The sequence below is a fragment of the Paenibacillus sp. BIC5C1 genome, from assembly GCF_032399705.1.
Lineage (GTDB): Bacteria > Bacillota > Bacilli > Paenibacillales > Paenibacillaceae > Paenibacillus > Paenibacillus taichungensis_A.
Window position 1 is genome coordinate 6,976,223 of the sequence record NZ_CP135922.1, and the last position, 57,671, is coordinate 7,033,893.

Annotated in this window: 50 protein-coding genes and 1 pseudogene (2 of these 51 running past the window's edge); 17 read left to right on the forward strand and 34 right to left on the reverse strand. The window is 45.6% G+C overall.

Features of this window, described 5'->3' with window-relative positions; genetic code table 11:
• Both RS891_RS31145 and RS891_RS31150 read right to left on the reverse strand, forming a co-directional pair.
• Positions 1–748, reverse strand: the 5' portion of a protein-coding gene (locus RS891_RS31145) for a WXG100 family type VII secretion target (RefSeq protein ID WP_315794091.1). The gene continues 395 nt to the left of window position 1, outside the view; only the first 748 of its 1,143 coding nucleotides appear in the window; it begins with the start codon at positions 746–748; the stop codon falls past the left edge of the window.
• A gap of 427 nt (positions 749–1,175) precedes the next feature.
• On the reverse strand, positions 1,176–1,691 hold the full coding sequence (locus tag RS891_RS31150) for a hypothetical protein (protein ID WP_315794092.1): 516 nt from the start codon (positions 1,689–1,691) through the stop codon (positions 1,176–1,178).
• A 164-nt stretch (positions 1,692–1,855) separates the two neighbouring features.
• Between RS891_RS31150 and RS891_RS31155 the strand changes: the two genes are divergently transcribed.
• Complete coding sequence (locus tag RS891_RS31155; RefSeq protein WP_315794093.1) at positions 1,856–2,203, forward strand: helix-turn-helix domain-containing protein; 348 nt, start codon at positions 1,856–1,858, stop codon at positions 2,201–2,203.
• 64 nt (positions 2,204–2,267) lie between these two features.
• On the opposite strand, the gene RS891_RS31160 is transcribed toward RS891_RS31155, so the two are convergent.
• Complete coding sequence (locus RS891_RS31160) at positions 2,268–3,962, reverse strand: histidine kinase N-terminal 7TM domain-containing diguanylate cyclase (protein WP_315794094.1); 1,695 nt, start codon at positions 3,960–3,962, stop codon at positions 2,268–2,270.
• Between the two features lie 330 nt (positions 3,963–4,292).
• Positions 4,293–5,063, reverse strand: coding sequence for an AAC(3) family N-acetyltransferase (locus RS891_RS31165; RefSeq protein ID WP_113053367.1), 771 nt, complete (start codon positions 5,061–5,063; stop codon positions 4,293–4,295).
• A gap of 206 nt (positions 5,064–5,269) precedes the next feature.
• On the opposite strand from RS891_RS31165, the gene RS891_RS31170 reads away from it, so the two are divergent.
• A complete protein-coding gene (locus RS891_RS31170; protein WP_315794095.1) occupies positions 5,270–6,010 on the forward strand; it encodes a hypothetical protein in 741 nt (246 codons plus the stop codon).
• A 47-nt stretch (positions 6,011–6,057) separates the two neighbouring features.
• Here the strand turns inward: RS891_RS31170 and RS891_RS31175 are convergent, their stop codons facing one another.
• The 4 genes from RS891_RS31175 to RS891_RS31190 all read right to left on the reverse strand — a co-directional run bounded on the left by RS891_RS31175 (position 6,058) and on the right by RS891_RS31190 (position 11,057).
• A complete protein-coding gene (locus tag RS891_RS31175; RefSeq protein WP_181586564.1) occupies positions 6,058–6,549 on the reverse strand; it encodes a cell wall hydrolase in 492 nt (163 codons plus the stop codon).
• A gap of 337 nt (positions 6,550–6,886) precedes the next feature.
• On the reverse strand, positions 6,887–8,305 hold the full coding sequence (araA, locus tag RS891_RS31180; protein ID WP_315794096.1) for an L-arabinose isomerase: 1,419 nt from the start codon (positions 8,303–8,305) through the stop codon (positions 6,887–6,889).
• A 255-nt stretch (positions 8,306–8,560) separates the two neighbouring features.
• Complete coding sequence (locus RS891_RS31185; protein WP_076287227.1) at positions 8,561–9,256, reverse strand: L-ribulose-5-phosphate 4-epimerase; 696 nt, start codon at positions 9,254–9,256, stop codon at positions 8,561–8,563.
• Between the two features lie 175 nt (positions 9,257–9,431).
• The gene (locus RS891_RS31190) at positions 9,432–11,057 is read right to left on the reverse strand and encodes a xylulokinase (protein WP_315794097.1); all 1,626 of its coding nucleotides are present in this window, start codon (positions 11,055–11,057) and stop codon (positions 9,432–9,434) included.
• Positions 11,058–11,452: 395 nt separating this feature from the next.
• Between RS891_RS31190 and RS891_RS31195 the strand changes: the two genes are divergently transcribed.
• On the forward strand, positions 11,453–12,544 hold the full coding sequence (locus RS891_RS31195) for a GntR family transcriptional regulator (RefSeq protein WP_315794098.1): 1,092 nt from the start codon (positions 11,453–11,455) through the stop codon (positions 12,542–12,544).
• Positions 12,545–12,758: 214 nt separating this feature from the next.
• On the opposite strand, the gene RS891_RS31200 is transcribed toward RS891_RS31195, so the two are convergent.
• Positions 12,759–13,403, reverse strand: a complete 645-nt coding sequence (locus tag RS891_RS31200; RefSeq protein WP_315794099.1) for a nitroreductase family protein — start codon at positions 13,401–13,403, stop codon at positions 12,759–12,761.
• Positions 13,404–13,517: 114 nt separating this feature from the next.
• A complete protein-coding gene (locus RS891_RS31205; protein ID WP_113053272.1) occupies positions 13,518–13,967 on the reverse strand; it encodes an RrF2 family transcriptional regulator in 450 nt (149 codons plus the stop codon).
• Between the two features lie 305 nt (positions 13,968–14,272).
• Here RS891_RS31205 and RS891_RS31210 point away from each other — a divergent pair, with 305 nt between their 5' ends.
• The 6 genes from RS891_RS31210 (at position 14,273) to RS891_RS31235 (ending at position 21,001) form a co-directional block, all read left to right on the forward strand.
• Positions 14,273–15,742, forward strand: a complete 1,470-nt coding sequence (locus RS891_RS31210) for a hypothetical protein (protein ID WP_315796503.1) — start codon at positions 14,273–14,275, stop codon at positions 15,740–15,742.
• A gap of 151 nt (positions 15,743–15,893) precedes the next feature.
• Positions 15,894–16,733, forward strand: coding sequence for a hypothetical protein (locus RS891_RS31215; RefSeq protein ID WP_315794100.1), 840 nt, complete (start codon positions 15,894–15,896; stop codon positions 16,731–16,733).
• Between the two features lie 303 nt (positions 16,734–17,036).
• Entirely contained in the window at positions 17,037–18,122 is a 1,086-nt protein-coding gene (locus tag RS891_RS31220; protein WP_315794101.1) for an iron-siderophore ABC transporter substrate-binding protein, read from the forward strand.
• Complete coding sequence (locus tag RS891_RS31225) at positions 18,115–19,155, forward strand: FecCD family ABC transporter permease (RefSeq protein ID WP_113053277.1); 1,041 nt, start codon at positions 18,115–18,117, stop codon at positions 19,153–19,155. The genes RS891_RS31220 and RS891_RS31225 overlap by 8 nt, the downstream gene beginning before the upstream one ends.
• Positions 19,152–20,183 carry a FecCD family ABC transporter permease gene (locus RS891_RS31230; RefSeq protein ID WP_315794102.1) on the forward strand — a complete coding sequence of 344 codons (1,032 nt, stop codon included), beginning with the start codon at positions 19,152–19,154 and terminating at the stop codon, positions 20,181–20,183. Before RS891_RS31225 ends, RS891_RS31230 begins: the two co-directional genes overlap by 4 nt.
• Entirely contained in the window at positions 20,183–21,001 is an 819-nt protein-coding gene (locus RS891_RS31235; protein WP_113053279.1) for an ABC transporter ATP-binding protein, read from the forward strand. The genes RS891_RS31230 and RS891_RS31235 overlap by 1 nt, the downstream gene beginning before the upstream one ends.
• 118 nt (positions 21,002–21,119) lie before the next feature.
• On the opposite strand, the gene RS891_RS31240 is transcribed toward RS891_RS31235, so the two are convergent.
• Positions 21,120–22,337 (reverse strand): sensor histidine kinase, encoded by a 1,218-nt coding sequence (locus tag RS891_RS31240; protein ID WP_113053280.1) that lies wholly within the window; start codon positions 22,335–22,337, stop codon positions 21,120–21,122.
• A 273-nt stretch (positions 22,338–22,610) separates the two neighbouring features.
• Positions 22,611–23,750, reverse strand: coding sequence for a 5-methyltetrahydropteroyltriglutamate--homocysteine S-methyltransferase (locus RS891_RS31245; protein WP_315794103.1), 1,140 nt, complete (start codon positions 23,748–23,750; stop codon positions 22,611–22,613).
• 242 nt (positions 23,751–23,992) lie between these two features.
• Between RS891_RS31245 and RS891_RS31250 the strand changes: the two genes are divergently transcribed.
• The gene (locus RS891_RS31250) at positions 23,993–24,379 is read left to right on the forward strand and encodes a MerR family transcriptional regulator (RefSeq protein ID WP_315794104.1); all 387 of its coding nucleotides are present in this window, start codon (positions 23,993–23,995) and stop codon (positions 24,377–24,379) included.
• Between the two features lie 16 nt (positions 24,380–24,395).
• Positions 24,396–25,157 carry an SDR family oxidoreductase gene (locus RS891_RS31255; protein ID WP_315794105.1) on the forward strand — a complete coding sequence of 254 codons (762 nt, stop codon included), beginning with the start codon at positions 24,396–24,398 and terminating at the stop codon, positions 25,155–25,157.
• A 149-nt stretch (positions 25,158–25,306) separates the two neighbouring features.
• On the opposite strand, the gene RS891_RS31260 is transcribed toward RS891_RS31255, so the two are convergent.
• From RS891_RS31260 to RS891_RS31275, 4 genes are all read right to left on the reverse strand, one after another.
• On the reverse strand, positions 25,307–27,160 hold the full coding sequence (locus RS891_RS31260) for a hypothetical protein (protein WP_315794106.1): 1,854 nt from the start codon (positions 27,158–27,160) through the stop codon (positions 25,307–25,309).
• A gap of 11 nt (positions 27,161–27,171) precedes the next feature.
• Complete coding sequence (locus RS891_RS31265; protein ID WP_315794107.1) at positions 27,172–29,463, reverse strand: glycosyltransferase family 2 protein; 2,292 nt, start codon at positions 29,461–29,463, stop codon at positions 27,172–27,174.
• A complete protein-coding gene (locus RS891_RS31270) occupies positions 29,463–30,560 on the reverse strand; it encodes a bifunctional glycosyltransferase family 2/GtrA family protein (RefSeq protein ID WP_113053286.1) in 1,098 nt (365 codons plus the stop codon). The genes RS891_RS31265 and RS891_RS31270 overlap by 1 nt, the downstream gene beginning before the upstream one ends.
• A gap of 342 nt (positions 30,561–30,902) precedes the next feature.
• Positions 30,903–31,328 (reverse strand): YceI family protein, encoded by a 426-nt coding sequence (locus RS891_RS31275; protein ID WP_315794108.1) that lies wholly within the window; start codon positions 31,326–31,328, stop codon positions 30,903–30,905.
• 224 nt (positions 31,329–31,552) lie between these two features.
• Here RS891_RS31275 and RS891_RS31280 point away from each other — a divergent pair, with 224 nt between their 5' ends.
• Positions 31,553–32,275: a YheC/YheD family protein gene (locus RS891_RS31280; protein WP_315794109.1), complete on the forward strand. Its 723-nt coding sequence runs from the start codon at positions 31,553–31,555 to the stop codon at positions 32,273–32,275.
• Positions 32,276–32,368: 93 nt separating this feature from the next.
• Here the strand turns inward: RS891_RS31280 and RS891_RS31285 are convergent, their stop codons facing one another.
• The 3 genes from RS891_RS31285 to RS891_RS31295 all read right to left on the reverse strand — a co-directional run bounded on the left by RS891_RS31285 (position 32,369) and on the right by RS891_RS31295 (position 33,806).
• Entirely contained in the window at positions 32,369–32,707 is a 339-nt protein-coding gene (locus tag RS891_RS31285; RefSeq protein ID WP_113053290.1) for a hypothetical protein, read from the reverse strand.
• Between the two features lie 442 nt (positions 32,708–33,149).
• Entirely contained in the window at positions 33,150–33,362 is a 213-nt protein-coding gene (locus tag RS891_RS31290; RefSeq protein ID WP_315794110.1) for a hypothetical protein, read from the reverse strand.
• 87 nt (positions 33,363–33,449) lie between these two features.
• Complete coding sequence (locus RS891_RS31295) at positions 33,450–33,806, reverse strand: collagen-like protein (protein WP_315794111.1); 357 nt, start codon at positions 33,804–33,806, stop codon at positions 33,450–33,452.
• Positions 33,807–34,025: 219 nt separating this feature from the next.
• On the opposite strand from RS891_RS31295, the gene RS891_RS31300 reads away from it, so the two are divergent.
• Positions 34,026–34,595 (forward strand): DUF4062 domain-containing protein, encoded by a 570-nt coding sequence (locus RS891_RS31300; protein ID WP_113053293.1) that lies wholly within the window; start codon positions 34,026–34,028, stop codon positions 34,593–34,595.
• Between the two features lie 199 nt (positions 34,596–34,794).
• Here the strand turns inward: RS891_RS31300 and RS891_RS31305 are convergent, their stop codons facing one another.
• From RS891_RS31305 to RS891_RS31315, 3 genes are all read right to left on the reverse strand, one after another.
• Entirely contained in the window at positions 34,795–36,918 is a 2,124-nt protein-coding gene (locus tag RS891_RS31305; RefSeq protein ID WP_315794112.1) for a 5'-nucleotidase C-terminal domain-containing protein, read from the reverse strand.
• A gap of 184 nt (positions 36,919–37,102) precedes the next feature.
• A complete protein-coding gene (locus RS891_RS31310) occupies positions 37,103–38,365 on the reverse strand; it encodes a polysaccharide deacetylase family protein (RefSeq protein WP_315794113.1) in 1,263 nt (420 codons plus the stop codon).
• A gap of 33 nt (positions 38,366–38,398) precedes the next feature.
• On the reverse strand, positions 38,399–39,058 hold the full coding sequence (locus RS891_RS31315) for a hypothetical protein (protein ID WP_315794114.1): 660 nt from the start codon (positions 39,056–39,058) through the stop codon (positions 38,399–38,401).
• A 543-nt stretch (positions 39,059–39,601) separates the two neighbouring features.
• Here RS891_RS31315 and RS891_RS31320 point away from each other — a divergent pair.
• Positions 39,602–40,597, forward strand: a complete 996-nt coding sequence (locus RS891_RS31320) for a YndJ family transporter (protein ID WP_315794115.1) — start codon at positions 39,602–39,604, stop codon at positions 40,595–40,597.
• Positions 40,598–40,751: 154 nt separating this feature from the next.
• Positions 40,752–41,204, forward strand: coding sequence for a HEAT repeat domain-containing protein (locus tag RS891_RS31325; protein WP_113053298.1), 453 nt, complete (start codon positions 40,752–40,754; stop codon positions 41,202–41,204).
• Positions 41,205–41,470: 266 nt separating this feature from the next.
• Here RS891_RS31325 and RS891_RS31770 read toward each other — a convergent pair.
• Positions 41,471–41,644: pseudogene (locus RS891_RS31770) on the reverse strand (aldehyde dehydrogenase family protein); the annotation flags it as partial.
• A 543-nt stretch (positions 41,645–42,187) separates the two neighbouring features.
• Between RS891_RS31770 and RS891_RS31335 the strand changes: the two are divergent.
• Complete coding sequence (locus tag RS891_RS31335; RefSeq protein WP_315794116.1) at positions 42,188–44,809, forward strand: S-layer homology domain-containing protein; 2,622 nt, start codon at positions 42,188–42,190, stop codon at positions 44,807–44,809.
• A gap of 189 nt (positions 44,810–44,998) precedes the next feature.
• Here the strand turns inward: RS891_RS31335 and rlmH are convergent, their stop codons facing one another.
• The 4 genes from rlmH to RS891_RS31355 all read right to left on the reverse strand — a co-directional run bounded on the left by rlmH (position 44,999) and on the right by RS891_RS31355 (position 48,373).
• A complete protein-coding gene (gene rlmH / locus RS891_RS31340) occupies positions 44,999–45,478 on the reverse strand; it encodes a 23S rRNA (pseudouridine(1915)-N(3))-methyltransferase RlmH (protein ID WP_053781980.1) in 480 nt (159 codons plus the stop codon).
• Between the two features lie 296 nt (positions 45,479–45,774).
• Positions 45,775–45,942, reverse strand: a complete 168-nt coding sequence (locus RS891_RS31345) for a CxxH/CxxC protein (RefSeq protein WP_063870633.1) — start codon at positions 45,940–45,942, stop codon at positions 45,775–45,777.
• A 325-nt stretch (positions 45,943–46,267) separates the two neighbouring features.
• The gene (locus tag RS891_RS31350; protein ID WP_258530632.1) at positions 46,268–46,789 is read right to left on the reverse strand and encodes a hypothetical protein; all 522 of its coding nucleotides are present in this window, start codon (positions 46,787–46,789) and stop codon (positions 46,268–46,270) included.
• 306 nt (positions 46,790–47,095) lie between these two features.
• Complete coding sequence (locus RS891_RS31355) at positions 47,096–48,373, reverse strand: S1C family serine protease (RefSeq protein ID WP_063567361.1); 1,278 nt, start codon at positions 48,371–48,373, stop codon at positions 47,096–47,098.
• Positions 48,374–49,102: 729 nt separating this feature from the next.
• On the opposite strand from RS891_RS31355, the gene RS891_RS31360 reads away from it, so the two are divergent.
• Positions 49,103–49,315, forward strand: a complete 213-nt coding sequence (locus RS891_RS31360; protein ID WP_053781978.1) for a hypothetical protein — start codon at positions 49,103–49,105, stop codon at positions 49,313–49,315.
• Here RS891_RS31360 and RS891_RS31365 read toward each other — a convergent pair.
• From RS891_RS31365 to RS891_RS31395, 7 genes are all read right to left on the reverse strand, one after another.
• Entirely contained in the window at positions 49,284–50,090 is an 807-nt protein-coding gene (locus tag RS891_RS31365) for an MBL fold metallo-hydrolase (RefSeq protein ID WP_062327768.1), read from the reverse strand. The genes RS891_RS31360 and RS891_RS31365 overlap by 32 nt on opposite strands.
• A gap of 6 nt (positions 50,091–50,096) precedes the next feature.
• Positions 50,097–50,840, reverse strand: a complete 744-nt coding sequence (gene yycI / locus RS891_RS31370; RefSeq protein ID WP_091001357.1) for a two-component system regulatory protein YycI — start codon at positions 50,838–50,840, stop codon at positions 50,097–50,099.
• Positions 50,841–51,115: 275 nt separating this feature from the next.
• Positions 51,116–52,396, reverse strand: coding sequence for a YycH family regulatory protein (locus RS891_RS31375; RefSeq protein ID WP_113053300.1), 1,281 nt, complete (start codon positions 52,394–52,396; stop codon positions 51,116–51,118).
• Positions 52,380–54,230 (reverse strand): cell wall metabolism sensor histidine kinase WalK, encoded by a 1,851-nt coding sequence (gene walK, locus RS891_RS31380; protein WP_076287197.1) that lies wholly within the window; start codon positions 54,228–54,230, stop codon positions 52,380–52,382. Before walK ends, RS891_RS31375 begins: the two co-directional genes overlap by 17 nt.
• Positions 54,230–54,952 carry a response regulator YycF gene (gene yycF / locus RS891_RS31385; RefSeq protein ID WP_315794117.1) on the reverse strand — a complete coding sequence of 241 codons (723 nt, stop codon included), beginning with the start codon at positions 54,950–54,952 and terminating at the stop codon, positions 54,230–54,232. The genes walK and yycF overlap by 1 nt, the downstream gene beginning before the upstream one ends.
• Positions 54,953–55,215: 263 nt before the next feature.
• Entirely contained in the window at positions 55,216–56,748 is a 1,533-nt protein-coding gene (locus RS891_RS31390; RefSeq protein WP_315794118.1) for a peptidoglycan DD-metalloendopeptidase family protein, read from the reverse strand.
• Between the two features lie 458 nt (positions 56,749–57,206).
• On the reverse strand, positions 57,207–57,671 hold the 3' portion of the coding sequence (locus tag RS891_RS31395) for a hypothetical protein (protein ID WP_315794119.1). The gene runs 321 nt beyond the window's last position; 465 of the gene's 786 nt are visible here — the last part of the coding sequence; the start codon falls outside the window, past its right edge; it ends in the stop codon at positions 57,207–57,209.

Here is a 57,671-nt window from a genome sequence, read left to right on the forward strand (position 1 = left end):
CTTTAGCCGTTTCAAGATTCTTCTTAATTTTCGCCACGGCTGGACTAGATGATGGTAAACGAAATGGACCCTTGCCACCCGGGACACTTCCACGAACCATCTGAATCGCCATAAACACTTGGGCAAACTTTAGAGAGGTAACCATGGTTCGAGCATAAGAATCAGAGACGGTTTCTCCTGTATAGGGATGTATTCCGTTCTGGAATGCCTTGATCTGTAGTGAAAATATATCCTCCCCAGGTGGTTCAACCTTCTCACCTTGCATGCGATTAACATCTAGATGTCCATGATCCTTCTCATACGCCTGAAGAGCAGCCTGATCCGCAACACCGTCCTCGTTGACAGGCATCCACACCCACTTTCCAAACATATTAATTTGTGCCATCCGATATCCCTTATCACCCGAGCTTGAATCACCTGCTGAATTGGTCATCATTGCTGCGGCACCGACTGCTCCAGTTGCACCACCCAGACTTACCAACTGAGCATCTGCATCTTGGAAGCGCGTAGCGATGTCCTTCAATTCCTTGGATGTATTCACCATACTCTCCAGCGCTTTATCCAGTATAGGGCGTGATTGCTCAAACTCATAGAAAAACCGCTCCTGCGTTGCACCCATCCACATCATCTGAATGAACATGATCTGTCTCGTCAGATCACCCCGTATACTCTCCAACTGTTGTCTGGCTTGATCCACCTGATTCGATACGTGATGCAGTTGTTCAGGGGTTACTTTGATTCTACTCATACATTTCTCCGCTCATTTAAAATAGGATTAACCTATGTTAGCAGAAGTTTGCAGTACAGGCCATCCGGCTAACATCCTGATTTAACCATTTCTAAAATATAAGCTGTACACATCATCGGTGCTATGGTCCTATATGCATTTACCCATTTCAAAGCACTTTTTACCAGCAAATAACCCCATTACCCTATCCCCTCCAAAAACGTCCGATACCGCCCAATCTGCTCCTCCGTCGCATCTTCCCGCAACGATTCTAGTAGTGACGCGCATTTTTTGAAATACCGATTCATCTCAAGCTCATCCGCTAATCTAAGTGCATTGTTCGTATAAAGCTCGGTGATAACAATAGTGGTACATATCTGCATTGTTTGAAGAATCTAATTTTACACCAACACCCTGAACCTGATTCGCAAACATATGTAAAACTCGATCAATCTGCCAACGATACAAGAACCGCGGCCTCCACAATCGTTCTTAGACCTGCTATACATTCCTCTGGATTCTCTAGCAGAAAATTCACATACTCCTCCAGCAGCTCTGCATGCCCCGCTTCAATCTCCAGCGCATACCGATTCACCTGTGCTCGATGCCTAAACTCCTGCATTACCTGCATTCCCGCCTCATTCAGCTCTTCCATCCATGCTAGTTCTGCATACCGGTCGATACACGCCCGCGCCTGATCCATCTGCCCCATCTTCTGGTGAGCCATGCTCCTCACTTGGAGACTGAACCCGTGATAATAGATCAATGGATGCTCAGTATGGATGTATGGTAAAGGTAATCCCTTGGTCAGATGCTCCTGCCGCTCTTCATGAATGCACTCAACACACTGGTACAAAACGTCCGCCGTCTCCATCACCTTGTTCCAATTTTCAAAAGCAACAGCCATGTCCAACATTTCAACAATAATGTCCGGTTTAAGTGATTTCAGGATAGAAGTTCGCAAAGGGATTCCTCCTTGATTATCCATTATCAAATAATTGTATAGTTAAACCAAAAGAAGATCAATATAAATTGTACTTATAAGTACTATTATAATCAAAATCAATTTGTATATGTTAGTCTGTAACGATTCTATAACCTCTTCTAACCTTAAGTGGAGGTGATCATATGAATTTACCAGAAAGTGTAGGGAATCGAATACGCGAGTTAAGAAAGGCCAAGGGTTGGACTCAAGAACAACTAGCTGAAGCAGCAGGTCTTCATTACAGCTATATTGGTGGGGTTGAACGGGGAGATCGAAATATTTCTCTGGAGACTCTGGAAAAAATAATAAATGGATTTCAGGTTCCTGCTGAAGAAATCTTCAAATTCAACGAAGAATCCGAGTACAAAAATGCTTTGGATGAACATATAACATTAATAAGTGGTAAAAGCGCAGATGAAATCTCATCATTAACGAAAATTAATAAAGAGATTCTGAATACTATAGAAAAGCTACAAAAAAGTTCTGACTAAATACATCAGCATCGAAATCAAAAAGAGTGGAGTAACCCTCACACTCTTTTTTAATTTCATGAATCTACAAAACAACCCGCTCAAACTCCGCAAACTCAATCCGATTACGCCCATTCTGCTTCGCCTGATACAACGCCTTGTCTACCGCAGCGAACAACTGAATCAGATACCCCTCCGGATTGTCCGGGACATGCTCACATTCGAAATCCTCAATGGACAGAATTCCTATGCTAATCGTAATGGACACCTGTTCGATCTCATGATCCACCACAATGAGGTTCGACTCCACCGCTAATCTCACACGTTCCGCTATTTGTTGGGCTAGTTGCCGTTCGGTATGTGGAAGGTAGATCATGAACTCCTCCCCGCCATATCGCGTTAGAATATCGGTACTACGAATGGATTCTTTGACAGCCTGAGCCGTGCGATGCAGTACTTCATCCCCGATGACATGTCCGTAGCGATCATTGATCGCTTTGAAGTAGTCAATATCCAGCAGTATGAGTGAAAACGGCGTTTTATATTGAATGTTGGTGATAACCTCATGATTCAGGTGTTGGGTCAGATAACGACGGTTGTAGCAGTTCGTCAGACTGTCCGTCAGGGCGAGTTCTTCCAGCTTGCGATTGGCCTCGGACAACTCCAGACGAATGCGATCCAGGGCATGATTACGCTCCTGAAGCGTCTCATTCTGCCGATTCATTTCTTTTACGTAGAAGCGCTCTTGAGAGACATCCTGGAACGTAAGAATATGACCAATGGGCGCGCGCGCAGCATCCACAATGGGAGACGCTTGTAGGATATAATGACGGATGTCATCCCGCCCCACGAGTACTTCAATTTGAGACAAGGTATTGTCCTTTTGCTTATACTCCTTCAGAAACTTCTGGCGGCTGCCCTCAACGCGAACAGAACCCAGAAATGCTTCCATATCAAAAGAATCCCCCACGTGCAGATCCATGAAGGATCGGGAGGCTTTGTTCAATTCAATAATCATCTCATTCTCATCCAGTACAAGGATGCCGTAAGGAATGGTATTGATCACATCCTCATGCGCGATGGAAACCAGATCGAACACATTGTACCTTTTAATAACATAGACGAAGAAGAGGTCAGACACGAAAATCCCCAACGAGGTCAGTCCGGGAATGATAAACGGTAAATACGCTCTTAGAACCACATTAAGCATAGCGTCGATGGTTGCAAAAACAGCCAACACAAATATGCCCCATAGCGTAACTTTCACCTGATTTTTAATCATGGAGGACGTTCGAGAAGAATATAGTGCCCGGAATAAAATAAAGAGGGACGTTACAAAGTAACTGACGAGTATAGCCATAACAACCCAGAACCAGAGTCCATATGCCCGCTCGATATAACCGCCCTCCAGCGGTGTTACAAACCAGCCCCATGGGTTCAGGATCACGCCAATGGCTCCAATAACCGCAGGGATGAACAATAGGAAGGATTTTTTTTGGCCTAATCGCTCCGCTTCACCCGTAATGAAGATCGTAAGCAGCAGCCAACCACTCCCTAGTAAGGAAACGGCGACAAAAGATAACGTAACGTAGAACAACTGCAAGCCTGGATCTTTCGTCAACGTACTCGCAAATTGACAGAATGGCCAGAGCATCATTAACCCATGAAACAAAAAGTAAACCTTATGTAAGTTCGTAATTCTAACCGTTGCAAAAACATATACGTATACACCAAACAATAGGACGAATAGAAAGAGATCATACCATACTAATGGGCTCACGAATCTTCTCCTTTTTGCATGCGACAACGAAGATAGTATTGAACTGGGTTATTCCTTAATGCTATGTGAAGCTTCGATAAACCTATAAAAGATATTCCTATATTATTGCTATTGGTTAATTTAACCACATCTTATCACACCGCTAATGGGGTGAGTAGCCCATACAATGGCAAACCAACCAACCTCTGTTTGAATTTTGCGCAATTTTTGCGTTTTTGTGAATGAAATTGAACGTTTGGATGTAAACCGGGGGAAAGAAGACCTTGTTAGCTGTCGTAAGAGGCAAGCAGGTACGTATGTAGAGCCCTCCGTTACCGGACGGCCCTCTCCTCATTCGTGTACAGTGTCCAAAGGCAAATTGTCAGAGAATAAATCCGGATTATCTTGGAGCATGCTCGTGATTACTTCCGTCAACAAGGCCGCATCACACACTCTGACAACCGCATCGCCAAGCTGCCCCTTACGCATCGCACCTTTACGTTCAAGAACGTCATCCACTTTCCAAAAATGCTCCGACCACGATAATCCGCAGTGTCTTCGGGAAGGCACCGAAATTTCGGTTCCATCGGGTAAAACTGTCTTTAACATCTCATGGCCGTCAGTTAATCTACCTGGGATGTCGACCCATTCTTCAATACCATGGATAAACGTGTTCCGTTTCAGATCAACGCCGACCAAAAGGATGGATGCCTTCCGATCAAGCAGCTTCCCCCAGGCTGAGCCTCTCGCACAAGGTGTATCGAAAAGATGATCGTCCTTCGTAAATGCTTCGGCGTCGCGTCCCAGAGCAGCTACCGAATGTGTAGGGTGCCAAGAACGTACTACTTCAGGTCGTTTGCGAAATAGCTCAGGAAGAATACCGACGCAGCATGGCGAAGATTCCACGTGGAACATCGGATTGTCCGCATTGATCGTGGACCATGTATGCGTTGGCAACACCAATAGCCCGTCCTTCATATACTCGGTCAACGCATCCAACACCGTATCCGCACCGCCTTCGACTTCGCCCAAGCTTTTCATAGAAGAGTGAACGAGCAGCGTTCCTTGGTCATCAATGCCGAGCTGGCGCAGTTGGTGGAGTAAACTTTCTTGCGTATGTATCATGAATAGATAACCTCCTTTGGGCTATTATAGCAAAATAGAGCTTAGTCGACGGTACTAACGTTATCCTGTGATACCAAGTTTAATATTTGCGATTATATAACATAAATTTAACTTAAATCATAAATAATGTTAATTCCATGTCACTCATATGTTTATTTGCTCTGATATAATTTCTGCTAGGTAGACGAAAGGAGATTATAGGGTTGAAAAAAGAGCTTGGTGTATTGATGGTGTTGAGTGTCGTTTTGCTTTCAGGATGTGGATCAGATAAGCCCACAGCGAATCCGCAAGATTCGGGTGAGTCTCCCAGTAAACAAGTAACAACACAGCCAGTGCACAGTATGAATGAAAAATTGTTGGGATCTTCAGAGGATGAAAAAGTAAAATTTTATAAACAAACCGACGGGGTAACACTGGACATTAACGGTAATAAAAAAGACTTTTCTTGGAATGTCCCTGTTGATACTGGAACTGCCCCGCAGGTATTTTATACGGATGTTACAGGCGATGGAAAAGAAGAGGCCGTAATTATTATCCAGACTGGACGAGGAACAGGTTTAAACAATTATGATATTCATGTCGTTAACGCCGAGGACCTATCCGAAATTAAAGTACAAAGTTATGAGGAGATTGTTGCTGATCAGATTGAGACGCATGTTGCTAAAAATGGCGACGGTACATTAGCGATCTCCGTTAAAGCACAAGGAAAAGAATATGATTTCAATTATGGGTTTGATCCAGCGCCGGATTACAAGCAAGACAGCCTTGCTTTTGGTGGTGTAAATATCTATTCATTGGAGAATCAAAAAATAAAATTGAACCTTGGAGGATCTGTAGGTGTGTCTCCCACATATGTATGTGATTTCAATATCACATACAAATTCGATAGTGCTAAGAATGAATTTCTTGCTGATCAAATTGAAGTTAAACCTATTGAAAAATAAAAAAAGGCTGACCACAATTGGTCAGCCTTTTTTGGTGGGAAATTAAATTAAACGACATAATCAAAGAATGTGTGTCCACCGACTACGATTTTAGAGCTGACTTGCACCGTGCTTCCACCCGGAAACTTATAATATAGCTTGTTACCGGAAGTGTAACTCAGTTCTGAAAATCTAGTATTAGCAGTGTAAAAACACTTACCGCTGATTGGATTTGAGTAGCTACTTAGGTTTGATGCGAGGCTAACAATGTTTTTCCAAGCTGCACTGTCTGTATCAGGTTTCAGACATTCAGCCAAGTTAGGATTACCTTCGTTAAAGCAACTAAAAGCATTTGGAGCAAGCACGACTGCTTCAATCGAGTTGAGATTTTTAAATTCGTTGTACGTGGAATTACTTTTACGGTTACTGATGACATAAGCAACGCCTACACGAGAATCTGAATCGCCCCTGGTTTCTCCCCAAAGAGTTCGGGCCAACAAGTCCACGCTGTCACGTCCGTAAAGCTGAGATTTTGAAGTTAGTGCATCACCAATTGCCATAAATATTACCTCCATTAAGTTAAGTTATTTTGTGGATCACCGGCGTCTCATGATATAAAGAGAAATGAGTCTCGGATTTTACAACCACTCTCCGAATTTCATTTCAATTCACTAGTACCAAAAGTTTGTATTACCTCAATTATGTTGACATAAGAGCTCCTGTTTTAGATCTTCACGATGATCGGCCGGTACTTGTAATAAGAAGGATTTTAGCTTTGGTGCCCCATTTCAGTTCACAGACCCAGCGTCTCACAGCAAGACAAAATGGCCGGGGAACCCCCCGGCCATAAGGAAAAGAATTTTTATGAGTTCATGAATGAGTCCATGAAAAACAAAACTATTTAATCACAACGTATTCCAGGTTCACCAATTTCGCATAGGTCACGATTTGATCCGTAGTCAGGTTCAAAGATACTACGGTATGGTGACCGCCGCCATTCTCGATCCAAGCTCTGACCCCATCCTGGAAGTTAGGCTTCACATTCCACAATACACGGGCTACCGGCAGATTAGGCGCTGGAACCGTCGGTTCAAATGCAGACACTTCGTTGATCAACAGTTTGTAATGCGTTCCGAAGTCTGCCATGGAAACCACGACACCTTCTCCTGCTTTGCCATCGAATACAAGACGTGCAGGATCTTCACGATCGCCAATACCTAGTGGGGACACGATGATTTTCGGTTTGTTGCTGGCGAGTGTCGGGTCTACTTCAAGCATGTGGGATTGAAGAATTGCCTCTTGGCCAGCTGCCATCTCGTACGTGTAATCCTCCATGAAGCCTGTGTTTTCGTTATGGGCCATAACTTTGAGCAGGCGGTCGAGTGCAGCCGTTTTCCAGTCGCCCTCACCAGCAAAGCCGTACCCTTGAGCCATCAGACGTTGAACAGCCAAACCAGGAAGTTGCTTCATGCCATGCAGATCTTCGAAGTTGGTGGTGAAGGCACTGTATCCGCCCTCGTCCAGGAAACGTTTGATCGCAATTTCATAACTTGCTTGTACACGTACACTGGCTTCCCAAGCTTCTTTGCTGTTTGTACCATAATCGAATTCATACAGCTCTGCATACTGAGCGATCAGATCATCGATTTCTTGCTCCGTCACGGCATTCACGTATTGTACAAGGTCGCCGATACCGAAATAATCGACTGTCCATCCGAATTGGATCTGTGCTTCCACTTTATCCCCTTCGGTCACGCCCACGTTACGCATATTGTCGCCAAAACGAGCAACCTTGATGTTGAAGCTTTCGTTGTAAGCTACCGCTACGTCCATCCAATCCGCAACCTGCTGCTGCACTTCTGGACGCTCCCAGTAACCAACGACGATTTTGTTTTGTTTTCTCAGGCGTGCATTGATGAAGCCATATTCGCGGTCACCGTGAGCCGCCTGGTTCAGGTTCATGAAGTCCATGTCGATGGTCGCCCATGGAATGCTTTCATTGAATTGTGTCGCGAGATGAAGCAATGGTTTTTGCAGCAATTTCGTCCCCCGAATCCACATTTTCGCAGGCGAGAACGTATGCATCCAAGTGATCACACCCGCCACTTCGTCGCGGTAGTTCACTTCTTTCATGATGCTCGTGATTTTATCTGCGCTTACCGCCAAATTCTGCAATACGAGTGGGTACGGCAGAACGCCGCTTGCATTGAGGGCATCCGTGATTTTTTGTGCATTGGCTTTAACCTCACCCAGCGCTTCTTCCCCGTACAGATGCTGCGAACCTACGACGAACCAAAACTGTTTAGCTGCTGACATGTAATCATCTTCTTTCCTATATAGTGTGTTTAACTCCATTTACACTTGACCACTCCAACTGCAGTACCATCTTACGATCGCTGTTATCCCCGGACTTCTTTTATCTCTTTACAAAGGAGGAAATCCGGTGATAAAGGCGAACGCTCCGCTTCTCCAGATTGGTTCTGCACTCTCCGTTATCGTGTAAATCTTAAATCCTAATATAGATCACTCAGTAATCAGAACAATCTTCAATTCGCTGTTTTCCTGCTCATATCATTTTTGTCCGTAGTACGCGTCTTTTCCGTGTTTCCGCAAATAGTGTTTATCCAAAATGCCTTGCGGCAGTTCTTTTGCAAAGTTATTCAATTGCCGCGCGTACAGGTTCATTTTGCACACTTCCTCCAGCACGACGCTGTTCACAACCGCCGACTTGGCGTCTTTGCCCCACGTAAACGGTGCATGTCCATGAAGCAGAACTGCCGGGATTGCCATCACATCCAGCCCGCGCTGTTCAAATGTTTCGATAATGAGACGGCCTGTCTCCGCTTCGTATCCGCGATCAACTTCATCCTGGTTCAAGAAACGCGCACAAGGTACGGCACCATAGAAGGTGTCAGCATGCGTCGTTCCCATCACAGGTACATCCAATCCGGCTTGTGCCCAGATGGTCGCCCAGGTGGAATGAGTATGCACAATACCACCGATTTCCGGGTAATGTTTGTACAGCACCGCGTGAGTCGCGGTATCCGAAGAAGGTCTCATTTCGCCCTCCACCACATTGCCGTCCAGATCAACCACAACCATGTCGCTTGGCTTCATCTTGTCATAGCTGACACCGCTCGGTTTGATGACAAACAGACCGCTGTCCCGATCCATTGCGCTGACATTACCCCATGTGAACTTCACAAGTCCGTGCTTCGGCAGTTCCAGATTTGCCTCATAGACCTCTTCTTTCAGTTGTTCTAACATGTTATTCCCTCCCGTTCTCTAATAGTGCGTGTTCAAAAAGTCGGTTTTCAGTACCGAGAAGATGGGATAAAGCTAGAAATGGAGTAGCGGAGCGTAGATAGAGCTACGTGAGCAACGGACATTTCGGCTGAATTCCATATTCGATGTTGATGATGCCACTAGGCATCCTTCGTAATCAAAAGCGGTCTTTTTGAACATCCTCTACCAGATGATCTACCGCCGCCTGCTCAATCGCGAGGCCCTTCCGATAACGTTCGATAAATGCTTCAAACCCTTTGACATCCGATGCATCCGGTGCAACTTCCTCACCCTGAACATCGCTGAAGACCTTCTGTTCCAGGAACACATCCAGGCTTTCCTGCTGATCCTTGTTGATCATGTAGGAAGCCAGAAGCGCCATACCCCATGCGCCGCCTTCGCCCGCTGTAGACATGACGGACACCGGCACATTCATCGCTGCGGCTACGATCCGCTGTCCGACAACGGGAGTCTTGAACAGACCACCATGAGCCAAAATGCTGTCAATCGCCACATGCTCGTTCTTCGTCAAAATGTCCATGCCGAGCTTGAGTGCACCAAATGCGGTGAACAAATGCGTGCGCATAAAGTTCGCCAGATTGAAGTTGCTTTCCGGGGAGCGGACGAACAATGGACGGCCTTTGTCGATGCCCGTAATGTTTTCACCCGAGTAATAACCGTAGCTCAGCAAACCGCCACCATCCGGGTCGGCTTCCAACGCCTTATTGAACATCACGCTGAACAATTTGCCGGTATTCACTTCGTAGCCCATTGCCTCAGAAAATTCACGGAATAATCCAAGCCAAGCGTTGATGTCGCTGGAGCAGTTGTTGGCATGCACCATGCCTACCGGACTACCGTCCGGCGTCGTAACCATATCGATCTCGGGATACACTTTGGATAATTCCTTCTCCAAGACGATCATCGCGAACACGGATGTGCCGACAGAAATGTTGCCCGTACGCTTCCTCACGCTATTCGTTGCTACCATGCCCGTTCCGGCATCACCTTCTGGCGGACAGAGTGGAATGCCTGACTGCAAATCATTCGAAGGATCAAGTAGCTTGGCTCCCGCTTCGGTTAACTCACCAGCATTCTCACCAGCGAGATACACCTTGGGAAGAAGCCCCTCGACCTTCCACGGATAACCTTTTCCTGCGATAAGTTCATCGAACTGCTTGATCATGGACGGGTGATAATTATGCGTAGACTCGTCGATTGGGAAAATACCCGAAGCATCGCCGATACCGATGGCTTTATTTCCCGTCAGCAGCAAGTGTATGTAACCAGCCAAGGTTGTCAGGTGATCGATGCGAGGCACATGCGCCTCTTCGTTCAAGATCGCTTGGTACAAGTGAGCGATGCTCCAACGTTCCGGAATATTGAACTGCAGAAGATCCGTCAGTTCTCTCGCAGCCTTCCCAGTAGTCGCGTTACGCCACGTCCGGAATGGTACCAGCAGTTCTCCCGCGCTATCCAATGCGATATATCCATGCATCATGGCGGAGAATCCGATGGAGCCTACCGTTTGCAGCGTGATTCCGTATTTCCGCTCCACGTCTTGCTTCATTTCCCGATACGCAGTCTGAAGACCTGTGATGATATCATCCTGGTTATACGTCCAATATCCGTCTTTCAGGAGGTTCTCCCATTCATAACTGCCTGACGCGATGGTCTCAAAACGTTCGTCAATCAGTACCGCCTTGATCCGTGTCGATCCAAACTCGATGCCTAGTGAAGTAGCTCCCTTGGTAATCGCTTCATTCATATCCACATGACTCATGATCACGTAGTCCCCTCTCTGACCACAGTAGGTAAAGTAAAAATAGTTTTGCCTTGAAGATGATTGAAATAGATTCATATTTCGATTCATTGAAAAGAATGCGCTTTCCTTTTCTGACAGACTTAGTATATTTTTTGTACGTACATTTGTCAATAATATATAATAGTTATACTTACATCAGTCAAAATGTAAGGTGTAAACGATCTCATTTCTGTGCTTAAAAGGTTATTTTGTAGGGTACACATTTCTGTTTAAGGATGGGAATTGTACGGTTTATTTTGTAAAACTGGCTGCTTTATTTCCATTCAGATCGATTCATGATAAAATATGTACGTACAACTATGGATATGACGATGTTTTTTTATAGATAAGTAACGATGAAAGAAGTGGACTGTGTGAAGCCAAAGTATCAGGTCATCATTGACGATATCAAAAGCAATATCCTATCGGGAACCTATAGCGTAGGCGAACAAATCCCTACCGAATCCGCACTGCAGGACAGCTACAACGTGAGCCGCCAGACGGTGAGAAAGGCCATTTTGGAGCTATCGAACGAGGGCTTTTTGAGAAGTGAGAAGGGTTCCGGAACCTATGTAAGCAATCTGTATCGATCCAGAACCGGCGGGAACACGATGAAAAAAACAATCGGCGTCATCACGACGTACATCTCCGATTACATCTTCCCCTCCATTATCCGCGGTATTGAAGGCCGATTGAATGAGGACAATTATTCATTGCTGTTAGCCAGCACCAACAACGACGTTGCACAAGAGAAAAAGGCGCTCGAGATGATGCTGTCCTACGGTGTGGATGGCCTGATCGTCGAACCGACCAAGAGTAATCTGTACAACCCCAACATAGCGTACTACCTTTCCTTTAAAGAGCAGGACGTACCGTTTACGATGATCAATGCCTTTTATGAAGAGCTGGAGGTGCCTTTCTTCTGTCTGGATGACGTACAGTCCAGCTACCTGGCTACCCGGGAACTGATCGCCAAAGGACATAGCCAGATCGGCATTATCGCGAAAATGGATGATTTACAAGGGAAGTATCGGATGAAGGGATATATCAAAGCGCTGGGCGAAGCCAAGTTGCGGTTTCATCCCGAGCAAGTGCTTTCGTTCGATACGGCATCGAAGCCGGACCTCTCCACCAATCTGGAGGTGTTTCTGGAGGAAAACAGAGATGCGCTGACCTCCCTTGTCTGTTACAACGATGAGGTGGGGCTGGAAGTCGTACATGCATGTAGAAAGCTTGGCATTTCCATTCCAGACGAGTTATCCATTATCGGCCAGGACAATTCATACATCGCCAAGAACGCAAACATCAAACTTACAACATTAACCCACCCCCAGGAACAAATGGGCCGTGACGCTGCGGATTGGGTCATCAAGAAACTGCAGGGCAAAAAGGATCTGCCCACAAACACCTATTACCAGCCCGTGCTGGTTGAGGGCGAGACAGTAAAAGAGATTGAGATTGAATAGTATTGGGACCGAGGTTTGGTTAATGGGGATTGCTCCATAAAAGGGATAATCACAATCTCAACCACCCGCCTTTTTTCTGTGGTCACCATGTTCTTGCTGAAATACGAAAAGGCTGCCGTAATGGCAGCCTAAGATTTTTTGCTTTGGTCTTTCTTTTTAACTAAAATGGGAACTAAACTCGTAAGGAGTATCTCTCCCAATGGAGAGGCCTCCGTTATTTTGTGATACCATTCCAGAACGTCAGCTCGTCAATAGGCAGTCGAGTCGTCGGATGCCCCGGTTGCGAGGCTTTGCCGATGGAAATGAGAATGGTTGGAACATAACGATCGGGAATATCGAATGCTTCAATAAATTTATTTTTATCGTATCCAGCCATTGGAACGGTATCATAACCACGCGCTTTGGCTGCGAGCATGAACTGCATCGATAATAGACCACAATCAAATATTACGCCGTCCTTGATATATTGAGAATCCATGCTTCCCAGCATTCCCTTCATGTTGGTAACCAACGAATCCTTAACTTCCTTCGTCATATAACCAGCTTCTACAGAAGCGTCGTAAACGGAATCCACCTGTTGGATATACTCCAAATCACCCAGCACCGCAATAACGGCCGAGGAATCTACCACCTGCTGCTGGTTATTCGCGATGGGAAGCAATTGTTCTTTCAATGCCTGATCATTAAAGACAATGAATTTCCATGGCTGCATATTCGCGCCAGATGGAGCAAGTGCTGCTTCAGTCAGAATATCTTTCAATTCCTCCTCTGAAATGTTGACCGCAGGATCGTAATGCCGTACAGAACGTCTTTCCTTTACCACTTCCATGAAGCTTTGCTCTTGTTTTACGCTCTCCATCCCGTTTTGCCTCCCATTTATATACTGTGTATTATTTAGCACAGTTAAAGATAAAAAAACAAATCACTTAACTGTGCTAATATAAGCACAGTATATATGTGGATGGGTATGTTGTCAATTCTCCATTATCGGACTCATTCGTTTGGCCATGTCGGCAATGGTGTATTTTCTCAGAATTTCCAACACGCTATGATTAATTTCCCCCGTTATATCATTGAACATGTCATGCATCTGCATACCAAAGGAGTGATCGCCTGTGGAATCCAGCATTCCTTCACACAGCGATGCCTCGGTCTGAAGCGAAAGATATATATCGGCCAGTGTCACCGATTCCGGTGGCTGCTTCATGCGATAACCTCCGTCGCGTCCTTCACGGACCTCCAGAATATTCTCTTGAGCAAGTTTGGCCAATATTCGGCGAATCAATGTTGCTTCTGAGCATAATTGATTGGCGATATTGTTACTTGGATAGCGGTTAGAACTATTAGACATGAACACAAGGGCCTGCAATGCCAAGCCGAATGCCTTGCTATTGGAGGGACAGGTGTGTTTGGCCTTTTTCATCGTACAGGGCTCCCTTCTTCGTTGCGTCCTGTGTGAATTATAGCAAACCCCCAACTCCCCTTCAACACAGCATCGAGGTTTGCAGACAACAGCTTGCTACGGTAAGCCAGAAGGTACACGCCAAAGAAATAGTAAGAAGAAAACCTTCCAAAACATTCATATCCTCTAATCCTGACATAGCAGGCAAGTAATATAGTTATGTTATTCAAAGAAACTTCAAAACATCATATAATAACCACTTAACAAACCATTTAAACTGGTATATTATACAATTGTAGCAAAATTTTATTATATTTCGAGAGGAGATTTTAAACTTGAAAAAAACGCTTTCTATGGTTGTCGTCATGAATTTATTTCTCAGTTTTGCCTTCGGCTTTCAAGCGTTTGCAGACGATGACATGGTCGAATCGGGAGTTCACCCTGATGCTCGTGTCGCAGAACAGTTACTGCAGCCAACTGGGGAAATACTAAACGAACTTACCAAGGATGCTTCCGAGTTGGATTCGTCCAAACTGAAGAAACACCGGTTAGAGACCTCTGTGAATTTGGAGTCGGCTACCGCGTCTTCAGAATTACAAAAGGGACTTATTTCGGCTCCAAAATCGGTTATCGCAACAGCCACAGCGGAGACTAATACATACACGGGCTACATTCAGCAAGAAGGTACGTCCAGCTTTTTATACCCTATTTATGTACAACCGGGAAGCATACTGCAAGTACAAATGGATAATCCGGCGTCGGCGCAGCTAGATTACGATCTATATCTCTATGAATTTGACATGTCCACTGGTGATCTGAACCCAACTCCAATTGATTATTCAATATATGGAACGTATCTGAATAACTACGGAAATGGATCAAGAACCTTGTCTGAAAATGTCGGTACCAAAAATAGTACCGCCAGTCCCAAAGCCTACTTAATTGAAGCCTACGGTGCAGTTGGAGGCAGCATCAATGAACCATTCACTCTAACCGTCTCAACTAGCTCAACCTATGATTCGTACGAGACAGATGAAAATGCACTTCATGCTTATCCTTTCACGGTAGCAACTGGTGGCTCTACTCTCTCCAGCCGCTCCATTAATTCGGAGGTCGATCAGGACTGGTATAAGATCACAGTGCCCGAAAGCAGAAATTACGACGCCATGCATATCGATCTGGATCAAGCCTCAGTAGGTAATGGCTATAAGGCGGAGTTGTATGGTGCATTAAGCAACAATCGTATGGCATTAATGCCCTCCACCAACGGCAATGTGTCTCTAGGCACGGGCACATATTATTTGCGAGTGTATACAACAAATAACTATTCGGATAACAACTATTTATTACACCTACAGCCAGTATTAAGAGCGGATAAAGTCGTGATCACAGGTTATAATTCCAATGGCGGTCCGAATGACTATCCTACATATGCCTATGGACGCTACTACCGGATAACGGGAACCAGTTTCACGGTAACTGGCGTTGCCGCGACTTCAGATAACTATGCGGTAGCCAATGCGGAAGTGGAAGTCATTTGGGAGAATGATTATTGGTCCGAAGGCAGCAACAACAGATATCGGAGTGCAAAGGTTATGACCAACAGCAGCGGCCAATTCACTGCTACGTTATCGCTGCCGCCTTCAACCGGGAGCATAAGTCAATACTTGCCGGGAGCTATAAGCTTCACTCACTACTATGATATTTGTGGTGTGCTGGCGAAGGTAACGAGTCGTCCGAGTGCAAATGATACGGATATTGTGTATCACTTTGCCTACAGTATTTACGGTGGCTGATTGAATCCAAACAGGCAATGGGCGTTTATGAATAAACGACCCGTTGCTTTTTTTGTCCAATCATATTAAAAATATGGAATATTATTCCGATAGTATGAAGAGAAGAGAAGTGAATTAATGGAATACATTAAACGAATAGGGGTGTTTATTTATGAAGGTTCAAAGTACGACTCCGTTTGACCTCAATACCTACATTCAATCAAAACAACGCACGGATAAGCCACCTTTGGTCACAGGCACGATACCCAAACTGTCACATAACAACGACACAGTGGAGATTAGTTCGACTTCCAGGCAGTTAGCAGCATCCGATATTGTAAATCATTCCGCTACATATTTTGGAACCGTTCAAATCAATGATTCATTGAATCGTCTACTCACAGATCAACCTTCGGAGGTGAAAGAAGCTGTCTATGGCATCATTCAATCCAATCTCATTACTAACGTAACCGGGGAAGAGGATAGATCAGCATTGCTGGAATTGGGTCTCACTCAAGCAAAGTATATCGCCGACAACTATATGAAAGGGGATAACGCGACGGAATTTATGAATACGTTTCATCAAATCGCCGCCATCTCCAAAACCAGATCCATAGATCCAGAGACGAAAGCAATCCATTACGATACACCCCCTCAAAGACCTGTTGGGGCCCCAGATGATTATATTGATCTAACCTATATGATGAAGAAATTTGAACCAAACACGCTGGACAAACTCCAGGATGCGATCATGAACGGAAAAGACTGGAACAGCATTCTACAGAGCTTCGCCAAAAATGTATCGTCTAATCAAGACTGGTTGAAGGAATATAAAGAGGACGTAGTCAAATTGACCGGGAATATGGCTGGGGAGAACAGATTCGAAAAAGCCTCCACTAGTAACTTGGCTCAGTTTGTCCAAGATATCAAGAACATGATCGCTCATGCTGGGTTAGAAAATCACGATTTTCTGACAGACAATATCGAAGCATTTATGAGGACGTTAAAATAAATACTTGATTTAGAAATACTACGACTAGACTAATTACAAAAGCTCCCTCCACATAATAGTGGATGGAGCTTTTTAACTATCGTTTGAAAACTTTTTCGCTTGTTTAATGAAGAAATTGATCCTCAACCGAAGGTTATCATTTACAAATTTTTCATTGACACTTCCTTTCAAATAAAGATATATTTATTGATGTTGATAATCATTCTCATATGTAAAACGTTTTATATTCATCTTCTTTGATGAGTTTTCACAGCCAGATAGTCAGATTCAACAAATATATTACAGATTAGAAAGGGGAAACACATGAACACGAAAAGAAAGCTCTCTTTAATGACACTACTCATTTCGGTAGTGCTGATCCTGGCCCTCGTAGGTTGTGGCAGCAAGCCGACAACTCCTGCAGCTTCTCCGGCTGCGAGTGATTCATCAACTACCGAAACTACCGAAACACCAGCCGCTCAAGATGAGAATACCGAATATCCAATTACCATCAAGCACGCTTTGGGAGAAACCGTTATTGAGAAAAAGCCTGAGCGTGTAGCTACGGTTCAATGGGCTAACCATGATGTCGTTCTCGCTCTTGGACAAGTTCCTGTAGGCTTCTCAGCAGCGAACTTTGGCGTTCAGGATGACAGCGGATTGCTGCCTTGGACTGCGAAAAAACTCGAAGATCTCGGCGTAACAGACCCGAATGTTTTCAAAGATACAGACGGTCTTGATTTTGAGGCCATTTCCGATTCCAACCCGGATGTCATTCTTGCAGCTTACTCCGGTATTACTCAGGAAGACTACGATCTTCTTAGTGAAATCGCTCCAGTAGTAGCTTATCCGACTGCTCCTTGGGCAACAACATGGCGTGAACAGGTTCTCCTCAATTCCGAAGGAATGGGCATGAAAGCGGAAGGCGAGCAACTGATTAAAGACACTGAGGCCATGATTAATGAAAAAGTAAGTGCCTACCCTCAGATTAAAGACAAAAAAGTGGTTTGGGTAAACTTCTCAGCTGAAGATATGTCTAAACTGCACATTTATACACCTGTAGACTCCCGCGTCTCATTCCTGAATGAGTTGGGACTGGTTGTTCCAGAGAGCATCACCAGCCAAATTACGGACCCTAACAGCTACTCCCTAAGTCTAAGTGCTGAGAATGCTGAAGCCCTTAATGATGCAGATATCCTTGTTGGATACGGAAATGCCGAGTTGTTGAAAGCCCTTCAGGCTGATCCGCTTCTGGGTAAAATTCCAGCAGTTAAACGAGGTTCAGTAGCATTCATCGAAGCAGATACACCTTTGGTTGCTGCTGGAACGCCAAACCCACTGTCGATTTCTTATACTATTGATGATTATCTGAAACTAATCGGCGGAGCTATTGATAAAATAAATGAATAGTCCATCGATTCCGAATAACAATCAACCACGCTTGAATATCCCGAAAAATTTCGGGCTGGTTTTGGTCATCTGCTTTATCCTGCTCATCGTAAGCGTGGTAGCCTCACTGGTCCTCGGTTCTCGGCCAGTGGGGTTTCATGAACTAATCGACGGATTATTTCACCCGGAAGTAGACTCCTATGGGGCAAATATCGTGCGCAAGCGGATTTCCCGAACTGTCTTCAGTTTATTATGTGGGGTGGCACTCGGAGTATCGGGAGCAATTATGCAAGCCGTCACACGCAACCCGCTTGCTGATCCAAGTATATTGGGTGTTAACACAGGCGCATCTTTGTTTGTAGTATGCGGCATTGCGTTCCTGAACATCAGCAGCGCGGGGCAATATATATGGCTGGCTTTGGCTGGGGCTGCGATTACTGCAGTGTTTGTATTCGGAATCGGCTCTATGGGGCGTGGCGGCGCCACGCCCATTAAGCTTGTTTTGGCAGGAGCTGCTGTAAGCGCTGCTCTTTCTTCTCTGGTCACTGCCATCATGATTCCCCGCTCGTATGTCATGGACCAATTCAGGTTTTGGCAAGTGGGAAGTGTCGGTTCGGCAACCTGGAGTGGGATCGGCACGTTCATTCCATTTCTGATCATCGGAATTCTCATTGCGTTTATTACTGCTCCGGCACTCAACGCGTTAGCGCTGGGAGATGATGTGGCTACGGGATTGGGCGTTCGAACCGGAACACTGAGGCTTATTTCCGCCCTAGCGGGTGTACTGTTATGCGGAGCGGCTACCGCTCTGGCTGGACCTATTGGTTTTATCGGATTGTTATCCACTCACGTCATACGCCTTATTATTGGGCCTGATTTACGCTTTGTCATACCGATGTCGGCCATCGCCGGAGCCATCATTCTGACGATCTCCGATGTAGGTGGCAGGCTCATCAGCAATCCTGGCGAGCTTGAAGTCGGCGTAGTGACTGCATTTATAGGTGCTCCCATACTCATTATTCTAGCTATCCGATCGAAAGTGCGTTCATTATGACCAATCACTCTATTGAATTTATTATGGCGGGAAGACGTCAAAGACGCCGCCGATGGATCCTTGTCACTAGTCTCCTTGCAGTGCTGGCATGCATTCTATGCTGCGCCATGCTTTTACTAGGAAATACGATATATCCGGTTAAGGATGTCATTCTAGCCCTTTCCGGTGAAAAAATCAAAGGCGTCTCTTTTTCCGTAAGTACCATTCGGCTACCAAGAATGCTGACTGGCCTTTTTGCCGGATTTGCGTTCGGTATTGCAGGTTACACGTTCCAGACCATGTTGCGGAATCCCCTTGCAAACCCCAATGTCATAGGGATCACGTCTGGTTCAAGTGCTGCTGCTGTTTTCTGCATCGTCATTCTCCATGCTAGTGGAGCCGTCGTGTCCTTCGCTGCAGTAATTGCAGGTCTGGTCACCGTTCTGTTCATTTATGTACTTTCCAGAGGAAAGGTATTTTCCATCGGACGATTGATTCTGATCGGAATAGGTATACAAGCGATGCTTGATGCTGTCATCTCTTATCTTCTTCTGGTTAGTTCTGAAAAGGATGTTCCTTCAGCGCTCAGATGGCTCACAGGTAGTCTTAACGGTTCTCAGATGCACGAGCTTCCGCCTCTTGTGATCACCGTCATCATCTGTTCGCCGATCATCATCTTGCTGGGCAAACATCTCAGTATATTGGAGCTTGGAGAACAATCGGCATTTTCTCTGGGTGTAGATACGGACAAGACCAGAATTGCACTTATTGTAAGCTCTGTCTGTATGGTTGCGATTGCTACGGCTACCACAGGTCCGATCGCTTTTGTCTCATTCCTATCGGGCCCTATTGCCAAAAGACTCGTCGGTGTGGGCTCCTCCAACATTATTCCGGCAGGTCTTGTTGGTGTCAACCTTGTCCTGGCATCCGATCTCATCGGACAATTTGCTTTTGAGTACAGATTCCCCGTAGGCATCATTACCGGATTACTCGGAGCGCCTTATCTGATCTTCCTGTTAATCCGAATGAATCGAAAGGGGGAACTATAATGAAAGCAACACATGTTTTTCAAGCCGAACAACTCGTCGCAGGCTATGAGAACAAAACGATTATACATGGTGTGGACCTCGTTATACCCAGTCATAAGATAAGCGTTATTATCGGATCCAACGGATGCGGTAAGTCTACGCTTCTTAAAACGATGGCCAGACTAATCAAACCCATATCCGGCAAGGTCACTTTAGACGGTAAGCCCTTATCCAAAATCCCACCCAAGCAGTTGGCTCGTGTGGTGGGGCTGCTACCCCAGTCTCCCATTGTCCCGGAAGGGATCTCTGTAGCTGATTTGGTCGGCAGAGGACGTTTTCCGCACCAATCCATGTTCAGTGGCTGGACCAAAAAGGATTACGAGGCCGTTGCCGAAGCAATGACCATCATGAATATCACCGAGTTTGCCAATCATAATATTGACGAGCTCTCAGGCGGCCAACGACAACGTGTCTGGATTGCCATGGCATTAGCTCAACAAACGGACATCCTGTTTCTCGACGAGCCGACAACCTTTTTGGATATCACCTATCAAGTCGAGATTCTTGACCTGCTCACGGAGCTTAATCGCAAACACGGAACAACGATCGTAATGGTCCTTCATGACATCAACTTATCCGCGCGTTATGCGGACCATATTTTCGCTCTTCATACAGGTAAGCTTGTCGCTGAAGGCGTACCCGCAGAGGTCATTACAAGCACACGGGTCAAAGACATCTTCGGCCTGGATTGCACGGTTATTGATGACCCGATCTCGGGATCTCCGATGGTCGTACCAAAAGGGCGATATCACGTGAATCATGAGATAACTTCCTATTAGGTTTTAAACCAAACAATTCTCTAACTTTAAAAGGGCAAGTTAGCGCCGTTGTCACGACTGACGCTAACTCGCCCTTCATTTATCATAAGGTTTTAACATAAGACCCCTCATGTATGCTTTACTTCCCATCCGTAGCCAAAAAACGAATCGTAACGGTCGTCCCTACACCTTTCATGCTCTCATAATTAATTTCCCCGTCATATTTCTCTACAATATTAAAACAGATCATTAATCCTAGTCCGGTGCCATTACTTTTTAATGAATAAAACGGCGTCCCGAGCGACTTCACCTCATCCTCTGACATTCCGCTCCCTTCATCAATGATTTTGATCTCAATATAATGTTGATTCCTCTTGGCAATCACAGTGACGGGTTTCCCCATATTCGAAGCTTCCAATGCGTTTTTAATTAAATTCATCATCAACTGCTTAAACTCAATTGGATTAATAAAAATGAAGCAACTCTCTTCTGCCTCAATATGCAGCTGGTTATCAGATAACATCGCATAGGAACGGACCAGACCTGTTACACTCTGAAGGGCATCGTTCACATCTACTTTTTCCGGCTTCTGATCTCTATTGGGCTTGGAAAGGGTTAGAAACTGTGAGGTAATCTGTTCAACGGTATTTAACTCATCAATCATTAATTTGAACTTGCTTTTGACTGGATCATCAAATGCAGGATCTTCTCTGTATAACTGCAAAAATCCTCGAACAACGGTGACTGGATTTCTAATCTCATGCGCAACAGCAGCCGTCAAATGGGCTATCATCTTCAGTCGTTCCGATTGTTGTAATTGTTCATGATAGAGCTGCTGTTTTTTCATACGACTAAAGGACAAATGGAAAATGAGAAATAATAAAATCTGACTCGCTATAATATTAATGAGATTGCCTAGGATGTCATGATGTAAATACGAATATATATTACCCTGATCAATCAGGATGATATAGCCAAACGTAATTAAAATTAAAAATCCATTCAGAATGATGGAGAAATAAAACAATTTTAAATCAAAAAACAAAATGGCAAGTGAGGGAATCAGACAAATGAGAATGTACGTAGTCCAGGTCTCTGGATATAAGAAGAACAGGGTATAGAAATAAGCAAAACCAAATAGAATAATGATCTTTCTGAAAACATAGGTTTCATGTTTTGGGTAGATCAACAAACAAACCGCTAGAATGGCTACACACAAAAAATGGATAACATACCCTGCTGTAATTCCGCTTAATTCTGTCGTTGATAGGATTAATCCAGATAGCATAAGAGCAATGAGAGTTAACATGGAAATATAATATGTTTTTCGGTTCACCTGACTGTACAATTCTTTCATTCACTCACCACTTTAAATTAATGTCGACACCTTCGGTATGTATGTAATCCTTTTCATTCCTATATTTAAAGGCATCCAACTGGATGCCCTTATCTATAATAGCATTGTATCTCATTTAACTAGCTATACAATATGAAAATTTGAAATAAACGATTCCCTACAATATAAACCCTCCATTGGTCATACTTAGGCAAGGCTTAGAATGCGAAGTAGCCGTACGGATCACTGTCCGTACGGCTACTCCCGTGTAAAAAAATGCTTTTAGCTTATGGATTATTTCCAGAGATCTTCTGCAATTTCCTTGATAAACGCAAGCTTCTGCCACTGCTGCTCTTCTGTCAGATGATTACCTTCTTCCGTGGAAGCGAATCCGCATTGCGGGCTCAGGCAAATCCGATCAAGATCCACATATTGCTTCGCTTCTTCGATACGCTTCAGAATATCTTCCTTATTTTCAAGCTCACCAAATTTGGAAGAGAACAAACCAAGCACAACCTGTTGGTTGTCCTTCAGGAAACGAAGTGGCTTGAAATCGCCTGCCCGTTCAGTATCAAACTCCAGATAGTAACCGGAGTAGTTATCAATGTTCAGGAGCGTTTGCGCGATCGGCTCATAACCCCCACCAACACCGGCATATGTTGATACGTAATTCCCACGGCATACATGTGTCGTTACGACGAGGTCCTCCGGCAAACCGGATACAACTTCCTCGTTCAACTTTGCAAGTTCGTTCGCATAATCGGCCACATTTACGCCAATCTGCTCCATGAATGCCATGAACTGCTGGTCGCAGAGTGCGCCCCACGTGCAATCGTCAATTTGAACGCTTCGGCATCCCGCTGCATACAAGGCCAGAATCGCCTCTTTGTAAGCTTTGGCAATATCCGAAAGAAGTTCTTCCCGGTTCGGGTAAATGGCTTGCGTACTTTCCTTATTTTCTGCCCGGTCCAATTCAAACAGGAACTGTGCTGCAGCAGGGATGGATTGACGCGCAACGACGTCATCGCCAGCAACGCTTTTTAAGAATGCAAAATGTGAAACAAACGGATGGCTGCTGTAACTTACTTTGCCCGTCAGACGTGCTGTTTCGGGTCTGGATTTGGCACCGTTAAACTCATAGCCTTGATCAATGATGGTCCGGTCAACACCGTCAAGTCCCCAGAAGAAGTCCAGATGCCACCAAGAGCGACGGAATTCCCCGTCAGTTACAGCTTGAAGGCCAACTTCTTTTTGTTTCTGCACGAGCTTCACAATCTCAGCGTTTTCTACTTCCTCTAGTTGCCCAGAAGTAATTTCACCGTTTTGGTATTTCGCTCTCGCCTCTTTCAACGTGGTTGGGCGCAAGAAGCTGCCTACAATATCATATCGAAATGGAGTGACAGTCCGCTGTTTAGGTTCTGTTTGAATGCTCATCGTTTAATCTCCCCGTAAATTAATTATAAGATTAAATATAACATATCCGATCGGATTTACTGTTCTATGAAAGGACTATAGCAGGTTATAGTTATTAGCTATAGCTGAGTTCAACTTTCCTTTTACCCGTCAGACTTAGTCCATCCAAAAGAGAAATTTAATTACCTTATTGACTTAAACCATGGTTTAAGTCGTATGCTATTCCTGTCGACAGAGTTAACACCTATTTGGAGGTCTCCAACATGAAGTACTTTTCCATTAGCGAAGCTTCAGCTCAATTGAATATTCCAGATTCAACGTTACGTTTTTATGAAAAAAAAGGACTTCTGCCTATGATTGAGCGTGATGATGCTGGCAGAAGGTTATTTTCAGAAGTTCAGATGGCTTTATTGGAAACCCTTGTTTGTTTAAAAAACACGCATATGCCCATTAGTCAGATTAAGCAATATATGGATTGGATCATAGAAGGGAACTGTACGCTTGAGGCAAGACTTGAAATGATGCAAAAACACAAGCAGGCAGTGCTGGATGAAATTTCGTTGATGCAGGAATCCCTAAAGGGAATAGATTTTAAAATTACACGTTACACCCGTCAAATACAGGAAAGAAACGAAGAAAAAGATACCTAAGAGGAGAGTTACTCTAATGAAACTTTCGGGAAATACAATACTCATTACCGGCGGAAGCTCTGGGATCGGATTAGCATTTGCAGAACGCTTCTTAAGATCTGGAAATACAGTTATTGTTACTGGACGACGTGAGGCTGTACTTCAACATGCGAAAGAAAAACACCCGGGCCTTATTACGTATGTAAATGATCTGAACATTGAATCCGAGCGGGTAGCATTGTTTGATTGGGTAACCGCGAACTATCCGGAAGTGAATGTGTTAGTTAACAATGCCGGTATTCAACAACGTTTTAATATCCTGACAGCGGATGCGAAGAATGATTGGAGTTATTTTGCCAAGGAAATTACAACGAATATTGAAGCTCCTTTTCATCTGTCCATGCTGTTCGCTCCTTATCTTGCAACCAAAGAAGAAGCCACAATTATTAACGTTACCTCAGGATTAGCCTTTACACCGTTTGCCATTGCTCCGATATATTCAGCAACCAAAGCGGCACTTCACTCCTTTACGATCAGTCTGAGACATCAGCTTTCGGATACGTCTGTAGAGGTCATTGAAGTTGCTCCTCCGGCAGTAAGTACAGATCTGGGTGGAGCAGGACTGCATACGCATGGAGAGCCATTGGATGCCTTTGCAGATGGAATTTTCGAAGGATTACAAGAAGGTCATAAGGAAATTGGATACGGTACCTCTGTTGCCCGCATACGCATGTCCCGAGATGAAGTCGATGAATACGCCAAACAGATGTATAACGCAACGAAAAACCTCATTGAATAACTCGCCTGCGAGTCATGTGCTGCTATTGAATCGGTTCATCACATACTTTCGTGTGCTTTAAATAGAAGAGGCAGATGCAAGCTAAACGCCGCATCTGCCTCTTTTTCATGCTATCCTTGACCCGTGAACAGTCCATTATCATGTTGATCTCAGGTCAACGTAAGAATGATCTGTTCCCCGGAACGGGTAATCTTGTAGATCCCCTCTTGCATGTCAATGCCATAGTGCTTTTTCAGCAGCCACTTTGCGTTACGATCCGTCTCCACGACGACCAGATAATCGTATTCGCTCAGGAGATTGTCCATATTATCCTCATAGAACAACACGATCCCATCCACATGCGGGGCATACAAGAAATACTTCCCGACATACTGCATGTAATAATTCGTGACCTGCTGGTCCTTATCCGAGGCATAGAACAGATATCTGTTGTTGTCCTCCTGACCACCTTTATACCAGCGATCGCCGGTAACCGCATGGATTTTGTAAGGGAGCGTTGTATCGTACGTTTTGGCAATCGAGACAATCCCGTTGTATTCCGACAAAAGAATGGTCGCTGCAATCGCCATACAGCCGATGATTCCTTTTTGATAATGCCCCTTCGTCTCGACCGTCTTGAAGGCTTGATAGTCAGGCACTTCACCAATCCGATAGTGGAATGAACGCTCTAGGTCAATTGCAGCGCACAGCACCAATCCACCGGCGAACAGTACCACAATACTCGAGGCATAACGCTCAAAACCGGCCAGTACGATCGCCTCATCCATCGGCATGGAGAAGAGATATAACGCCAGAATACCTGCATAATACAGCAACAATACAACATCCAGTGCAATCAGTGCTTTCCACAAATTCCACTTCTTCTTGAGCACCACATAGGCAAATACCGAAGCCGCAATCGCTACAATCTCGAAAATGACAATACCGATAACCGGCCGTGTCGTAATATCCGTACTCGATTTTAAGAACAGCCACAGAATCTCATGCATCTGCTCCGCCGTTTTACCGGATTGAATCCCCGAAGTAGCCACATCAAATTTGTTGTCGACGCCCTGAAACACCGTTGCCATACGCCAGCTCCAGCCGAAGTATGGAATCAGTGTACCGCAGATGGTGCCAATAACAGTAAGTGCAGTTTTCCAACTGAACTTTTGTCTGTGTTTTAGCCATGTATACACCAGGAAGATCAGGCCGATGGCTGCAAAAATAATGCCTGTACTTTTAATGACAGTCAGCACACCTGCAAGCGGGAGCATGATGATACATGCTCGCTTGATATCATGACGATATTGGTATACTACGGCCAGGATAGCGAGCGCATAGATGGGGAGCAGGAAATCCACGAGCAGGTTGGTAATCCGAATCGTAAGGTTGAAAAAAGACAGCGTGGATAACCCAAGTCCAAGAAACGCATACAGCAGAAAACGTTTCTTCTCGGAAACGATGCCAAACATGGCGTAAAAACAGGAAAAGATCAGCAGACCTTGTGCAAGCAGCATCACAGACTGGTCATGCCCCATGAAGCGACAGACGTAATAAATAAAAGATGAGGTTCCTAGTGGATAATTTTTAAAATCAATTAGGTTCGAATCCGGTGTCGGAAAAGCATTTGTGCTAAGCATCTGCTTCAAGACAATCGCCCAGTGGGAAAAATTATCGTAGTGCGTCAATTGATTTTGGAAGAGTACCAGTAAGAAAATGAATGTCCCTGCCAGGAATGAAAACTGGAATAAGGAAAAAGAAATGCGAAAGGATGCCCCTCGGCGCATTCCGAGAAACACCATTCCTCCATACAATAGTAATCCGACGAGTAGAAGGACAAGGCTGCCAATGTAGAGCTGCCCTGCCAAACCGCTAAGAAAGACAATACATGCTATGGAGGAAAACACAAATACAGGGATGAACTCCCAACGTATAGATAGTGCCTTTCGAACAAACTGCATGTAACCAATAAAGGAGAATATCAATAAAACTCCCATCACAAGTTGAAGCATATACAGCATCTCTATCTCTCCTAACCCTCTCTGGTGAAACGCTCGGCATGTGGATGGGTCAAATCACTCAGTAATTGATCAATCAAACCGCGCTCCACGATATCATCGATATTCTCCACCGAGAGAAGCACTTCGCGACGATTGGCTGTTGTTTTCCCTGTATGCTGCAAAATGACTTCAATATTACTCTTCGTATAAAAAGTAACAATCGCTCCTGCCGCAATATCACCATGAAGACCTGTGGCGGAAAAGAAACGATAATTAAAGCTGCGCAGCGTGCATCCAGCATTGTTGGTGAAATGAACTGGAAGCTGAAGGGAAAGCCTCGGCATTTTTCGCTGATCCGATCTAGGTTGAACAATACGTTTTTTCACATTGCGAAGCATATCGTCGTAAGCCGTATCCCACAGGTTCATCTGCTCTGGCAGCGAGTGTTTACGGTCATAGATGATTTGCATGTATTGACGGTTATCCGTCTCATCAATCGGCTGAACCGTCGCGGAATAACGCCAGCCTTCCCCATCCTGTTTCACATAAACGATGACCGCTTGGAGATTGGCCTCATACCGCTCGGATTTTACGACCAGAGAGATCGTCTTCTGTTCAGGCAGATAAATGGGATACGGGACATAAAAGGCAATACCTTGTTCAGATACATCTACTGTCTTGGCCTGATAGCGCAGATTCGTGTCCTGATCGTGGATCATGACATCCTCCTGTGCCCGAATGCGTTCTGTCTCCCGATACGCACGGCGGCCGATCATGAAGAATAGGGCATAACACAGCGCAATCATATTATGAATGAGCCAGAAAATAATGATACTGCTGAAGAACAGCGCGATGCCATACTTGCCGTTAACATATCGGATCACAGCCGCAATTGAAAGCAAAAGCAGGAAGATATGTGGGAGTGCATACAACAGAGCAGACATCCATTTCCGGCCTTTCGCTCTGCTTTTATTCGTAACCTTGAATTTTTTCTCGCGGATGCCCAACGTTTCGAGGAGAACCGGCCATATCAGATAAGGCATAAATATCGTATCAATAACCTGACTCCAGCGCTGATTCCGAATATTGCTCGACAGATAACGCATCGATACGCTGTAGAAGAAATAGGACGGAAGCCAGAATATTAAGATTTGCCAGAAGGTCGTGTTTACAATCTTAAAGTCGAAGAGAGCAAATAAAATAGGTGCCAAAATAAAAATCAATCGGTTGAAAAAAGACCACCAGTACAGAAAACTACTCACATAGGTTATTCTTGTCCAGAAAGGAAGTTTCTCGGATAAGGGTGCGCGCGTATTCTGCAAGCTCTGAATAATACCCCTTGCCCAACGAATTCGCTGCTTGATCATGCTAGGAACTGTTGTTGTCGTCTGTCCAGCAGCTTGAACCTCTTGAGTCGCATAGGTAATATAGCCTTCCTGTTGTAAACGGATGCTTGTCTCGAAGTCCTCGGTGATCGTATTCAGCGGAAAACCGCCGATGTCTTCCATACCTTGCCGGGAAATGATCGTATTGCTTCCGGTATAGGCTACCGCATTGGAGGCATTACGCAGGATGTTCACTTCTCTGGAGAAGAAATCCTGTTCATTCGGAATGCCTTGCTCTGCATACAAGTTAAACTGAAACAGATCCGGATTATAGAAGCTTTGAGGGGTTTGTACCAGCCCCAGCTTGAACTTCTTATCCATTTCATCCTCACGGCGAAGCCGCCATCTCCCTTTCTCTTCTATAAACGTGGAGAGCAGGAAATACGGGACGGTTTTCATCAAAAAGGTGTGCTGCGGGATCATATCTGCATCAAAGGTTGCAATGAGTGGAGAAGAGGTTTTGCTCAGGGCATTATTCAGGTTACCTGATTTGGCATGCTTGTTGCCGGGGAAACCCAGATATCCTACGCCAAACTGCTTCGCAAGCTCCTCCACCTCAGGCCGTGCTCCATCATCACACAGATAGATGTGAACCTTCTGCTTGTCAGGGTAATCCATAAACGTACAAGCATTGACGGTTTTATACAAAAGATCAACCGGCTCGTTATGGGTGGCAATGAACACATCCACATGAGGATAAAAATCGGGAGGGACGATGGGAAAGTCGAGCTGCGTACGTTCCTTTTGCATTTTTTGAAAAAACAATTCAAAGGTGGTCAGTACGGTTACCGTCTCAGCCACAATTAAGAGCATACCGAAGATGACGTTCAGTACGCCTTCTCCCCATGGCAGTGTAAAGAACATCCGCCATAACAAATAAATCGACATCAGGATCATGGTGATGACAAAGAAAATATGTTGCCTTTTTTCGTTTTGCACTACAGCTGCTCCCTCCTTGCCGCAAATACCCATCTTCGCTGCAATTGAAAACTGAGCAGGAACAGCAAGGCATCACAGACAAATTTCGCGATTTTCTCATCCACGAAGAAAATCGTATGGAACAAATATACCCCCGTACTGGACAGCACAATCACGAATCCACACAACGTCAAATAGCGCCATAGACTGCCCTGGCTATCCTCTTTGCGGAATACAAAATACCTATTCAGTACATAGTTGACGACAATAGAAATAATTCTCGCAATCACGGTTGCGAGCAGAATCCTTAGATAATCCTGCTGACCCAATATAGGCCGCAAAAAGTCGATCAAAAACCATGCAATTCCCAAATCAACGACAGAACTCGCAACTGAAGAGGAAATAAACCGCAGGAAGTTGGAGAACAGCACACCCATCACCCGAGCGCTGTCCTGAATCGCTTTAAAGTGTGTGCCTGCATTTCCATTCTCATAGATGACTTGAATCGGCATGGTATGAATCGGTATACCGGACTGAATACACGAGATGAGCATCTGCAGCTCGTATTCAAAACGAGTGCCGCGAACATCTTGCATGAAAGCTAGCAGTCCGGGGCCAAAGGCTCGAAGCCCGGTTTGGGTATCTGATAGCTTTTTGCCGTAAAGCATAGCAAAAATAAAGGACGTCATTCGATTACCCAGCAAGGATTTCGGCGGTATGCCTCCCTCACTGAAGTTTCTTACCCCAAGAACCAATGAGTCAGGATGCTGCCTGGCTTCTTTCGCAAGTCTGTATACATCCTCTGCTGCGTGCTGCCCATCTGAGTCCGCAGTGACGACGAACGAAGATGCATCGAACTGCTCTCCGATATACTTAAATCCGGTCTTAAGTGCAGCACCCTTTCCCAGATTTTCCGCATGACGCAGCAAAACACACCCGTTTTCACCCAGCTCTTCGAAAATCGACTGATACGCCTCACCAGATCCATCGTCCACAATGACAATATGGGTCAAGCCATATTCTCGCAATTGCCGTACATAGGCTGGAAGTCTCTCATCTGGCTCAAGCGATGGAATAAGGATGATCGTTTTGCCGTCTTCAGTTTTATCTATAATCATCCTAGTTAAGCCTCAATTCGACATATTTTCACAAATTCTTTTTGAATACTGTGAGTATAACATCGAAAGAGTATACAGTAAACGAACAACTTGTATATATTTTGGTAAAAAAGTTGTATACACATTCGTATTAATGTATAGGCAAAAAATACTAGGAATAGGACTGTGGTATACACAACGAAAAACTCGCCACGATTATGGGCGAGTGGATATTCAGATATCATGTAACAATGCTATTCTATTCGAATGGCTTCGATATTAAGCTCGATGCTTACTTCATTTCCGACGACAATTCCACCCGCTTCCAGAGGCGAGTTGAAACTCAAACCAAATTCATTACGATCAATACTGGCTGTTTGAACGAAAGCCCACACGTTCCCGGCCACGAGGGTCTTTATTAAACCCTTCAAAAACGGTATGAAAAGTGATAGGTTTTGTTACGCCATGCAGCGTTAGATTGCCTGCAAGTTCATATTGCCGTTCGCCAGTAAGAACGCATTTGGTGCTTTGAAACGTAATGGCTGGATACTTAGCAGTATCAAAGAATTCTTCGCTCCTCAGGTGTTCATCGCGTTGCCGCTGGCGAGTTGTGATACTATTTGCGTCGATGGAAGCCTGAATACCCAAGGTTGTTACATCGTTGGGGTCAAAACTTAAAACCGCTTCGAAACGCTCGAAAACACCTTTGATCTTATTAATCATTAAATGCTTCACCGAAAACTCAACAGAACTGTGGTCCGGATCCACTTCCCATTTGACATTGCTCATGAATAAATTCCACCTCTATAATAATATGATGAGAAAGGTCGCCCTATCTCCAAAGCAGCGCTATTCGCATGCTCTTAATATACAAAAAGGCTACTGACAACGTAATGTCAGTAGCCTTTTTGCGTTCTAGCATTTTCTCATAAATATAGACGAATGGCCGCTTATGCTGATCACTAATTTGAATTAGAATTACCGTAGAAGTCTGGAAAAAGGCTGTGATTCCAATGTTAATCAAAAGAGATAAATGGTTGCAATATCGCATCCTCCGGAAGGGCTCCTCTCTCGTTGGACGTTTACCAGAAACACACTTGCTTAAAAAGGACACTTTAACGAAGATGCTGCTTCAATATCAAAGCGTTGTACTGAAGCCTCGTAACGGAAGTTATGGAAGGGATATTATCTTTATCAAACGGAACAGTGTAAGAACCTATCGTATTCAAAATGAAAATAATGTGGTCATCATGAAAGACACCGACAAGGTACTCCAATGGCTCCACAAAAGAAACAAAAGTCATGGATACATTGTCCAAAAACGTCTGCATCTTGCCCGAATTGGGCACAAGCCGTTCGACATTCGGATCATCGTCCAGCGTCAAAAAGGCTCTTCAACCACTTGGAACGTTACTGGCTCCTACGCTAAAGTTGCGGCGCAAGGATATCTAGTCACAAATGTGACTAGCCGCACCATTCCAGTGTTGGAGGCACTCAAATTATCTCAAATTGGAGATCGCAGCTTGCTTGTCAAAGCGGAACACATTGCACTATTAGCTGCCAAACGACTGGGAGAACGTTACTCGAAGCTTAGGGAAGTTGGGTTTGATATAGGTATCGACAGGAAACAGCAAGTTTGGATTATCGAAGGCAATTATAGACCGGACCTACGGCCTTTCCGACTTTTGAAAGATTCCTCAATGCATCGCAAAATATTATGGTACAAGAAACATTAAAGCGAAAAAGAGACGACCAGCCTTTTTCTACGGGGCAGTCGTCTCTTTAGGTTAAGTTGTATGATGCTTATGATGATCATGACGCTTCAGTTATTACTTGATGCGTCTCGTGGCACTTGTAACACGTGTCACTTGGAACTTATTTACCCCTACCTGTATAATGGCAAACTGGCTATAAGAAGTACCGGAAGAAGTATACGGCTCAGCTTCAATATTCCCACTTGGCGTTCTAACCGTTGCGGTGATTCTAGTTACCAAGCAGACTCCACGGCCGGAAGCTCTCCAAGTCTCGTCACGCAGAACACTATAGTTGTCGTCACTACAAAAGATGGATGCATATTCAACTTTTCCAGACGCATTAAACGAAGTAGAGTTATAGATCTGAACAGGGTCATAACCACCTCTTGGTCCTCCAGGTCTTCTATTTCCCATTATCAAAACCTCCTTATTATTGATAGTTTTATTAAATGCAATTCAATTGTTTTGGTAAGGTATAAATGTGGACAAGGAAGAAAAAGTGCGTTTGTCCGGTGGTCGCGAGAGGAAACTTATAACGCTGTACCTCAACAAAAAGAACCCCCCTCGTATTCACAAAGTTGGTTCAGGAATTATAGATTTATCAGCAAGCCTATGTAAACATGAATTGCCTAAACTTAATTGATATCCGCTGATTCTAAGGGTTAACAATAATTAACCATCCAAAATTGATCCTGTAGAAGGATCTAAAACTAAGACACTACTCTTATTTAGACACTTCTGATCGAGATAGTTTCCTTTTGTTGAACATATGTCTCATTTAACAACGAAAAAAACGATCGGATAGCGCACAACGTGTTGTTTCGTTATTACATAGAATCAACCTGTTTAATTTTTGTTACTTCATCTGTCCTTTGATGACTTTCATCATGCTTTTACCAGTTGCTATAATTGCTTCTTCTGCTGAACGTGGTGTCCAACCAAGTATACGTTTGGATTTTTGATTACTCGTTGACATATCTTTTCCCAAGAGTGTTGCAATCATTCTTAATTTAGGGTTGAAAATCGCCGCAACACGAACAATACTATTGGGGAGTTCTCTCTTAGGCACGTTTATGGCATCTGATAAGCAATTCTCCAGGGATGCGCCACACAGCGAAAGAGAACAGCCCCAGGCTGTTCTCTTTCGCTGTCTGTCTTAGAAGCATGTGAACGAGCTAATCCGATTCAAATCAATACCGAAGTATCCCCAGAAGAAACCGAACCATCTGAACCCTGCAACAGAATTACGCCCGACAAATACCGGAAAGAACCAGAATTGCTCGCCGTTGTTCAGCCAAATGTATGTGTTGCGGAACATACAGCGTCTGATCCCGCCGGGATCGATAGCATATGTGGCGGTCTGCATTTGCGGTACGAACTGCGGTGGAGGAGCCGTCGGCGCTTGAGCCCCTCCCGGTGCACCCCCTGGAAAACCCGGACCCCCCGGCCCTACCGGTCCACCTGGTCCGCCTGGAAACCCTCCGCCAGGTCCCGGCATTGGAAAAAACCCCATATGTGATCGCTCCTTTCGATGAGTAGGCATAATCATCATATGCATTCGCGGAAAGGGCGACTGGGCGAATATCAAAAATATCACCAACAAAGCTTGACCCATATTCAGTTTCTCCACATAGGGGAAACATTGCCGCATGAAACCCCAGTCAATTTTGACAAATAAAGTGAGTGAGTGATAGATTCTAAGTATATTCATTCTTTAAATTGGGGTGGGCCTATGAGAAAAAAACTACAAATTTACATATCGTCTACTTACTACGATCTTATTGAAGAAAGACATACCGCTGTTGAAGCCGTACTTCAAGCTGGTCATATCCCTGCGGGAATCGAGCAATTTTTCAAGGAGAGTCCAATGAAAATTAGGAAGAGATGGATCGACGAGTCCGATGTATATGTCCTGATTCTCGGAGGATTTTATGGTTTAACACTTCCTGAAGATAATTCCAAGAGCTATACCCATTGGGAGTATGAGTATGCCGGAGAAGCGGGCAAACCTAGATTTGCTTTTGTTGTCACAGATGAAGCATTAAGACAAAAGCCATATGACTTCGCAGCAATTGAATACTATCAGGAGTTTCAAGAGTTTAAGCAAACAGTCATGGAACAAATCCCTATCTATTATGTTGAAGATGTACGGCACATTAAAATGGTACTCCGTAATCAATTGCCGGGGTATGCAGCAAGAGACGATTTGCATGGTTGGGTTTCTGGAAAGGATGTCCCAGACGTCCAAAAGCTGTTGGAAGAGAATGCACGATTAAAGGCGGAGTTGGAGAAAAAGAAATGAAAGAGGGGCTGGCATAACCAACCATTACCATTATTAACTATACCTGCCCAAAACAAGGTGCCACCAACCTGAGATCAGTTATAGATCATGTAAACATGAAAAAACACATCCTAAATTGGGATAAGCATTCTCTTGGAAAGCTTATTTGCCCAATAGGATGTGTTTTTTGTTTTAATATAAAGTTTGAATAAGTTCTATATTATGAAGCTTTTGCTGCAACAGCTTTTTGAATTAAAGCTTTTGCATCGTTAGTAGAAAGACCTTGTTTAGGTTGAAGCAGATTTTTCTCTGCTGCACTAAGAATACCTTTGTCAATCAGTTTTGCCATGGATTTCACCGCATAAGTAGAAACCGATTTTCCATCTTCAAAACCTGCAATGATCGTAGCTGCATTTTTGTCAGAAGCTTGATCTTTCAACAATTTAGCAAGAATGGTAGCCGCTTCTTCACGAGTGATATCACGATCAGGATTGAAGTTACCACCGTAGCCTTGAATGAATCCAGCATGAGTCGCTTCAGCGATTGCATCTGCATATGAAGCGTTAGCAGCTACATCCTTGAATGCAGGTGCTGCAGCTACTTCGTTCAGTTTCAACAGGTCTACAAGAGCACTTACAAATTCAGCACGAGAAATAAATTCTGTTGTTACAGGTGTTTCTGTTTCCTCTGTGGATGCAGCTAGGTTCGTGATACGTCCTTCCGTTTTAGCCACAATGTCAGCGCCTTTATACGTATCTACAATGTACTGGTAGAATACATCCAGATCGATAGGACCAGCCAAGGATGATTTAGCATCTACTAGCACTTTATAGTTATCTCCACCTGCAGCCATAAAGTTGTTAACTACAGCCGTATATGTTTTTGCAGGATCAATAGATGTGCCATCTTCCAGACTAAGGCTAGTAACACGTTCTGCAACTGGCTTGTTGAAGTCTGCAGTATATTTCAAACCAGAGATCTGTAGAGTTTTTGTGTTTGGTGTACCATCAGCGTTGGTACCCCATTGTTGCTGCAACAAAGTTTTAATTTGTTCGCCAGTCAACTCCAGTTTCACTAGAGTATTGCCAAACGGTTGGATTTTGGCAAGATCAGCAAAGGTCACATCGCCTTTTGGCAGATCCGCACGAATACCACCTGGATTCATAAATGCAAAGTCAGCAGCACTTGCCTTATCCCCAAAGTCTGCTTCACGCATTGAATCTGCAATGAGGTTACCCAGAGCGGCTTCATTATTATAAGCATCTGTACGGGTAACAGAACCATCCGTTGTACCTACTGGCTTAGTCAGCTCAGGATGCTTGTCTAATGATTTTTTAATAATAGCCAACGTTTCAGGGTCTTCTTTTACACCCTCTTGGAAAGTCGTTGTAACGGTAGCTGATTTCTCTGTTACATCCCCAGTAGCAGGGTCAATCATCAATTTAATATCTTCAAATGCTGTACCATAAGAGAACGCTTGAACGATCAATTTCCCATTTACTTCACCATTAGCCAAGGCATGATTGTCACCTGCGACGATAACGTCAACAGGGGAATCTGCTGGCAAAGCTTTTGCTAAATCAGCCGCTTCTCCAGTCGTTACGCCTTCTTTGGTTGTTGCTGGATCATGTGCCAAGACGATGATCGTTTCTACACCTTGATCTTGTAATTCTTTTGCATATTTATTAACGGCTTCAACTTCTTCTTCTGCACTTAGGAAACGCACACCAGCTGTACCAGATGGAGATACTTTAGCAGGTGTGGATTTCGTTACTAATCCGATGAATCCGATTTTAACTCCGCCTACTTCTTTAATAACATACGGCTTAATCAATGTTTTGCCAGTGGCAGTTTCAATGACGTTTGCATTGACGTAATCAAATTTTGCACCAGCATGAGTTACTTTGCCTTCTTTTGGATCAAGGCCACCAAAGATTTGTGCCTTCAAGGCAGCGATACCCTGGTCGAATTCATGATTGCCTAGAGAACCTACATCAAAGCCCATCATATTCATCCATTCCATGGTAGGCTCGTCACGATCGAGAGATGAGACCGGAGCAGATGCACCCACAGAGTCTCCATTATGGAAGAGTAGGGAATGTTCATATTTTGCTTGAGCTTCTTTTAAGTAGGTTGCTAGAATTGGAGCCGTTCCTGCCTTTTTATCACTAACGATCGATGTGGTATCCAACTGACCATGGAAGTCATTGATACCAATCAAGTGTACTTCTACATCTTTGCCTGCGGCAGAGACAGAACCTGCTGCGCCCAATAGTTGGGTGAGTAATAGTGCGGCAGTTGCCACACGAATTGTGCTTTGGCCCAGAACTTTTTTCCAATACATGAATTAACAAAACCCCTCTCCAATTATAGATCCTGAAATATTTTACCATAGTTCAATTCATAAAAGTCGTAGAATATATTAAATGGGTGTAAAAAGTTGAGAGATTGATAGAGAAAGGAAATACCTGTATCTGGATTTTAACCAAAGCTAGTTCTTGGGGTTTCAATCTGCTCTGAGGTCTATTTTATTTGAAGATGACGAATTTTAAATTCTTTTCTTTTAAGTGTTTAAGAATAGCCGGAAGTGCTTCTAATGTGTTTTTGTTCTCATGCAGCACATATACTCCGCCAGCAGCTTCGACCTGATGAAAGTATCGAATAATATCCTCTGGCTTCTTCGCATTCCAGTCCTCTGGATCTCGATTCCACAGAAGGGTCTTCATATTCAACTTCTTAACCTCGGAGACAAGTTTGTTGTTAACCGCACCGTATGGTGGACGGAACAAAGTAACCGTTTTATGCGTCAATGATTCCAGAACGCTGTTTGTCTTCGACAAGCTCTCGCTCTGATTCTGTGGGGTGTCCTTCGGAAGCAAACTGTGATCCCAGGAATGATTCCCAATCGCCATTCCATGTTCACTCGCATAGATAACAGCATCTCGATTGCGTTCCACCTTCTGCCCTACAAACAGGAATGTTGCCGCTACCTTCTGTTCTGTCAGAATGTCCACAAACTGCTTCGTAAGCGTGGAAGGTCCATCATCAAAGGTTAAAGCAACATATTCCTTCGGTAAACCAAAGAAAGACTCCTCTTTATCAATATCGATGACTTCAAAGGATTCGTGATTACTGTCAGGCTGATCGGATACGTGTGATAGGACGATAGGATTTGTTCTGGCAGCCGTAACTGAAGTTTCCGTCTTGTATGGTTCACTTATAGCTGTAAGCACCATCGGCGCTTCAAAATCATCGTCTTTTTCCCCAGCCATCGCCACCCCGACTGATCCGCTAAACGTATTTGCAGAATCGTCATTCCCCTTCGAAGTGATAGATAGAACAATCAGCAAGCCGATAGTTACAAGGGACAGAATCAAAATTTTGGGCATGTGTGCAGAGAATTGCCGCAGGAGTTGTGTCCATTGCTGAGCGGGTTCCTCTACTCTGTCCTCCACTGAAACGGGCGGAAGGTTCCTGATCCGCTTAATTTCATTTATGTATGCTTCGCTGCATGCAAAATACTGCACATCCCGGGAAACTTCTGTGGTTCTGATTATGGAACTATAAAAGGTATTCCGGTATGGATCCCACTTGGAATAGGGAGAGAGTCTGATCCTGTCTCCATTTAGTGGCTTCAACATTTCAAGCCCAAGATATGTAAACTCGTCAATATTAATTTCGTATATAGCCTGCCTATCCTCTTGGGACACTGCGACCGTGATTTGATTTACACCATCCGAGGTCTTCCCAAGCGATAACAGCTCCATTACCTGCGTAATGTATGTCTCCATACCATTCGTCCTCTCTTCCGATCAGCAATGACTTTAATCGATTGGAGATTCCTCGGTTGTTCCTGCGTTCGATGCAAACGGAGATGTCAATCTGTTAGTAAAGTCATTTACAACATTAAGCAAATGCGTTTTCTCCTGGCGGAGAGCATCGAATTTCTGTTTCATTTGAGTGAGCTCGGATTCATATCTTACATTCTTCTCCTCAAGCTCGCTGATTCTCTTATTCTTATCGGTAATCATCTCATTGTGCTTCTGAAGCAGGCCGGCATAATTCTGGCGTTCAAGTTCAATTACACCTTTAAGCTCCTCATTTTGACCAGACATAGTGGATTGAAGCTCCCGAAAGTCCTCCATTATTTGATCGACCTTCAGATTCTTATCGGCCAGCTTTCGCTCCATCTCCAAAATGCTCTTCTCGCGTTCCTCAATGACCTTGCCCAAGTTCTTTAGGTCTCTGTTCAAACGATCGTTTTGTCCGTTCGAATGGTTTAGTCGATCCTGCAAATCATTATGACTCATTTCGACATGCTGCTTGTCCTTAATCATCTGCTCTACAGCGAATACCAGATCAAGCGAGCTCTTATCCATAAGACCCTTATTGATTAAAACAGAACTTGAAGGCTCTTCCTTCACCTCGGAAGGAGTCGAACTTAGCGACACTTCCTCCTGTGGTTCATCCAAGTCCCTCCTCATGTCAAGGTCCTCTCTCGATTGTTGCTGCTCAAGTCTACTCTTCTTCTTTTGGAACGGTGAAAACATATATTAAATCACCTTTTCTAGGAAAATGTTGATAATTGTCGATTTATGGCATATAACCGCATATTTATTATCGGAAATTGAACTTTATTTTTTAATATATTCGATAAATAAACATCAGAACGCAGAAAAAAGAGACGCCGACATCACTCCAGCGTCTATTGGGGATATTTTCCATGACTCCATCAACCTGTCCTCTGTCGGCGTGGCGAAGGAGATTGCCGTCCTTGATTTTCCCGCTCTTCCTTGTACGAGCGATTCGGTGAACATAGCTTTCATTTTCTTGGGGAAAATCATAGTACTGATCTAACCGATATTCTCCCATATCGATCCTTCTCGCAGTAAGATAAGCTTATTTTCATATATTGACAAATTAATGTGTTAGATTACTAAAAGAAGAATTGCCGATCTATACTAAAGAACGCTGCACAACTGGATGCAGGCAGTTATTACGATAAACGTAGTTAGAAAGGAAACCCCATGAATCGTTTCTTGAAGCAATTAATGAAATCATTATTAGCACCAGCGTTCCCCGGTGGAATCATAACCATTCTGATATTTTATCTTGATTACTTTCAATTCGAACTTGTTGAAAAGTTTCTACTTTTTGCGGCTTTCGTCATTGTACCTCTTGTGATTTTACTTATGAACCATGACGAAAAGAATAAACATCAACGAATGGTTTATGCTGCTATTAAATGGCTTCAGTTTCCCGCTGCGCTTCTTACCCTAGCCTCGGTAATGAGTAGTAAGATGTGGGGGTTAGAAAGTACGGCAATCCCAGGGATTCTGTCCCTTGGGTGGCTACTGTTCACACTGCTGCTTGGCATCTATGGCTTGACCACTATTGTGATTTCTAAAGGAAACGCAGCGGAAATAGCAATTGGTGCGGGGCTTGTTTATTTTTTTATCGGGGGCATTTGGTTTACCTTATCTCAATATCAATTGAACCTCTTCCAAGCTAATCCTGCAACGCACGCGTTAAGCTCGCTCCACTTTCATTTCTCATCTGCCATCGTTCCAATTTTTATTGGTGAACTTGGACGCATCATGACGAAGAAAAGCTGGTATCCTTGGGTCGTTGCCATCGATATCATCGGACCCATCTTGATTGCTATTGGTATGATTTTCTCCAAGCCAATTGAATACATTGGTGTCACTTTGTTCGCCTGTAATATTGTGATTTACACCGCTTATCTCCTTGCTTACTTGAGGAAAAACGCTTTGGATAATAAGGCGACCTTCTTTTTAGGCCTATCTTGTCTAGCCTTTTACACGGTTGTTGTGCTTTCCATTTTATATCCGCTACTAAAAAAGGTATTTTTCTTAACCATACTTGATTTCATTCCCGTTTACGGATCTCTGCATGCATTTGGTTTTGTTTTCTGTGGACTGATTGGTTGGGTGTATACGGTAGACTTCATTAAAAGAAAAAAGATTGCCAAGGAGAATAGATATGTTGATACATCTATATGAGTGATTACATACAAAACATGAATTGGTGAATGTGATTTTTAGGCTAACCAATCGGCTTTAATGAAGTAGTTTAGCCAGGTTCGTGCTATAATGGTGTTTACCTGATTAACATTCATCATTCTGCCGAGATGGCGATGATTAAGGAGATTGTACTTTGACGAACAACCATGATATTGGAGCAGTTAACGAACTACCGGAAAACTTTGAAGAGCTCAAACGGGCGAGCAAAGGGACAGCAAACTGGAGAGAAAGACTTAATGCGGTGAATGAATTGGGGAACTGGGATACAGCCCCTACCATTAAATTGCTGCAAAATGTTTTGACAAATGACCAAGTGTTCCAAGTGCGCGAAGCCGCATATCTCAAGCTCAAGCAGTTGGATGAAGATGTACAAATGCCTGCTAAAAATAAGGGCGAGCTGTTTAAGGGCCTTAACAAAATTTTGCTACGGATTAAAAAAAGCCTTCCTGCAGATCACTCATTTGAGCAATTTAAGGAAAAACTGCAAAAGACACGTCTGGATATTTATGATACTTACGAGGGCGACAAAGATGCTGAGTTCGACTCTTGGCTCCATGGAATTTGGGAGTCACTAGGTAGAAAATAGCCGTCGTTCAAGCTACAATGTAGTCTTTACACAGTCTCCATCGGGCTGATTTGATATTGTAACTTTAACTCGACCCTTTGCTTTAACACTATCGCTACTATACCGTTCACCGTATAATAGCTGAGTACAAAGCCACTCCAAAAAATGGAGTGGCTTCTTTATTTCTTGTTATTTTGATTGTCACCAGATTTTATCTCACTCTTTGGCACCCATTATCCACCGTCTTAGCCCCAAATTCTTATTTTCTTCATGCTTCGTCAACAAGCCTAGCGTTCCCTACTTATTCGTTCAAGATCAAGCGTCAGGGTCACTTTCATCAGATATGGGTTAATTTTTTTCTCTAAAAAGTTGCTACCAATACCAGATTGCTTGAAGCCACCGAAAGGGAACCGAACATCGAGACCCTGCACAGCAGCTGTATTAATTATTGTCGTTCCAGCTTACTTATGATACGTTTCTCCGTATCATAAGTAGAGCGAAATCGAAGGAACCCCACGATTGACTTCTTTGTGTAACTGTATCAAAAGACAGTCTGCCGATCTGGTCTTGGACACTGCGCTGGCGAACGGCGCACTGCCCTCTCCTATTAAGATAGCCAATGGTGGCCCCTAGCATGTGCTATAAGCAGCAATCGCCACGAACATCGCATGATGAATTGGATACGTTTATCGAATGGCTGCAATTGAGGGATTAACAAACCGAAAAGCGAGCTATTCTCTTTGTGTGTCTTTTTTATCGCGTACTACTTTAGTAGGATTACAAACTCATATGATTCAACTTATGATGACTTGTAGAGTCGAATCATAGGAGCTTTTTGCGCGGAGAAAGAAGGGTTATGTTACAGAATTCATAAATTACGGCACTTCAAAAAGTAGTCGTTTGTCTTTGGTGTTTGTGCTGGTGTCCAGATTACGGCACAGAGCAAGCGTACGCTATGCTCTTAACTTGGAAAGTATATATCACGATAAAAAGGCGGAATCGTAATGGAGAATAAAAACAAACGGTTTGAATCAACGATGAGTTTACGAAAAATACTTGTATTTCTAGTTATACTTGCAATAGCACTTCCTGTAACCGGTACGGCTTCTGCAGACGCTCCACCTTCACTTGTTATGACTACTACAACCTCCAACATAACGCTGCCCAGCAGCGGTACCGTGACGCTCTCTGCGAATGTGACTTTTACTGGGGGGACCGCCCCTACAGGCTGGATTGAGACCACACTGACTACACCCAGCGGCTTATTAACTGCTCCCCTTTATGTCTCTGGAAATAAGTCAATTACTGTGTCAACCACTCTCCCCACCACTGGACGGATAGCCGGCACGTATATCTGGACTGCAAGCTTTACTGATGATGTTATTTCGGACAATAATACTTCCAGTAATCAAGTCCAAACTATCGTGAACGCGGCACCTACTACCCTTGCAACCGGCACCGCCACCACTACCTCCGCCACGATCGGATCGTTCGACACGTTGCTCAGGTCTTCCGTGGACCTAACCGGAGGGTATTATCCGACCGGTACCATTACATTCAGTCTGTCAGCTCCCGGCGGAGCCACTGTTGATACTGAGACAGTCACTGTTAATGGAAATGGAACTTATACGACTCCAACAGGATTCACCCTTACCCCCTCAGAGGCGGTAACCGGCACGTATACCTGGAATGTAACCTACTCTGGCGATTCTAACAATATCGCTTCCACCTCTTCCAGCGACTGTTCTGTAACGGTAACTCCCCAACAGGCAGACCTCAGCATCACCAATACGGTGAGTAACGCAACACCAAATGTTGGAGACACAATAGCGTTCACCATTACTGCTACAAATAATGGGCCTGACAGTGCAACAGGTGTCGTTGTAACCGATTTGCTGCCTGCCGGTCTGACATTCGTAGCTGCAACGCCAAGTCAAGGAACCTACTCATCAATAATAGGAACTTGGTCTATCGGAGCTGTCTCGGTAGCTTCTCCTGTATCTCTCATGCTCCAAGCCAGAGTTGTCTCGCTGGATGCGCAAACAAACACAGCGACAATATCGCACGCTGATCAGACCGACCCAGACACAACCAACAATTCGGCATCGGTAACGGTAACTTCCACAGCCCCAACCTATACGGTCACCTTTGACTCCCAGGGCGGAAGTCCAGTATCCAATATTAGCGGCGTTACCTCAGGCTCCACAATAATCGCACCAGCTGCACCTACATTATCAGGCTATACATTTATTGGCTGGTATAAGGAAGCCTCCTATACGAACGCATGGACATACAACGTAGATACCGTAACCGATAACCTCACCCTATTTGCTAAGTGGAAGTACAATGGAGGCGGTGGAGGCGGTGGAGGTGGTAGCAGTAGCGGCAGTAGCAGTAGCGGCAGTAACGGCAGTAGCAGTAGCAGTAGCAGCAATCCCCCTATCACGTCGACTTACTATGCAGATATATCTGGAACCGGCCTATCAGGCACTACCCTTCCTATTATTACAAATACGGAGGCAGGAAGTGCGGCAGTAGACCTGAGAGCCCTTGGGGAAAGTATGCCCATTGAAGAGGAAACGATCATTATCACGATACCTTCCATCCCTGGTGTGAATGCTTTTACCCTGGGGATTCCCGTTGATTACCTGTCCGCGCCAGATAGGAAAAGGGTTTTAGTCTTAAATACCAATACAGGCAGTATAACTCTTCCTGCGGGTATGTTGGCAAATATCAGGGGATTAGAAGGACAGAAAGCAGAAATCACCATCAGCCAGGGTGATAAATCAGGTATGCCTGACAGCGTAAAGACAGCCATAGGCGAAAGGCCGCTGATTCAACTGACAGTGAGTATAGGTGGAAAGCAGATCGAGTGGAATAATCCCAATGCACCGGTCATGATATCCATCCCCTATACACCGAAAGCGGACGAACTTGCATACCCTGAAAGCATTGTTATCTGGTACATCGATGGTGACGGCAAAGCGGTCTCCATACCAAACGGACGATATAACCCGGTCACAGAAAGCGTGAGTTTTGCCGCCACCCATTTCAGCAACTACGCCGTAAGCTACAATCTAGTTAGCTTTAAGGATGTGGCAGCAGGCACGTGGTATGGCAAAGCGGTATCCTTTATAGCTGCAAGAGAGATTACCACTGGTACAAGCGACGGGAATTACAACCCGGATACCAACCTGAACCGTGGAGAATTCCTTGTCATGCTGATGAAGTCATATGGCATAGCAGCGGATACTAATCCGAAGGATAACTTCTCTGATGCAGGCAGCACCTACTATACCGGCTATCTTGCAGCGGCAAAACGGCTCGGCATATCCTCAGGCGCGGGTAACAATAGCTTCACACCTGAAAAGGATATCACACGCCAGGAAATGTTCACCCTGCTCTATAATGCCTTGAAGGTTATCGGAAAACTTCCACAAGGTAATACCGATAAGACGCTCTCTGATTTCACCGACGCCAGTCTGATCGATTCCTGGGCGCAAGAAGCCATGACTTTGCTGGTCGAAACAGGAAGCATCGGCGGCAGCGCCGGAAAGCTCACCCCCACAGGCACGACTACAAGGGCGGAAATGGCGCAGGTGCTCTATAATCTGTTAGCGAAATAGATAAATATAACGTATTAAAGAACAGGCCGCGAGCCAAACAACTCGCGGCCTGTCTGCCGCTAGGGAGCATTTTCATGTTAGTTTAACATCATGAATCGAGCCTGTAATAGCAAAAATCCACAACCTCACGCGGTTGTGGATTTACATGGTGGAGCCGAGGGGTGTTGAACCCCTGAAAGTATTTTCGCTCTATTTATGATACGGTTCATTCCGATTGATCTTCACCGCGCGATAAATCTGCTCCACCAGTACCAGCCGCATGAGCTGATGCGGCAGGGTCATGCGCCCGAAGCTCAAGCGCTGCTTCGCGCGGCGCAATACCTCATCGGAGAGCCCATGGCTTCCTCCGATGACAAACACGACATGGCTCGTCCCATACGTGCCGAGCTTGTCGATCTCCATAGCCAGCTCCTCGGAACTCCAGAGCTGGCCGTCCAATGCGAGCGCAACGACATGCGCCTCGCTCTTCACATGCGCGAGGATGCGTTCACCCTCGCGCTCCTTCACCGCCCGCACCTCAGCTTCGCTCAGGGTGTCGGGCGCTTTTTCGTCTGCGACCTCGATCATCTGAAACTTGATGTACGGGGCGAGTCGCTTGGCATATTCCTGAATGCCCAGCGTCAAATATTTTTCCTTCAGTTTGCCTACGCCAATAATCTGAATCAACATGAAGATTCATTCCTCCTAATCGTTCTGCGAAATAATCTATAAGTAAGATGCTTCAAGCCCATCGTTTGTTCCAATAAATAAAGCTAACGAACTCCTCACACCTTAGCTAGCTCCATTTCGTCTCCTTTAAATCTAAAGAATCTGAGACACGCTATTACAGGCAAAACACGCCAAAAACACAAAAAGAGCGCTCCGACACGCTCTCTTTGCTCCTTACCTGTGATGTTCATACCGGATGGCAGGCGAGCGAGTGCATCCATGACAGACGCACCAACTGCGGATGCCTACACAGTACGCTAGACGACCAGATACTCGGCCTTTTGTTCGCACTCGGCGCACTTCGCAGGCGGGTCCCAATCGGCAAATTCCGTCTCCTTCAGATCAACGATATCCGGAGCGTCCTCATACTCATCAACAAACATGTCGATGGCGATGTCCACGTGTTCTTTGCATACAACGTACATCCGTTCAAGCATCCTTTCTGTATCCAGCTATGCTCCCGATTCACAACCGCTTATCCATACAGGATAGCCACTTCTCTGTTCTATCACACCTGCCGCGGAAAAGAAACCCCTAGCCCCCATTTATCGTGTCCAACTTCCGTCAATCCTCTCATTTCAGCACAAAAAAAACCAAAAAAGCGTCACTTCTCGACACCCGGTTGGCATCCCAAAGTAACACTTCTCCAAATTCCGAATCTATCCCACTCATTCGTTACTATTCATATTACTGCACGTATGAAAGCCATCGTCCTATTGTATTCAATCCATCCTCAATGGATAGTGTATCTTACTCCAGCCCCGACTGCGCCTTCGTCAGCAGCTTGCCGCCCTGGAATGCGATTACTGCATTGGCTCCCGAACCCCCGGTGCCCTTATAGTTATAAACCACCATATTTTCCGCTTCGCTCAATGCTTCGCCTTCACCGCCAAGAATATCGATAACTTCCTCTACCGCCATGCCAACCTCAAGCTTTTCATACTGGGCAAACGTAATCAGCACCCCATCGCCCTTTCCAGCCGATCCGTTGTTTCCCGAGCCAACAGGTGCTTTACCTCCAGGCTCATTCACCGCAATCACGGTGGAGCTCAGCTCTTCCAGCTTTTTCTCCAGATCCGCGATCTTTTTGTTCTGCTCACTATTCTTCTCGCTCTGATCAGCAAGCTTCTTCTCCAAACCTGTAATCTTCTCCTGTAAACCACTAACATCAGCAGTCCCTGACGGGGACACCTCAGAAGTACATGCGGACAAAACAAACAGCGCAGATACCAAGCCTGTTCCACCCAACATGGTTTTCGTCAAACGTTTCATTGAAATAACCCCTTCCACTCCAGATTAGAATACAGATCGACAAACAGATGTTACTCGCACAGCCGCCCATCACCAACACATTCCCAACAGTTTACCATAAATGAAACCCTTTATAACAGAGACTTTGGCTCTGGTCCTAACCTATCATTGGGAACCGACAAAATCCCCTCTGTAACCTCATGAATTTGGTTTATATGTAAATCAAGATTAGTGCAATAAAAAAGAGCGGATCAACGAGTTGACCGACTCTCTTTTATTACCCTATTTCTGTGTATTTCTGTGTGCCATGCACATGAGAGCAATTCTTTACTCCGGTTTATCCGTGAGCTTCACCGACACCTTCTCGGCGTTGCCATCCCGGTAAAAGGTGATTTCAATCGTATCGCCGATCTTCTTCTTATCGTACAGATATTTCCGCAGATCCAGCGTAGAGGTAATTTTTTGCCCATCAAATTCCGTAATGACATCATTCAGCTTCATGCCCGCTTCGGATGCTGGACCGGACGCCTCCAGCACAACCACACCGCTGTCCACGTGGGATGGCAGCTTCAGGTCTTTACGCTGCTCGTCATCCAGTGGGGCGTATGGATTGCTCAGATCGACGGTATACACACCCAGATATGGACGAGATACTTTGCCATTCAGCAGCAGGGAATCGACAGTCTTCATCACTTCGTTCATCGGAATCGCAAAGCCGAGGCCTTCAACACCTGTATCCGAGATCTTCATCGTGTTGATGCCGACCAATTTGCCGTTCAGATCGGCCAACGCTCCACCACTGTTGCCTTCGTTAATCGCCGCATCCGTCTGGATTACGTTTTGTTCCCAGTCGTACACACCATCCTGATTAATGGATACCGGCAAGATCCGATCTGTATAACTCACAATACCGGATGTCAGTGTGCCACCCAGACCGAGTGGATTACCGATCGCCAGCACCGTTTGACCGCGCTGAAGTTTGCTGGAATCACCAAGCTCAGCGGCTGGACCGATGCCCTTATCATCTTGCACAGACAATACCGCAATGTCACTCACCCGGTCTTTGCCCACCAGCTTCGCCTTATGCGTTTCCCCATCCACCGTTACAATCTCCAGATCACTCGCGCCTTCCACGACGTGATGGTTGGTCATGATGTAGGCTTTGCCATCTTCCTTCTTGAAAATGACCCCTGATCCCAACGCGGAATCCTCCATCGACAGGCTGCTGCCCGTTTTATGGTTCACGATACTCACCACAGAAGGGCGAACCTTCGCCGCTGCCTGGATAATCCGGTCGTACGGATCAGCCGCCTGCGCTGTCTGTGTACCGCCTCCGCCGTTCCCTGCAGCGTTAGCCAGAGGTAATGATGCAGGCTGCATGATAAAGCTGAACAGCGTAACGGTCACAATGGAGCTGATTACCGAACTGATCACGGCTACCTTGACCGTGGAGCTAAAGCCCGAGCGTGACTTACGTGGATTCTGCCAGCGGTCCCGTCCTCTGCCCCTGCCTCCAGGGCGAATGATCTGAAGTTTACCTTTCTGTTCAGGTTCGGCGCGTCTTGATACTTTGGTTGAATAAAAATCGTCTCCAAACAATCCCATCGTGATCCTCTCCCCTTCGTTGTCACGCATCAAGACCCTGACTGCCGCCCGATCGTTTTGGCATGGCCAACGATGGTGTTCTCACATAGCCCACTCCGCCGGCAGACGAACCTTCCGATCGCTGTTACTCACAAATTTTATTGATTACCCTCTAATAAGGTAAAAATTTGTTCATAAAGGCGAGCACTCCGTTTCTTCAGGTTCCTTCTGCCGTCTCCGTTACGTGAAGACCCCAACTCATTCTTCCATGCCTTCTTGCATAAAAAATCGTTTTGCATATCGCTGCCATCCCCACTAACTCGAAATGAAGCGTCTATGTACAACAGAACGGACATCCCATTCTGCCTGTGACTCTATCAGAAATGCTCTCGCATTCTACGACATGCCTTTTTGCGCGCAAAACAGCCTCTACTATAAAAGCTCCTTATATACTAAACACGCCAAATCTTAAAAAGTTGCATAATTACGAAGATTAACGGAAATTTCCGCTATAACGCGCTTAACAATAAAGGTCCATAGTATCTATCACCACAAAACTCAGATCGTTAAGCGCAATTTTGCCTATTCCCGTGAACTTTTTCATCTTCTTAAGCAAAATGCAGCCCCTGGTTCAGCATACACGTCCCTTACGTGTAATTATAGCGGCAAAAAGAGGAATGTTTTCCATCAAGCCTGACTACAATAATAGTAAAAGACAATTCGAAGCTTCATAGAAGGAGGATTCACATTATGGATCGCACGCGTACACTCACAGCCATGGATGAAGTTCATATGGCGGCCAAGCTGGCCGATCTCAAGGAAGAACATTACCGCAATACCCTTGCCCTAAGCACGATTATTGAACTGCTCGTCGACAAAGGCATTCTGACCCGCGAGGAAGTGGAGCGCAAAGCTACCGAACTTGACAGCTTTATGGCTCACCCACCCTATCCCATGGCGTAGGCCGATCATAATACGTATCACAGAGCTTGAACTCATGATCCCGATAAAAGCAACCACGGCTCTCCATCGCATCACGCACGGTCATTTTCGCCAAGTCCATCATATTATGATCCCGGCTCAAATGTGCCAGATACGTGCGTTTGATGCGTCCGTTCATCAGTTCACTAAGCGCAGCTCCCGCCGCTTCGTTCGACAAATGCCCAATGTCGCTCAGAATGCGGCGCTTGGTGTTCCATGGATACCGCCCCATGCGCAGCAATTCGACATCATGATTCGCCTCCAGCACAAGTACATCCGAATCCGAGATCGCATCGCGAACCTTGTCGCTCATATATCCGAGATCCGTCGCGACGGACAACTTCTCACTGCCATCGTCGAACGTGTAACCTACCGGTTCCGCTGCATCATGGGAGATGCCGAAAGATTCCACGCGCAGGGAGCCAAAATCATGCTTTTCACCCGTCTCAAACACCCTCCGGTTTTCCTCTGGAATCGCCCCCACGGACTTCTCCAGTGCGGCCCACGTATTCGTGTTTGCATAGATTGGTAAATTATATTTCCGAGACATCGCGCCTAGTCCTTTAATGTGATCGGAATGTTCATGTGTAACCAGAATCCCGTCCAGCTCCGTTCCCGAAATCTCCCGTTCCAGAAACAATGCCTCCAGCCGCTTCGCGCTGAGACCTGCATCAATCATGAGGGATGTGCCCCCATGCTGTATAACCGTGGCATTCCCTGTCGAACCGCTGGATAACACGGTAAAATATATCCCCATAACGCATTACTCCCCTGGTTTGTCTGTCTTGGGACTGAATACATCCCCACTGATGCCCTGCACGTACAACACTTCGCCACTTTCCAGCACGAACCGCCATGCCGGCATCGCCACCTGCATATCTGAATTGAACAACTGGCCGTAATAGCCCAACTGAATATCTTTGACAATCGCATCATTTGGCAAAAAGTTCTCGATCAGCGTACCCAGCGCCTTCGAAGCCGGAAGCACCTGCTGATCGCTTTCCTCCGCTGTCGTAATCCGCACCGGAGTCTGACGGTAACCCGTAATTTTCTGATCGCTGTAGAATAGCTCCAGACTAACATTGAAGAGCGGCCATTTGCCATCCACTAACGGATGAAGCACAAATGCCCCATCCTCCGCCATCAACTGATCCCATCGATACGTACCGATCTGGGGAATCTCGTCTTGTAGTGCATCCTCCAACTCGCTTTGCGAGAAGATCAGCTTGCTGTCCACGGTATTTTCCAGTTCAACATCAATGCCTGTCTTGTTATCTTCAATGAATTCATACGACAGCTTCGGCAGCTTCGGCGTCTCATTCGGAATAGGAGCCAGCACCTGAATGCCCTTCTCCTCCATCGCCTGCTGTGTATTATCCGCCAGTGAGGTGAAGTCCAGATTGGCTCCGGCCGTCTCCCGCGCATCCATCCAGATCTGGTATCCCAGCACCAGATTGAGCAGCAGGAAGGCATAGATCAACACATTTTTCGCCCGTCCCCAATCCAAAACATACACCTCCTTCATTAGACTTCTTGAAATACTTTCTATAGTTGCCCAACCTGCCACTGCTACTTTAGTCTTTTATAGACTTTGAACATAATGCTTCACGATAACGGAGAGGGCAGAAAAAACCTGAAGAAACGTAGTGCTCGCCTTTATTCCCGGATTTCTCCCTTTAACTAAAGGGAATCAATGAAATCTGGGAATAACAGCGATCGGAAGGTTGTTCTGACCGCGGAGTGGATAATGCAGCCCACCTTATGTTTAATGACTATAACCCATCAAGAAACGGTGGTTTCCTCCCCGTTTCCGAAGCGGATTACCCATACCGGGATCAGCTTCATCCCATCCTCAATGCTGGATGGACGGTACGCCGGATACACGTCTACGACCTTACGATTGGTACCCGCCACCTTCTGGATGAGCGCCTTCAGCTTGTCCCCACCGGGCAGGGTGACCGATTTCTTCGTCTCCGCGCCTTCGTTCAGATATTCGAGCGAACGCTCATAACTGGACACTGTCTCCTGCTGCATTTCCATGCTGATCGTGCCGAACCGGAACTGCATCGAGTCCATAATCGGGAAGCTGCTGTAATATTGCTGGAACTGAAGCTTCGTCTTTGTATCGGTAGTATCCAGCATCATGCGTGATCGACCTTTCCAGCCACCGTGCTGATTCACAAAATCAACCGCGGACAGCGCATCCTTCGCTGCATCAATCTGTCCCGCAGGCGGTGCCGCCGGATCGGTATAACTAATCCAGCGCTGTTCTTGCTTCACTTGCAGACTGCGTTTGCTGTCTGTATAGATCTCCGATCCATCCTTTTCCCGAATGTTTCGGGTCATGCTTGGATCAAAGAATAGGCTGCGCTGCATTTGTTCGACAGTGAACTGGCCTGTAGGCACGTCAGCCTCAATCGTTTCCAGTGCTTCAGCCGGGATATAATACCCGCCATCCATCAGCGTATAAGGTGTCCAGCTGCTGCCGAAGTCCACATGCTGCTGCACGTCCTGTACGGTCAGATCCGCCTGCGTCGCCTCGTAGACCACATCGCCTTTGGCGCTGAAGAACAGGGCGTGAGCCTTGGTTTCATTTTTGGCCGTATAGATCGAGATCCGGTTAATCGTTTCCCCCTGGAAGAGAGAGTCTGTCCCGAGCCGCATCACGCGCTGTAACAACGCTACAGGGATGCCTTCCTTGAACGACAGCTCAAAGCCAGGATTCTCCTTGCGAATCTGATCCCAGTTGACCGATTGCACGCTCCGACGCTGGAAATCATCAAACGTACGCCCCTGCAACCGTGAATAGATCAACTGATAGAACGTATTGCCCGGATAAAACACCGTATGTTTGTCCTCTCCCAGATGAATAACCATCTGATCAGGGAAAATTAAATCTTCAATATTGCGCTCCTGGCCCATATTTTCGGTTTTTACATAGTTCGTCTCTGACGTCACAATCGAATCGCCCCCGCCGGGCAAACGATAGATCAGGAAGTAACTTTGTACCAAACTGGCAACGACGAGGGAAGCAAGCACCAGCGATTTAATCCGCTCTTTCAAGGTGCTCACCTCCTTCCTCACGCATGGGCAGTGTGAACGTTACCGTCGTCCCCACGTCCACCTCGGACTCCAGTGAGATATTGCCGTCGTGGGCCTTCACAATTTCCCGGGCAATGGACAACCCAAGCCCTGTGCCGCCCATACTGCGGGAACGAGCCTTGTCTACCCGATAAAACCGTTCAAAAATGCGATCCAAATCCCGCTGTGGAATCCCCATCCCCGTATCGGTCACCGATATGGCGAGAGTATGATCATCATTGCGTCTGGCCGCAATAGTAATTGTGCCACCTTCGAGCGTGTATTTCAGCGCGTTGGACACGACATTATCAAGCACCTGATCAATTTGGTCGCGATCCAGCGGAACCGCTGGAATCCCGTTCTCCACAGAAAGCACAGGCTGAATATCCTTCTGATGCATCTGGAACGAAAAACGGTCCGACACTTCTTCCAACATCTCCATGATATCGGTTGGCTGTTTGCGTAGCATCGCTTCCTTGGAATCGAGCCTGGACAGATGCAGCAGATCCGTAACCAAGCGAATCATACGCTCCGTCTCATTCTGGATTACTCCAACGAATCGTCCAGCGAGCTGCGGATCTTCCAGAGCCCCATCATCCAGCGCTTCCGCGTAGCTTTTGATGGTGGTAAGTGGTGTACGTAGCTCATGGGAGACATTCGCCACGAATTCACGTCGTGACGCTTCCAGTTCTTCCTGCTCGGTAACATCCTGAAGCACAGCGATCGTACCGGTAATGCCTAGCTCACGACGATGAACCGGTGTAAACGTCATGCGAATGACAACGGGATCTTCTTGTCCCGCAGGTGCAATCTGGAGCAGTGTCGAACCTGTAAAACCACTGGCTAACGCCTCTGCATCTTCCGGATCAATACCGAGCAATACGGCAAAGTGTCGTCCCTCAATGTCCGCCGGACGCATGCCCAGAATGCTGCTGGCACGGCGATTCACCAGAATGACTTTGCCATATTCGTCCGTTGCGACCACGCCATCGCTCATATTGGTCAGAATGGACGTGAGCTTCTCTTTCTCCTCTTCGTTCTGGGAGAGTGCATCTCGCAATCTGCTGGTCATATAGTTGAACGCCCGACTGAGCTGTCCAATCTCATCCGTTCCGAATACAGGGGTCTGCTGATCGAAGTTGCCTTCCGCGACCGCCGTCGCCCTTCGGGTGACTTCCTTGATCGGCTGCGTAATGGTATGTGACAGAATGACACCGAGCACCGCAGTTAATACCAAGGCAATCAAAATTCCGGAGATAAAAATCTTGTTAATGCCCTCCATTGTGGCATATAACTCATTCATGGAGGCGGCGATGTAAACCGCGCCGATAATCTTGCCGCCGGACAGCACCGGCTTGGCAACGACCTTTTTGCGAACATTATCCTCATCCACGATATATTCCTCATTGTCCCGAATGCCTTGCAGCGCACGGCTGACAACGGTTTGGGTGTTTTTGCGCCCAACATAGTCCGAATGGGAACTGAGCGAGGTGGTCAGCACTTTGCCGCTGGCATCCAGTACCTGAATTTCGGCACCATTAATGTTGAACAGATTGTTAACCAACACACGCAGGTTTTCCGTTTTGTCCTCGCCAGCCTCAGCTTCCCCACCAGCCATCGTCTCCCCTACAAGTACAGAGAGCATCTCAGCCCGTGCCTGCAAATCCTCAGTGAAGTTGCTGGTTAACGAGTTCTTCATCGCACTGACAAAATAAACGCCGATCAATTGCATCGCAATCAGAATCAGCAGTACATAGATAATAATCAGTTTCGCCTGAATCGTTCGAAAGAACGAAAATCGCGAGAAACGCCCCATTATATCCCCACGCTTTTGGGACTGCGCACGAGATAACCCAGCCCGCGGCGAGTCAGAATCGTTTCCGGTTTGCTCGGGTTCTCCTCAATCTTCTCACGCAGACGACGAATCGTAACATCCACGGTACGCACATCCCCGAAATATTCATATCCCCACACCGCCTGCAGCAGATGTTCACGTGTCATGACCTTGCCGGAATGCTTCGCCATATAATAGAGAAGTTCGTACTCACGGTGGGTCAGATCCAGCGGTTCGCCGCCTTTGTAAGCTGTATACATGTCCATATCAAACGCCAGATCAAATAAACGCATGACCTGCTTCTCATCATCTTCCGGCGCTTCTGCCGTGATGGCAGGCTTCTGCCGTCTGCGCATCTGTGCTTTCACCCGCGCGAGCAGCTCGCGCGTACTGAAAGGCTTTGTTACGTAATCATCCGCTCCCAGCTCCAGACCGAGCACCTTGTCGATCTCGCCATCCTTTGCAGTCAGCATAATGATCGGCATCTCCAGATGGGCACGCACCTCGCGGCACACATCCATACCATCCTTACCTGGCAGCATCAGGTCCAGCAGCATCAGATCCGGCTTCTCGGATAACGCCAATTCAACCGCACGAATGCCATCAAAAGCGCAGATGACCTCGTACCCCTCTTTTTCCAAATTAAACTTCAGAATGTCCGCAATGGGCTGTTCATCGTCCACCACCAAAATCTTCCCCTGCATCGGCTGTCTTCACCCCTATATCCTGCTTGATCCGCCTGAGCGGTCTATCTCTCTTATTCAACTTATATAAATTGTGTTTCCTACGATTTCATTGAATATAGTCTATATCATATGGCTTGTTGCCTATAGTCTATAGTTTAACATACCTGAAGCACCGTCACATCCCGATCAGGGCCAATGTGCAGCCCAAACTGAAAAATTTTTACAGCAGCAAAAAACAAGGTCAGCATCAACTGCCAACCTTGCCCTCGATTGCGATATAACTAGTTCAAGTATGTCAACGGATTTTCCACCGTTCCGTTCTTGATAATCTCAAAATGCAGATGCGTTCCGGTCGAACGGCCCGTGTTGCCCATGACGCCGATGCTTTCACCTTTTTCAACGACTTGTCCAACCTTAACACCAATGCTGTTCAAGTGCCCATAAAGTGTTTCGTATCCATTACGATGGTTAATAATAATAACATTGCCATAACCACTCTTCTGTCCTGCAAAAGTAATCACGCCCTCATCAGACGCTTTCACGTCCCGATTACCGACAAGATCGACACCTTTGTGCTGACGACCCCAGCGTTGTCCAAAGCTGCTGCTCATCGTAGCGTTTGATACCGGCCAAGCAAATTCGCCTGTACCTTCACCGACCACTTTGGTTCCACTCAGAACCACTTCAGTAACCGCTGCTTTGATGACTTCCTGGCCAAGCCATTCCTCCTGAACGACTTCACCATTTTCCTTCGTTATCCGATATTGCATGCTTTTCAGACCGCTTTGACCTGGACGCACCACTTTGGTTGTGCCTGCTTTGAGCTCAGCACTTTTGCGTACTTCCACCTGCGGTTTAATCTCAATCTGTTCAACCACCTGTTCTACCGATTTAACAGTAACGGCTGGTTTTGGCACCGTCAGTGTAAGCTCGTCCCCAATTTGCAGCGACGTTTCTTTGATGCCCGGGTTATGTTTGCGAATTTCGCTTTGCGTAATTTCGTATTTGGCGGCAATGGAAGAGATCGTATCTCCTTCACGCACGACATAAGTTACAGGCGCGTCTTTACCAACGGTTAAAGCTTCAACCGCCTCGGACACATCCCATATTTTGTTTGGATCAGCCTTCACCACATCTGTCGCTACATCTTCTTTGATGCCCACCGACTTCAGCGTAGTACTTGGCCCCTCGGCTTTCTTCGATGAGTTTGCTGATACCGACTTCGTCTTGAGCGAACTGCGCACAGCCGATGCCGATATGTACTTGTTCTGCACTTGTTCCAGAATCGCGTCTGCTGTTGCCTGATCCTTCACAATGCCGATCACTTCACCGTCTACCTTGAGCTCTACTCCCTTGGCATAGGCGGTAAGCATGTCGCCGAGCTTGTCCAGCGTCTCATCGCTGTTGACTACGGGTTTGTATGCTTTAATGGTTTCGGTCGTGATGCCGTCTGTGTTCAGCACCATTTCCGCCTCTGGATATTTATTTTGAAATTCATCGGTTTTGTCTGCAAATAATTTCTGTAATTGCGCCTCATCCGTGATGGTACCAATCTCATTTCCTTTAACCATCACTTTATAATAAGGGACGGTGTTTGCAGCAACGTATTGTTTGCCTGCGAATCCGATCGATGCAGCGATGAATAAACCGCATGCTGCTGTAATGATCCATTTGCGCGAGGCCAGAACGCGCTTTTTGTTTCCACTGAAGTTGGACATGCTCATGTTGTTTTTGTCTTCGGCCGTCCGGTGTTCCCCGGATTGTTCGTGTTCCCGGTTTTTGTCCGGTTGGCGTATGCCTCTGAAACCTTTCATGATTCTCTCCTTTTCAGCACTTCTCAGTTCGCATTTCTGTCAAGACATCACCCAGTGTGTCTGTCCCATGCTTGTCGATATTTGTATTCGGGTGTCCGCAAATCAGGACTTTAGCTGCGCTCGTAAAAGTGTCAAAATTTTAACCTTTTATCACACCCGTATACTTTAACACAGGTTTTACACTCATTTCAACTGTACACGTCATAGCGCAAAGCCGCGCCACGCTTGGTTTTCCTGTATTATCCATAAGATGGCAGAACAGAATTCTTCCCCATAACGCTTCTACTTCAGGTATACTATGTACTTTTGACCATTTTTTAAGACTAGGTTCTAAGACCCACCGAAATGTGTTTTCTTTTTCATAAAAATACAAACCGAATATCCCTCCCCAGATCATCTCTGGTGAGGGATTTCGTTAACTCTTGCTATAGAGTGCCTCATATGGCTGGATTGTATGCTTATTCCGCCTGAAGGACTTCCATCAGATTATCGTATTCTTCGCTCGTCAGATACTTGGAGATCACCTGCTCAATATCACGCAGCTCCTGTTCCGTTAAGCCGCCTTCCATGGCGCCTGAGATTTGCTGCATCTCTTTCTGAGGCAACTTGTTCATCAGCAGGCTGAAAATCTTTTCTTTTTCCTCCAACGGCAGCTTGTCTTTCTTGCCTGTGATGTCATCCGGAGATACTACAATCTCATCATTCCCTGAAGAAGCCGTACCTGTGGAGTTCGTACCTGTGGAGTTGCCGGATGCTGTATTGTTGCCAGTTGTTGTCCCAGAATCGGTACCCGTATTTGTGCCAGCATCTGCGTCTGTTCCCGCGGCTGAGGTGCCCCCTGAGCTTGAATTCGTAGCAGAAGAGTTCGTTCCTGAACCTGCTCCTTGACCCTCATCTGTTCCCGTAGCCTCTCCTGAGCTGTT

Coding starts and splice junctions, on each gene's coding strand:
- RS891_RS31155 (WP_315794093.1), top strand. CDS start 1,856: ATGAATTTACCAGAAAGTGTAGGGAATCGAATACGCGAGTTAAGAAAG.
- RS891_RS31175 (WP_181586564.1), bottom strand. CDS start 6,549: ATGGCAATTGGTGATGCACTAACTTCAAAATCTCAGCTTTACGGACGT.
- araA (WP_315794096.1), bottom strand. CDS start 8,305: ATGTCAGCAGCTAAACAGTTTTGGTTCGTCGTAGGTTCGCAGCATCTG.
- RS891_RS31185 (WP_076287227.1), bottom strand. CDS start 9,256: ATGTTAGAACAACTGAAAGAAGAGGTCTATGAGGCAAATCTGGAACTG.
- RS891_RS31190 (WP_315794097.1), bottom strand. CDS start 11,057: ATGAGTCATGTGGATATGAATGAAGCGATTACCAAGGGAGCTACTTCA.
- RS891_RS31200 (WP_315794099.1), bottom strand. CDS start 13,403: ATGGAGAGCGTAAAACAAGAGCAAAGCTTCATGGAAGTGGTAAAGGAA.
- RS891_RS31205 (WP_113053272.1), bottom strand. CDS start 13,967: ATGAAAAAGGCCAAACACACCTGTCCCTCCAATAGCAAGGCATTCGGC.
- RS891_RS31215 (WP_315794100.1), top strand. CDS start 15,894: ATGAAGGTTCAAAGTACGACTCCGTTTGACCTCAATACCTACATTCAA.
- RS891_RS31220 (WP_315794101.1), top strand. CDS start 17,037: ATGAACACGAAAAGAAAGCTCTCTTTAATGACACTACTCATTTCGGTA.
- RS891_RS31225 (WP_113053277.1), top strand. CDS start 18,115: ATGAATAGTCCATCGATTCCGAATAACAATCAACCACGCTTGAATATC.
- RS891_RS31230 (WP_315794102.1), top strand. CDS start 19,152: ATGACCAATCACTCTATTGAATTTATTATGGCGGGAAGACGTCAAAGA.
- RS891_RS31235 (WP_113053279.1), top strand. CDS start 20,183: ATGAAAGCAACACATGTTTTTCAAGCCGAACAACTCGTCGCAGGCTAT.
- RS891_RS31240 (WP_113053280.1), bottom strand. CDS start 22,337: ATGAAAGAATTGTACAGTCAGGTGAACCGAAAAACATATTATATTTCC.
- RS891_RS31245 (WP_315794103.1), bottom strand. CDS start 23,750: ATGAGCATTCAAACAGAACCTAAACAGCGGACTGTCACTCCATTTCGA.
- RS891_RS31250 (WP_315794104.1), top strand. CDS start 23,993: ATGAAGTACTTTTCCATTAGCGAAGCTTCAGCTCAATTGAATATTCCA.
- RS891_RS31255 (WP_315794105.1), top strand. CDS start 24,396: ATGAAACTTTCGGGAAATACAATACTCATTACCGGCGGAAGCTCTGGG.
- RS891_RS31260 (WP_315794106.1), bottom strand. CDS start 27,160: ATGCTGTATATGCTTCAACTTGTGATGGGAGTTTTATTGATATTCTCC.
- RS891_RS31270 (WP_113053286.1), bottom strand. CDS start 30,560: ATGATTATAGATAAAACTGAAGACGGCAAAACGATCATCCTTATTCCA.
- RS891_RS31275 (WP_315794108.1), bottom strand. CDS start 31,328: ATGAGCAATGTCAAATGGGAAGTGGATCCGGACCACAGTTCTGTTGAG.
- RS891_RS31280 (WP_315794109.1), top strand. CDS start 31,553: ATGTTAATCAAAAGAGATAAATGGTTGCAATATCGCATCCTCCGGAAG.
- RS891_RS31285 (WP_113053290.1), bottom strand. CDS start 32,707: ATGGGAAATAGAAGACCTGGAGGACCAAGAGGTGGTTATGACCCTGTT.
- RS891_RS31295 (WP_315794111.1), bottom strand. CDS start 33,806: ATGGGGTTTTTTCCAATGCCGGGACCTGGCGGAGGGTTTCCAGGCGGA.
- RS891_RS31300 (WP_113053293.1), top strand. CDS start 34,026: ATGAGAAAAAAACTACAAATTTACATATCGTCTACTTACTACGATCTT.
- RS891_RS31305 (WP_315794112.1), bottom strand. CDS start 36,918: ATGTATTGGAAAAAAGTTCTGGGCCAAAGCACAATTCGTGTGGCAACT.
- RS891_RS31310 (WP_315794113.1), bottom strand. CDS start 38,365: ATGGAGACATACATTACGCAGGTAATGGAGCTGTTATCGCTTGGGAAG.
- RS891_RS31315 (WP_315794114.1), bottom strand. CDS start 39,058: ATGAGGAGGGACTTGGATGAACCACAGGAGGAAGTGTCGCTAAGTTCG.
- RS891_RS31320 (WP_315794115.1), top strand. CDS start 39,602: ATGAATCGTTTCTTGAAGCAATTAATGAAATCATTATTAGCACCAGCG.
- RS891_RS31335 (WP_315794116.1), top strand. CDS start 42,188: ATGGAGAATAAAAACAAACGGTTTGAATCAACGATGAGTTTACGAAAA.
- rlmH (WP_053781980.1), bottom strand. CDS start 45,478: ATGTTGATTCAGATTATTGGCGTAGGCAAACTGAAGGAAAAATATTTG.
- RS891_RS31345 (WP_063870633.1), bottom strand. CDS start 45,942: ATGTACGTTGTATGCAAAGAACACGTGGACATCGCCATCGACATGTTT.
- RS891_RS31350 (WP_258530632.1), bottom strand. CDS start 46,789: ATGAAACGTTTGACGAAAACCATGTTGGGTGGAACAGGCTTGGTATCT.
- RS891_RS31355 (WP_063567361.1), bottom strand. CDS start 48,373: ATGGGATTGTTTGGAGACGATTTTTATTCAACCAAAGTATCAAGACGC.
- RS891_RS31360 (WP_053781978.1), top strand. CDS start 49,103: ATGGATCGCACGCGTACACTCACAGCCATGGATGAAGTTCATATGGCG.
- RS891_RS31365 (WP_062327768.1), bottom strand. CDS start 50,090: ATGGGGATATATTTTACCGTGTTATCCAGCGGTTCGACAGGGAATGCC.
- walK (WP_076287197.1), bottom strand. CDS start 54,230: ATGGGGCGTTTCTCGCGATTTTCGTTCTTTCGAACGATTCAGGCGAAA.
- yycF (WP_315794117.1), bottom strand. CDS start 54,952: ATGCAGGGGAAGATTTTGGTGGTGGACGATGAACAGCCCATTGCGGAC.
- RS891_RS31390 (WP_315794118.1), bottom strand. CDS start 56,748: ATGAAAGGTTTCAGAGGCATACGCCAACCGGACAAAAACCGGGAACAC.